This is a genomic window from Sorangium sp. So ce119 (genome assembly GCF_051524405.1).
In the GTDB taxonomy this organism is placed as follows: domain Bacteria; phylum Myxococcota_A; class Polyangia; order Polyangiales; family Polyangiaceae; genus Sorangium; species Sorangium cellulosum_G.
Genome location: NZ_CP150310.1, coordinates 8,869,067 through 8,926,737, shown reverse-complemented (window position 1 = coordinate 8,926,737; position 57,671 = coordinate 8,869,067). Strand labels below are relative to the sequence as shown.

Annotated in this window: 39 protein-coding genes and 2 pseudogenes (2 of these 41 running past the window's edge); 24 read left to right on the top strand and 17 right to left on the bottom strand. The window is 68.7% G+C overall.

The window, feature by feature from the left end; all coding sequences use genetic code 11:
• Nucleotides 1-4,066, bottom strand: the 5' end (the start) of a protein-coding gene (locus WME76_RS33705) for a protein kinase domain-containing protein (RefSeq protein ID WP_437956333.1). 13,802 nt of this gene lie to the left of the window's left edge; the window shows 4,066 of its 17,868 coding nt (coding positions 1-4,066); it begins with the start codon at nt 4,064-4,066; its stop codon lies off the left edge, out of view.
• Nucleotides 4,067-5,696: 1,630 nt separating this feature from the next.
• On the opposite strand from WME76_RS33705, the gene WME76_RS33700 reads away from it, so the two are divergent.
• Together WME76_RS33700 and WME76_RS33695 are read left to right on the top strand one after the other, a co-directional pair.
• Entirely contained in the window at nt 5,697-5,966 is a 270-nt protein-coding gene (locus tag WME76_RS33700; RefSeq protein ID WP_437956332.1) for a hypothetical protein, read from the top strand.
• A gap of 530 nt (nt 5,967-6,496) precedes the next feature.
• Nucleotides 6,497-7,618, top strand: coding sequence for a DUF4419 domain-containing protein (locus WME76_RS33695; RefSeq protein WP_437956331.1), 1,122 nt, complete (start codon nt 6,497-6,499; stop codon nt 7,616-7,618).
• A 25-nt stretch (nt 7,619-7,643) separates the two neighbouring features.
• On the opposite strand, the gene WME76_RS33690 is transcribed toward WME76_RS33695, so the two are convergent.
• Complete coding sequence (locus WME76_RS33690) at nt 7,644-10,022, bottom strand: AAA family ATPase (protein WP_437956330.1); 2,379 nt, start codon at nt 10,020-10,022, stop codon at nt 7,644-7,646.
• 329 nt (nt 10,023-10,351) lie between these two features.
• Here WME76_RS33690 and WME76_RS33685 point away from each other — a divergent pair, with 329 nt between their 5' ends.
• Nucleotides 10,352-12,109 (top strand): hypothetical protein, encoded by a 1,758-nt coding sequence (locus WME76_RS33685; protein ID WP_437956329.1) that lies wholly within the window; start codon nt 10,352-10,354, stop codon nt 12,107-12,109.
• A 43-nt stretch (nt 12,110-12,152) separates the two neighbouring features.
• Here WME76_RS33685 and WME76_RS33680 read toward each other — a convergent pair whose 3' ends face one another.
• On the bottom strand, nt 12,153-12,713 hold the full coding sequence (locus tag WME76_RS33680; RefSeq protein ID WP_433929472.1) for a hypothetical protein: 561 nt from the start codon (nt 12,711-12,713) through the stop codon (nt 12,153-12,155).
• Nucleotides 12,714-13,008: 295 nt separating this feature from the next.
• On the opposite strand from WME76_RS33680, the gene WME76_RS33675 reads away from it, so the two are divergent.
• A complete protein-coding gene (locus tag WME76_RS33675) occupies nt 13,009-15,483 on the top strand; it encodes a hybrid sensor histidine kinase/response regulator (RefSeq protein ID WP_437956328.1) in 2,475 nt (824 codons plus the stop codon).
• A 12-nt stretch (nt 15,484-15,495) separates the two neighbouring features.
• On the opposite strand, the gene WME76_RS33670 is transcribed toward WME76_RS33675, so the two are convergent.
• Nucleotides 15,496-16,629: a BON domain-containing protein gene (locus WME76_RS33670; protein WP_437956327.1), complete on the bottom strand. Its 1,134-nt coding sequence runs from the start codon at nt 16,627-16,629 to the stop codon at nt 15,496-15,498.
• Between the two features lie 863 nt (nt 16,630-17,492).
• Between WME76_RS33670 and WME76_RS33665 the strand changes: the two genes are divergently transcribed.
• Entirely contained in the window at nt 17,493-18,281 is a 789-nt protein-coding gene (locus tag WME76_RS33665) for an SRPBCC family protein (protein ID WP_437956326.1), read from the top strand.
• Between the two features lie 18 nt (nt 18,282-18,299).
• Here WME76_RS33665 and argF read toward each other — a convergent pair whose 3' ends face one another.
• A complete protein-coding gene (gene argF / locus WME76_RS33660; protein ID WP_437956325.1) occupies nt 18,300-19,235 on the bottom strand; it encodes an ornithine carbamoyltransferase in 936 nt (311 codons plus the stop codon).
• A 262-nt stretch (nt 19,236-19,497) separates the two neighbouring features.
• Between argF and WME76_RS33655 the strand changes: the two genes are divergently transcribed.
• The gene (locus WME76_RS33655; protein ID WP_437956324.1) at nt 19,498-19,956 is read left to right on the top strand and encodes a response regulator; all 459 of its coding nucleotides are present in this window, start codon (nt 19,498-19,500) and stop codon (nt 19,954-19,956) included.
• A 167-nt stretch (nt 19,957-20,123) separates the two neighbouring features.
• On the opposite strand, the gene rtcA is transcribed toward WME76_RS33655, so the two are convergent.
• Together rtcA and WME76_RS33645 are read right to left on the bottom strand one after the other, a co-directional pair.
• A complete protein-coding gene (gene rtcA / locus WME76_RS33650) occupies nt 20,124-21,143 on the bottom strand; it encodes an RNA 3'-terminal phosphate cyclase (protein ID WP_437956323.1) in 1,020 nt (339 codons plus the stop codon).
• 49 nt (nt 21,144-21,192) lie between these two features.
• Entirely contained in the window at nt 21,193-22,419 is a 1,227-nt protein-coding gene (locus tag WME76_RS33645; protein ID WP_437956322.1) for an RtcB family protein, read from the bottom strand.
• 193 nt (nt 22,420-22,612) lie between these two features.
• Between WME76_RS33645 and rtcR the strand changes: the two genes are divergently transcribed.
• Together rtcR and WME76_RS33635 are read left to right on the top strand one after the other, a co-directional pair.
• Entirely contained in the window at nt 22,613-24,295 is a 1,683-nt protein-coding gene (gene rtcR, locus WME76_RS33640; RefSeq protein WP_437956321.1) for an RNA repair transcriptional activator RtcR, read from the top strand.
• Between the two features lie 633 nt (nt 24,296-24,928).
• A complete protein-coding gene (locus tag WME76_RS33635) occupies nt 24,929-30,553 on the top strand; it encodes an OST-HTH/LOTUS domain-containing protein (RefSeq protein WP_437956320.1) in 5,625 nt (1,874 codons plus the stop codon).
• 745 nt (nt 30,554-31,298) lie between these two features.
• On the opposite strand, the pseudogene WME76_RS33630 reads toward WME76_RS33635, so the two are convergent.
• Nucleotides 31,299-31,598, bottom strand: a pseudogene (locus WME76_RS33630) (ATP-binding protein); the annotation flags it as partial.
• A 362-nt stretch (nt 31,599-31,960) separates the two neighbouring features.
• On the opposite strand from WME76_RS33630, the gene WME76_RS33625 reads away from it, so the two are divergent.
• From WME76_RS33625 to WME76_RS33600, 6 genes and pseudogenes are all read left to right on the top strand, one after another.
• Nucleotides 31,961-32,641, top strand: a complete 681-nt coding sequence (locus WME76_RS33625; protein WP_437956319.1) for a sigma-70 family RNA polymerase sigma factor — start codon at nt 31,961-31,963, stop codon at nt 32,639-32,641.
• Nucleotides 32,642-32,819: 178 nt separating this feature from the next.
• Nucleotides 32,820-33,735 (top strand): annotated as a pseudogene (locus tag WME76_RS33620) (hypothetical protein).
• A 63-nt stretch (nt 33,736-33,798) separates the two neighbouring features.
• The gene (locus WME76_RS33615; RefSeq protein ID WP_437956318.1) at nt 33,799-34,065 is read left to right on the top strand and encodes a hypothetical protein; all 267 of its coding nucleotides are present in this window, start codon (nt 33,799-33,801) and stop codon (nt 34,063-34,065) included.
• 329 nt (nt 34,066-34,394) lie between these two features.
• The gene (locus WME76_RS33610) at nt 34,395-34,802 is read left to right on the top strand and encodes a hypothetical protein (protein WP_437956317.1); all 408 of its coding nucleotides are present in this window, start codon (nt 34,395-34,397) and stop codon (nt 34,800-34,802) included.
• A 21-nt stretch (nt 34,803-34,823) separates the two neighbouring features.
• Entirely contained in the window at nt 34,824-35,105 is a 282-nt protein-coding gene (locus tag WME76_RS33605) for a hypothetical protein (protein WP_437956316.1), read from the top strand.
• 220 nt (nt 35,106-35,325) lie between these two features.
• A complete protein-coding gene (locus WME76_RS33600; RefSeq protein WP_437962184.1) occupies nt 35,326-35,595 on the top strand; it encodes a hypothetical protein in 270 nt (89 codons plus the stop codon).
• A gap of 946 nt (nt 35,596-36,541) precedes the next feature.
• Here WME76_RS33600 and WME76_RS33595 read toward each other — a convergent pair.
• On the bottom strand, nt 36,542-37,294 hold the full coding sequence (locus WME76_RS33595; RefSeq protein ID WP_437956315.1) for an SDR family oxidoreductase: 753 nt from the start codon (nt 37,292-37,294) through the stop codon (nt 36,542-36,544).
• Between the two features lie 136 nt (nt 37,295-37,430).
• On the bottom strand, nt 37,431-38,111 hold the full coding sequence (locus WME76_RS33590; protein ID WP_437956314.1) for a TetR/AcrR family transcriptional regulator: 681 nt from the start codon (nt 38,109-38,111) through the stop codon (nt 37,431-37,433).
• A 92-nt stretch (nt 38,112-38,203) separates the two neighbouring features.
• Between WME76_RS33590 and WME76_RS33585 the strand changes: the two genes are divergently transcribed.
• Entirely contained in the window at nt 38,204-40,357 is a 2,154-nt protein-coding gene (locus tag WME76_RS33585; RefSeq protein WP_437956313.1) for a TIR domain-containing protein, read from the top strand.
• A gap of 147 nt (nt 40,358-40,504) precedes the next feature.
• On the opposite strand, the gene WME76_RS33580 is transcribed toward WME76_RS33585, so the two are convergent.
• Entirely contained in the window at nt 40,505-40,729 is a 225-nt protein-coding gene (locus WME76_RS33580) for a hypothetical protein (protein ID WP_437956312.1), read from the bottom strand.
• A 311-nt stretch (nt 40,730-41,040) separates the two neighbouring features.
• On the opposite strand from WME76_RS33580, the gene WME76_RS33575 reads away from it, so the two are divergent.
• Both WME76_RS33575 and WME76_RS33570 read left to right on the top strand, forming a co-directional pair.
• Nucleotides 41,041-42,360 carry a GDSL-type esterase/lipase family protein gene (locus WME76_RS33575; RefSeq protein ID WP_437956311.1) on the top strand — a complete coding sequence of 440 codons (1,320 nt, stop codon included), beginning with the start codon at nt 41,041-41,043 and terminating at the stop codon, nt 42,358-42,360.
• 289 nt (nt 42,361-42,649) lie between these two features.
• Complete coding sequence (locus WME76_RS33570) at nt 42,650-43,243, top strand: TIGR00725 family protein (RefSeq protein WP_437956310.1); 594 nt, start codon at nt 42,650-42,652, stop codon at nt 43,241-43,243.
• A gap of 162 nt (nt 43,244-43,405) precedes the next feature.
• Here the strand turns inward: WME76_RS33570 and WME76_RS33565 are convergent, their stop codons facing one another.
• Complete coding sequence (locus WME76_RS33565; protein ID WP_437956309.1) at nt 43,406-44,635, bottom strand: hypothetical protein; 1,230 nt, start codon at nt 44,633-44,635, stop codon at nt 43,406-43,408.
• Between the two features lie 390 nt (nt 44,636-45,025).
• On the opposite strand from WME76_RS33565, the gene WME76_RS33560 reads away from it, so the two are divergent.
• Nucleotides 45,026-46,813 (top strand): protein kinase domain-containing protein, encoded by a 1,788-nt coding sequence (locus WME76_RS33560; RefSeq protein WP_437956308.1) that lies wholly within the window; start codon nt 45,026-45,028, stop codon nt 46,811-46,813.
• Between the two features lie 43 nt (nt 46,814-46,856).
• On the opposite strand, the gene WME76_RS33555 is transcribed toward WME76_RS33560, so the two are convergent.
• Genes WME76_RS33555 through WME76_RS33540 form a run of 4 tightly spaced genes read right to left on the bottom strand, consistent with a single transcriptional unit; the run spans nt 46,857 to nt 49,703 of the window.
• Complete coding sequence (locus tag WME76_RS33555) at nt 46,857-47,288, bottom strand: type II toxin-antitoxin system VapC family toxin (RefSeq protein ID WP_437956307.1); 432 nt, start codon at nt 47,286-47,288, stop codon at nt 46,857-46,859.
• On the bottom strand, nt 47,285-47,563 hold the full coding sequence (locus WME76_RS33550) for a type II toxin-antitoxin system Phd/YefM family antitoxin (protein ID WP_437956306.1): 279 nt from the start codon (nt 47,561-47,563) through the stop codon (nt 47,285-47,287). The genes WME76_RS33555 and WME76_RS33550 overlap by 4 nt, the downstream gene beginning before the upstream one ends.
• Nucleotides 47,564-47,610: 47 nt before the next feature.
• Nucleotides 47,611-48,390 carry a nucleotidyltransferase domain-containing protein gene (locus WME76_RS33545; protein ID WP_437956305.1) on the bottom strand — a complete coding sequence of 260 codons (780 nt, stop codon included), beginning with the start codon at nt 48,388-48,390 and terminating at the stop codon, nt 47,611-47,613.
• Nucleotides 48,387-49,703 (bottom strand): DNA polymerase beta superfamily protein, encoded by a 1,317-nt coding sequence (locus tag WME76_RS33540; protein ID WP_437956304.1) that lies wholly within the window; start codon nt 49,701-49,703, stop codon nt 48,387-48,389. The genes WME76_RS33545 and WME76_RS33540 overlap by 4 nt, the downstream gene beginning before the upstream one ends.
• Nucleotides 49,704-49,972: 269 nt before the next feature.
• Between WME76_RS33540 and WME76_RS33535 the strand changes: the two genes are divergently transcribed.
• Nucleotides 49,973-52,603, top strand: a complete 2,631-nt coding sequence (locus WME76_RS33535; protein WP_437956303.1) for a metallophosphoesterase — start codon at nt 49,973-49,975, stop codon at nt 52,601-52,603.
• 115 nt (nt 52,604-52,718) lie between these two features.
• On the opposite strand, the gene WME76_RS33530 is transcribed toward WME76_RS33535, so the two are convergent.
• Nucleotides 52,719-53,603, bottom strand: coding sequence for an SDR family oxidoreductase (locus WME76_RS33530; protein WP_437956302.1), 885 nt, complete (start codon nt 53,601-53,603; stop codon nt 52,719-52,721).
• Between the two features lie 89 nt (nt 53,604-53,692).
• Here WME76_RS33530 and WME76_RS33525 point away from each other — a divergent pair, with 89 nt between their 5' ends.
• The 5 genes from WME76_RS33525 to WME76_RS33505 form a co-directional block, all read left to right on the top strand.
• Entirely contained in the window at nt 53,693-54,613 is a 921-nt protein-coding gene (locus WME76_RS33525; RefSeq protein ID WP_437956301.1) for a LysR family transcriptional regulator, read from the top strand.
• 286 nt (nt 54,614-54,899) lie between these two features.
• Nucleotides 54,900-55,544, top strand: a complete 645-nt coding sequence (locus WME76_RS33520; RefSeq protein ID WP_437956300.1) for a DUF2267 domain-containing protein — start codon at nt 54,900-54,902, stop codon at nt 55,542-55,544.
• A 328-nt stretch (nt 55,545-55,872) separates the two neighbouring features.
• Entirely contained in the window at nt 55,873-56,577 is a 705-nt protein-coding gene (locus tag WME76_RS33515) for a hypothetical protein (protein WP_437956299.1), read from the top strand.
• 19 nt (nt 56,578-56,596) lie between these two features.
• A complete protein-coding gene (locus WME76_RS33510) occupies nt 56,597-57,106 on the top strand; it encodes an RNA polymerase sigma factor (RefSeq protein ID WP_437956298.1) in 510 nt (169 codons plus the stop codon).
• On the top strand, nt 57,103-57,671 hold the 5' portion of the coding sequence (locus WME76_RS33505; protein ID WP_437956297.1) for a DUF4384 domain-containing protein. The gene runs 226 nt beyond the window's last position; the window shows 569 of its 795 coding nt (coding positions 1-569); the start codon lies at nt 57,103-57,105; its stop codon lies beyond the right edge, outside the window. Before WME76_RS33510 ends, WME76_RS33505 begins: the two co-directional genes overlap by 4 nt.

Genomic DNA, 57,671 nt, shown 5'->3' with positions numbered 1-57,671 from the left:
GGGCGTCGCCGCCGAGGATGTCGGTGAAGAGCGTCACCAGCGAATTGGCCGAGAGCAGCAGATCACCGTGCTTCTTGGACGGGCCGGTCGCGCCCTTGGCCCTCGGGGTCGTCTTGTCGAGATAACCGGGGACGACGCCGGTGGTGTACTCGGCGTCGGCCTTGTACTGCTCGGGGGCGAGCTTGCTCAGCATCTTGCCGAGGCCCCGGGCGAGCAGGTAATCGAGGACGTGCTTGTCGGACCACGCGCGCCCCTTGTTTTCGAGGTCGGCGCGCCTGGCCCCGGCCTTCTTGACGCCGTTCTGGAGCAGCTTGTTGCCGATGGGGGCGTCCTTCAGCGGGAGCTCGCCGCGGATGACGCTCTGGATGGGATCGTCGATCGCCTGGGGGCTCGTCGTCGCGCGATGTTCGCCCTGGTTGTCGAGCGAGAAGTCGGCGATCTGCTTGCCATCGCGATCGAAGAGCTTGCCGGTGAACTCGGCCGCGACCACGCGCGCGAACCCGGACAGGTCGGACGTGAGCTGCGTGCGGAGCACGCTTTGCAGCGCGCAGATGGCGAACTCGTGCTGGGAGAGGGAGTCGGGGTCGTCGATGAGCTCTGCGAGCCTGTCGACGAGCGACCTGTCCACGCCCTGAGAGCGCAGGATGTCGCCGAGGAGGTTCTTGGCTTCCCGCCTGTTCGCAGGGGTGGCCCGATGAGACCAGGTCTTGCTGGCGTCGATGAGCGCCTGCAAGGCGGCCTGGGTGTTGCCCAGGCTCTCGTGGGTGCCGCCGGTCTCCTGGGGAGCGCCGTCCTGCGGGGCGCGCGTCGCCTCGCGCGGCGGGCTCTGCTGGGGATCACCGTTCGCGTCGCGAGGCGGGCTCGCCGAGCGCGAACCGCTGGGACGATCTCCGGGCGTGATGTCCGGGGAAAAGCCCGCGGTGACGGCGCTGGAGCTCGCTGCGCCGGGGTTCGCTGAGCTCCCCGCGGGCGGCTGCGGCGGCTGGGTCCCGGTGCCCAGCTCGGCATTCCGGGTGTTCTCGTTGATGCGTTCCCATCTGTCCCGCCCCTGGTCGACCAGGTTCGCGAGCTCGTTCTCGAAGAAGTCGCGCACCGCCTGGGTCAGTCGCGCCTTCGGCGCGGGGTTGGGGTCGTAGTAGGACGCGTAGGTCTCGGCGAACCACTCCGCGGGCGTGGAGAACTGGTAGTTGGAGACGGCGTTGTTGCGGGCGTCCTGGCGGTAGCTGACCCAGTTGTTGTACTGGTCGACGTGATAGATACGGCCGTCGACTTCCAGCTCCGACGCGCCGCCGTCGTCCAGCGTCCAGGGCTGGGCCATGGCGATCTTGACGGTGCGGACGGCCTTTTCGAGCTTGTCCTTCAGGGCTGGGTTCCCGGAGGCGGCGTCGGCGGGAAACTCCTCCAGGGGCTTCATGTCCGCGCGCCGCGAGGGCGCATGGAGGAAGGAGGCGAAGGTCTGGATCAGGGAGACGCCGCCGGTCTCGTTGTTCGCCTCGTCGTCGGTGATGCCCGCCTTCTCGAAGATGGCGCGCGTGACATCCTCGAAATCCCGCGTGTCGGAGTGCACCCTCCAGCCGCCGAACCGGTCTTCCCCGGCGAGGCTCCTCCAGTCGACCAGCTTGTCGATGGAGTGGGCGACCTCGTGGCGCATCGTCCACTTGACCAGGCTGCCATTGGCGAGCACGTCGGACACGCCGCCCATGACGTGGCGCTTTTCGGTGATGCCGAGCGCCCTGTCCTGCTCCTTGTCGACGCCCTTGTAGTCCCCCAGGGCGCCGCGATCCATCTGCTTTCGCTGGATGTTCCAGCGCCGGTTGAGACGGCTGTAGATGAAGGTGGGTACCTTCGGGGGATTGACGATATTGATGGTGTCGGTGAGCTCGTCGTACGCGCTCGCCGCTTCCTCCGAGGAGATGTCGCGGATGATCGCCCGCAGCGTCGGGCTGCCAGTGATGTGCTCGGGCGGCAGATCACCGAGGGCCTTCTCGATATGGTCGAGCATCTTGTGCGAGAAGTGCGTGTCGTCGGCGCCGTCGTCGTCCGGTCCGATCTGCAGCTCGTACTGGTCCGCCAGCGCCTGCTCGCGGTCGGCGGCGCCCTTGTTGGAGACCATCCCGGCGAACCCGTGTCCACCGGTGCCGAGCTTCTTGCCGAGCCACCCCGGTCTGGTGGGCGCGGGCGGCCCGACCGGCGCCTGCATTCCCGTGGTGATGGCCGTCACCGGGGTCGCGGAGCGCTGTGCGGTCGTCTCCGGCCGGGGCTGGCCAGGTCTCTCCGGCGCCTTCCCTGGAGCGCTTTGCGTCGTCCCAGCTTCCGGGCGAGGACTCGAGGCCTCCGGCGTCCTGGCCGTCATCTGCTGCGGCGCTTCACCGAGCGTCTCGCTGGGCTCGTTGCCCTTGGGGGCTTGCTCGGCCCCTCGCGTCCGCTGATCCGAGCCCTGCCCGGGGTCCTTGGCGCCTCGCTTCGGGTCGGACGCGGTGTCACCCGGCGGATCGCGGCGATCGCCGCGCCGCGAACCTCGCTCGGACCGATCCGACGCGTCGTCCGACTCGTCAGACGACCCATCGGGCGATCCGTCGGACGACTCATCGGACGGCTCGTCGGCGGCGAGCGGCGCGGTATCCAGGGTGTCCTGCGGCGGGATTTCGCGCGGGCCGACGAGGTTCTTGATCGCCTCTGTCGGGTTTTCCTTTACGTCGTGCGCGAACTGGTCCGCTCGGTCCTCGAGGGGTCCTTTCCAGTCGTCCCCGAACTTGCGCAGGTCGACGGTGCGGGCGTTCTTGCCCTTCTCGTCGCCGATCTTGTCCTGCTTGAGGCCGCCGACGCTGGAGATGGGGTTGGCTGTCTTCTCGGTGGAGCGCCAGTTGTGGACGTAGCCGACGGTGCTGGGCGCGCCTGGTCCGGTGGTCTCGATGCCGATCTGGAGCGCGCCGTGCCTGTCCGGCCTGGGCGGGCGGTAGCCGATGAAGATGTGCCCGTGGGCGCCGTCGTTCAGGATGATGTCGCCGTTGAAGTCCTTGAGACCGAAGCCCCCGATGGCGAGGTTGATGCCGTAGAGCTCCGTGTCGTCCAGCTTGGACCTGATCGCGGCGTACTGCCCGCCCTGCTCCTTGAACTTCCCCTTGCGGAGCGACATGTGGTGCGTCCCGAAGTCGCGCTTGAACACGCCGGCCTTGGGTTTGCCGTTGCTGTCGGTGATGCCGAGGAACTCTGTCAGCGCGTAGGGCAGCTTGCTCTGGGGGACCCGGATGTTGACGCGGCCGCCGTGCGACAGGAGCTTCGCGACCGGCACGCCCTCGAGCGGGACATGGGTCTTCGAGCCGGCGTCGTAGATCTCGGCGCCGGCCTGGAGCACGTGGAAGATGTTCTTGAGCACCTCGATCGACTGCCGGTGCCGTTCGAGGGCCTCGTCCCTCGAGAGCGGCCTGGGCTCTGTGAACGTCAAGCTGTCCTTGAGGGTCTTCGGCGCCAGCACGGCGCCGTGGTTCATGGCCGTGTCCGCGTCGTCGTTGGGCTCGGTATACTCGAGCGTCTTGGCCCATTCGTTGGCGATGAGCTGGTCGATCTGCTTCTTGAGCTCGTCCCTCCTCGCCGGGTTGGTCGTGTGCCTCGCCTCCATGGACAGGGCCACCGCCAAAGGAGGCGTGCCCTCGAAGCGCTTGCCGTCCTCGCCGCCTTGCGTCTGGCGCGAGACGTAGCTCGCCAGGACGACCTTGCTCGGCTTGTGGAGCAGGTGGAAGCCGCGGAACTTCTCGGCGTTGTCGTTCGAGAGGTACTGCTCGATCTGGTCGTGCGTGAGCATGCCCGAGGCGTTGAGCCAGGTCTGTCCCTCGGGGGTCGAGGAGAGCTCCTTGAAGGCGTTCCACTCGGCATCGCTGAACAGCTCTCCCTTGGGGAAGCGCTTCCCGATCTGCTTCTTCGCGTCCACGGGGTGGGTGGGGAAGTTGCCTTGGGTCAGCGGGCCGGCGAGCTTCGGGATGGCTCGCTTCGCCTTTTTGCGCATCCCTCTGCCCGTGGAAGTCCGCCAGTCGCTCTTCGTGACGGCCTTGTCCGCGATCCACGTCACCTCGCCGTCCTGCGGTGGTGCAGTCGTGGACGAGCTTCCCGGCTGCCGTCCCGGGCCTCCACGCCCCGGCTGCCGGGAGCCCTGCCCCGCGGGCGATGACTTCGAGTCCGAGGGGCTGGTGGGCGTGCCCTGCGCGGCGGAGGCGGGCTTTTGCGTGGGGGTGCTCTTCCCGCCGGTCTCGCCCGCCTTGGGTGAGGTCTGAGCTGAGGAGCCGTCCTTGGCGGCGGCCTCCTTCGGAGGGGTCTTTGGGGACGTTTCACCGGGCTTGGGTGAGGTCTGAGCCGAGGAGCCGTCCTTGGGGGCGGCGTCCTTCGGAGGGGCCTTTGGGGACGCGTCGCCCGGCTTGGGAGAGGTCTGAGCCGAGGAGCCGTCCTTGGGGGCGGCGTCCTTCGGGGGGGCCTTTGGGGACGCGTCGCCGGGCTTGGGAGAGGTCTGAGCCGAGGAGCCGTCCTTGACGGCGGCCTCCTTCGGAGGGGCCTTTGGGGACGTCTCGGCGGGCTTGGGAGAGGTCTGAGCCGAGGAGCCGTCCTTGGGGGCGGCGTCCTTCGGAGGGGCCTTGGGCGACGTCTCTCCGGGCTTGGGAGAGGTCTGAGCTGAGGAGCCGTCCTTGGCGGCGTCCTTCGGAGGGGCCTTGGGGGACGTCTCTCCGGGCTTGGGTGAGGTCTGAGCTGAAGAGCCGTCCTTGGGGGCGGCGTCCTTCGGAGGGGCCTTGGGTGACGTCTCGGCGGGCTTGGGAGAGGTCTGAGCCGAGGAGCCGTCCTTGGGGGCGGCGTCCTTCGGAGGGGCCTTGGGTGACGTCTCGGCGGGCTTGGGAGAGGTCTGAGCCGAGGAGCCGTCCTTGGGGGCGGCGTCCTTCGGAGGGGCCTTGGGTGACGTCTCTCCGGGCTTGGGGGGCGTGCTTCCCTGCGTCGTCGCGCTGGTGTTCCCCTGGGAACCATTACCCGGGAGCTGTGATGATGGGGTTGCGGGCCGCGTGGAGCCCTGGGGAATGCCGCCGTTGTCGGCGGGAGCGGACTGAGGCCTGGCCGGGGTCTGGGTGGCCTGAGGCTGGGTGGGAGTATTGCCGAGGCTCTGAGGGGTCGGGTTGGGTCGTGGCGTGGAGCCCTGGGGAATGCCGCTGTTGTTGGAGGGAGCGGATCGAGGCCTGGCCGGGGTCTGGGTGGCCTGAGGCTGGGTGGGAGTATTGCCGAGGCTCTGAGGCGTCGGGTTGGGCCGTGGCGTGGAGCCCTGGGGAATACCGCTGTTGTCGGAGGGAGCGGATCGAGGCCTGACCGGGGTCTGGGTGGCCTGAGGCTGGGTGGGAGTATTGCCGAGGCTCTGAGGCGTCGGGTTGGGGCGTGGCGTGGGGCCCTGGGGAAGGCCGCCGCCGGAAGGCGCGGACTGAGGCCTGACCGGCGTCTGCGGGGTTCCAGCGCTGACAGGGGGCGTTCTGGAGCCGGGGAGCCCAGGGGACTGCGACCCGCCGTTGCCAGGCATCGCGCTCTGGTTCGGGGGAACGTTGACCGGAGAGGCCGGCGGCCTGGGCGTCACGGTGGGCGAGCTCGGCGCAGTGGTGGGCGCCTGGCCGACATTGGGGCCGCTGTTGCCGGTCGTCGCGCTCCCGAGTTGACTTCCCGAAGGCGCGGTCGTCGTGGTCGTCGGGCCGGGCGAGCTCGGTCGGCTCACGCTCTTCCGCGTCACGGGATCCCAGTCGGAGAAGGCGCCCGCCTTCGGGGTCGGGCTCGGGGCCGCGGCCTGGTTCATGGCGCCGGGCGCGGTCGTGCTGCCGGACGGGCTGCTGGTGCCCGTCGAGGGATGCGCGAAATTGCCTGCGCTCTTCGACTGGGCGCGCAGGTCCGCACGAATCGATCTGGATGGCGACGACGAACGGCTCCGCGACGACCTCATGAACCATGATTGACGCGAAACTCGTGCGTTGCCAAGCGCCTCGCCCGCGCGCCCCGCGGCGGCAACTCCGGTCCCGTGGCGTCCTGCTCCGCCCGCTGCGCATCGCCTCGGAGCCGCCTCTGAACCGGCGATCCCCGCACCTCGGATCCGCGACGGCTCGCCTCATTGCGGCGCTCGCCCGTCGAGACGCCGCCGCGAATCCGAGCATGCGTTCAGCGCGACACGCGACAGGCGCGGCGATCGCGGCCAACCCGCCGCGCAGGTAGCCTATTCCTCGAATGCATGTGCAGGCGCGTCAACCTGGCTGAAATATTCTTGCCCAAGTGAATTTTCTTGCGTTTCATCTACCGCGCTGGTCGCACGGTCGTGCGTCGGCGCGCTCGGCGTCAATCGACGGCTACCGGCGCGAATCGAAGGCTGAGCCGGCTCGCTGCGCACGCGCCGCCGCGGCGAGTTGTCTCGCGCCGCGCTCTTGTGTACGAGGTTGGAGCGGGCAGCGCTGGCCCATCGAGCCGTGGCGCAGGGCCAGGAGAGCGAGGAGCCATGAGCGTCACGACCATCGCCGTCACCGACTTCAAGCCTGCGACGGCGCCGCTGCCCGCGTTCGACGAGGAAGCGGCGGTGCAGAGCCTGCTCGTCTCCTCCGTCGAGGCGGCCTACCGCCACCGCCTGCCCCTCGTCGGACGCACGGATGTGCACCCGCTCGTCCAGGCGGCCACCATGGCCTTCACCCAGCGGTATCCCCTCGTCCTCTCGCCCGACGTGCTCTGGTTCTGCCTGGCCCGGGGGTTCACGCTCCACGTCGCCGCGAGCGAGGAGCAGCGGCGCCAGATCCTCCTCGACGACAGCGATTTCGAGCTGACGATCGATCGGCCCGACTTCACGCTCGGCGAGGTGAACCCGTGGCCCGTCGCATTCTCGGATTTCTCCGCCCAGGTCGCCGCGCGGGTCGGCAAGCTGCGGGAGCTCGTGACAGCCGGCTTCTCGACCACGGGACCGGTGGAGCGCGTCGCCTCGGAGCTCACCGTGATGACGCCTTTCGTGCCGCACTTCGAGTGGCAGCCTCCCTTCCCGGCGGACATGAGCTTTCCGGACCCTGGAATCCCGCGCATCTACCTGCTCGGCACGGCGGACGACTGGCGCTGGGTGCGCCACCGCGCGGCGGCGTTCGGCCCGTTCGGCGCGGAGCGCTGGACTCACGCTCTCCTGCCGGTGCTCGACCAGATCGTGGCTTCAGCGGAGGGCCGCCCCGATCCAGCGTTCTGGCGCGCCTTCTTCCGGTACGAGAACACCGCCGACGAGCTCACCGGGTGGATCCACGTGCTCTTCCCGTACCTGCGCGCCTGGCCTGCCGACCATTTCATTCCGAATTCGTCCCTCGACGGCTGGCACGATCGCTGGAAGGCCGCAGAGGCCCGGCGCAACCCGCTCTCCGCGCTGGCGAACCCGGAGGGCCCCGGGCTCGCCCGGCTCCCGCCCGGGCTGACCAGCGCGCCCTTGCGCTTCACCGACGCGCAGCGCCAGGACCACGCCCTGGAGTTCATCAGCGGCCTCATCGGCGTCACGCAGGACCAGCACTCGCTCGCGCTCATCCCGGAGTTCGTGTGGGCCATCGTGCACGGGGAGCCCGGATCCGAGGCCGAGCAGCCCGCCGAGGCGCGCTGAGCGGAGCGCCCCTCCGACGGCCGCGCTACCCGAACCGCACCTCGATCCCGGCGCCCCCGCCCGCCACCACGACCTCTCGATCCCTGCACCCGGGATCCTCCGCCATACGCGCCGCGATCGGCGTGATCACCCGCTCCTCGATCACCCGCTTCAGCGGCCGCGCCCCCCGCCTCGGATCGAACCCCGCCTCGGCCAGCCACGCCCGCGCCTCGGGCAGCACCCGGAGCCGCAGGTTGCGCCGCACGAGCCCGGTGCGCGCCTCCGCCTTCGCGAGCTCGAGATCCACGATCCTGAGCACGCTGTCCCGCCCGAGGCTCCGGAACTGCACCACGTGGTCGATGCGGTTCACGAACTCCGGCCGGAAGTGCTCGCGCACGCCCGCCGGCGCCGCGCGTCGGGCGTGGTGCGCGCTCGACGCTCCCAGCGCGCCGTCCAGCGCGCCCGCCGCGCCGGCCTCGCCGTCGCGCCCGCCGCCGAACCCGACCGGCGGCCGATCGGCGACGCCGAGGTTCGAGGTCATCACGATCAGCACCATCCGGAAGTCGACGTGGCGCCCGTCCTCGTCCGTCAGCCGGCCCTCGCCGAGGATCCCGAGCAGCAGATCGAACACCTCGCGGTGGGCCTTCTCGATCTCGTCGAGCAGCACCAGCGACAGCGGCTCCTGCCGCACGCGCTGCGCGAGCGTCGTCGCGCCGGGCCCCGCCTCGAGCAGCCGCGCCGACGAGCCGGGGAGCCGGTACTCGCTCATGTCGAGGCGGATCATCCGCCCCTCGTCGCCGAACATGAACCGCGTGAGCTCCTTCGCGAGCTCCGTCTTGCCCACGCCGGTCGGGCCGGCGAACAGCAGCGTGCCGCACGGGCGCTCCGGATCGTTCATCCCGGCCTTGAAGCGCGCGAGCACGCGCGCCGCGGTGTCGCACGCCTCGTCCTGCCCGATCACGCGCCGCTTCAGCCCGCGCGCGATCGTCCCGGCGCTCGCCGGGATCTCGTCGGCGATCAGCTCGATCGGCAGCCCCGAGTGGCGCGCGTAGGCCTCGGAGACGTCCCGCGGATACAGCTCGCGCGTCGCCGCCCCCGCCGCCGGCCGCGCCTCCGCGCCGGCCCGATTGGCGGCCTCCTGCGCGAGCCAGTCGAAGAAGCGGAACGCCTTGCCGGGGAAGAGCACGTCGCGCCGGAACATCGCGAGGTGCTGGACCAGCCGCTTCTTGCCGGCCGGGTGCAGCCGGACGCGCGCGTCCTTCCGCGCCTCGTACTCCGCGAGCAGCGCCGGGACCGCGGCCGCGTCGGGCTCGCGCAGCCGCACGATCTGGAAGCACGCCACCAGCGAGGGCGCGCGCCGCTGGCACGCCTCGAGCTCCGCCTCGGTGCACTCCGCGATGAGGCTCACCTCGCCGCTGCGCAGCGCGGGCAGGAGCACGTCGCCGATCGACGCGCCGTCCGGCTGCGGCCGCAGCAGCGGCAGCAGCGCGCCGACGTGGAGCAGATCCCCCTCGTGCGACAGCTCGCTCACCAGCTTCAGGCACCTCGCCTGCCACATGCCGAGGTACGTCATCCCGGCGAGGAGCCTGTCGGCCGAGGTGCTGAACAGGCCCGGCGATCGCGCGCGCGCCTTGTCCCTCCGCCACCCCGCGAACCGCCGCGCGAGCCGGTGGACCCAGGTCGTCTTGCCCACGCCGGGGCCGCCCACCAGCAGGATCGACGGCAGCGGCGCGCCCGGCGCGAGCTCCGCCACGTCGAACAGCGGCAGCGCCTGCTCCAGCTCCTCCGACTCGCCCACCGCGAGCGGGAGCCGCTGGCGCGCGGCCTTCTCGACCAGGTCCTCGGCGACGGCGCCGAGCGTGGGGCGCTCGTCGCCCGCGCGCCGGGCGGAGCGCTCTGCGCGCGACGCGAGGCGCGGCGACCACGGGCGCACGTGCTCGTCTCCCTCCCGCCGGAAATCGAACAGCGAGCGCGGGGACTCGCCCATCAGCGCGCTCGTGACGAGCTGGCGCAGCACCTCGGGCGCGATCGAGAGATCCTCCAGGATCACCGACCAGCCGAAGCGGGGGAGCATCACGCGATAACCACCCTCGGCGAGCTTGCTCGCGAGGTACGTGAGCCGCAGCGGGATCCGGCCCTGGCCCACCACGGGTGTCCGCTTGACCGTGGTCTGCGGGTGAACGTCCACCGCCAGCGTGCGCACCTCGAACGACTCGTCCCAGAGATAACGGTCGAGGTCGTCCTCGCCCGTCGCCATGCGCGCGTGGAGCTCGAGCTCGATCTTGCGCAGCACGTCCTCCTCGGAGGCGCCATAGGCCGACGGCGCCGGCCGGTCGAAGAGGAATGCCCACGTGCGGAGGAGGATGCCGGTGACGCGGCCGTCGTGGTGGGCGATGAGATAGACGCGGAGCGATTTCTTGGTCATACGGCGGCGGTGGCCGGCCGCAGCCGGAGCGCGTCAGCCTACCACACCCCGGCCCCGCGCCCGCGCGCCGGGGAAACGTCGCTCCGACTCCGCCTCAACGGCCCCGCGCCGCGGCCGGCAAGAGCATTAACAAAGCCTCTCCCCGCTCACCCCGGCGCGTCGTTGAACCGCCCGCGACGGCCAGCGCAACTCCATGCGCCGTGGTGACAGCATGCGTCAAATCAGGCGCGCGCGACGACGCACAAGCAACCCTGCTGCACAATTACGACGCTGTGGAGCGCTGGAATCTTATACACCGTGAGCTCGCCGGCAGGTGTAGAGTGGCGGGCATGCCGCAAACGCCTTTCTTCATCATGCCTCGTCGCCGCGCGACGCGAGCCGCGCTCTCGTTGTTCCTCTCCCTCGCGCCGCTCGCGGGGGCCGCGCCCGCCAGCGCCGCGGTCGAGCAGCTCGACGGCACGGTGCTGCCCACGCCGGTGGGAGATGCCGAGCTCGGCCTCGTGACGAGCCGCGGGTTCCCGGAGGACGCCGTCACGCTCGATGGGCTCTTCATGTACCGCGGGGAGGACATCGATCCGGTGGCGGACGCGAGCACGGAGCCGGGCGTCTTCTCGCCGCTCTGCGGGTTCACGGGAGAGCTCGTGCTGCGCGGGGGCGGGTGCAAGGTCGCGTTCGGCTGGTACAACGCGACGGCGAGCGGCATGCGCCCGCCGGACAACCAGATCTACGAGCTGATCCCCGCGGACACGTCCGTCGCGTTCCGGTGCGAGGACAACGACTTCTGCCCGCTGGCCACGATGATGACGACCCAGGCGGGGCAGCACGACTGGACACCGACCCAGTTCTCGGCGGCCGACATCCGCAACGACCCGCGGTACCAGGGCGGCCTCGTCGGCTTCGCGCTGATCGGCAAGGCGGGCACCTACTGCACCCAGACGAAGTTCTCGCAGCGCGAGCTGAACACCGTCTGCACGAACTGCACGCCGAACGAGCCGTGGGTGACCACGCTCATCTACACGTCGACGGCCTCGCCCGACGCGTTCTATGTCGCCTTCGAGGACCTGCCCGTGACCCCGACGAGCTGGAAGGGGAGCCAGGGCGGGTACACGAACGACGGCGATTTCAACGATTTCGTCTACTACATCACCGGAGTGACCTGTAAGGGCGGCGGCCAGGTCTGTGACACGGGCGAGACCGGCGCGTGCGCCGTGGGCAGGACGGGCTGCGCGACCGACGGCGTGACCGAGTGCCTGCCCGTCCTCGAGCCCGGCGAGCAGAGCGAGCGCTGCGACAACATCGACAACGACTGCAACGGCGAGGTCGACGACGGCGAGGGGCTCTGCGAGGAAGGCCTCGTGTGCAACCGCGGGGCGTGCGTGCCGTACTGCGGCCGCGGCGAGGTCGTGTGCGATCTCGGATTCGTCTGCGAGGAGGGCCTCTGCGTCGAGCAGGCGTGCGTGGGCGTCGCGTGCGAGGGCGGCCAGGTCTGCGTGGGCGGCACGTGCGTGGGCGGCTGCGACGGCGTCGTCTGCCCCGCGAACCAGGAGTGTCAGCTCGGGCGGTGCGTGGATCTCTGCGCCACCATCGACTGCGGCGAGGACACTGTGTGCGAGCGCGGCATCTGCCAGTCGAACTGCGGTTGCCGCACCTGCCCTGACGGCAAGACGTGCGGGGCCGACGGCCGCTGCGTCGACACCGGCTGCGAGGGCAAGACCTGCGCTCCCGGGCAGGTCTGCGTCGGCGGGAGCTGCGCCGACGCGTGCGCGGGCGTCGTCTGCCCGGGCGGCGCGCCGTGCACGAACGGGTCCTGCGGCGAGCCGCCGGTCGGCGGCCCCACCGCGACGAGCAGCGGGACAGACGGAGGCGGCCTGTTCCTGGATGAGCCGCCGCCGGATCTCACGGCCACCGTCGGGGCCGGCGGCGCCGCGGGCAGCGGCGGGAACGGCGGCGGCATCGGCAAGCCCGACTCGTCCTGCGCCTGCCGCGCCGGCGCGACGTCAGAGGGCTCGCCGGCCAGGCTCGGCGTGCTCGGCCTCGGCCTGCTGCTGCTCGCCGGCCGCAGGCGCCGCGCCCGCGCTGCGCGGTAGTCCTCCTCCTCACGCCTCACCACGCGGCGCGCGCCATCACGCCTCACCACGCGGCGCGCGCCGCCATGGCGGCCACGAGGCCCGCCACGACGGCCGCCAGGAACCACGCGAGCTGCGCGCCGGGCGGCTCGCGCGCCGCGGCCGCGCCGGGCAGCGGGAACACCACGGAATGCACCCGCCGCGCCTCCGCGTCGACCAGCAGCACCCCGTCGACGTCGAACGCGAGCCGGTACTCGAGGAGCTGCCGCCGCGTCGCGGGCGTGTCGATGCGCGGCGCGAGCCGGCCTGTCTTCACCTCGGCGACATACCGCCTCGGCCCGTGCGCCACGAGGTAGTCGGCGCGGAGGCCGACCGTCATCGGCTCACCGTCGATCTGGACTCCATACGAGACCGCGACCTGCCGGCCGAGGATCGTGTACCCGAGCTCGCGGAGGAGCGCCTCGGCCCGCGCCTCCCCCGCGGCGCCCTGCTCCCGGATGCGCTCGATCCGGCGCCGCTGCCGGGCGCTCCGCCACGCGAGCCGGACCGTCTGGACGAGCCCGAAGAAGAGCGCCGCGCCGGCCACGGCCAGGAGGAGCTCGGGCGGTGCGTCGCGGAAATCCACGCAGCGCGTGTTTGCGCAAGTTTCCGGAGATCGGGCCAAGTTTTCTGCGACAGACCGCCCGCGGCGCGGCTGGCGGGCGTGTCCGCGGGCCCTTAGGACACGCTGTACAGCTCCGCAGCAGGCATCCCGCGCGCCCGTTCTCCGGGGCGGCCGCGGCGCCGCGCTCCCCGTGTGCGCTCGGCTGTTCCGGTCAGGGGGCGTCGTCCGTGGTTCGCGAGCAATCCCTCTTTTCTGCGCCGAGGCGCGTCGGTCTGTGTTTGATCCCGAGAGGAGACGATTCCGACAGATTCGCGCGTTGACCGAGGTCAGCCGCGCGATCGCGCGGGCGTGCTCCGCGCGCGCGATCCACGAGGCCGTCCTCGGCGCGGCGAGGGAGCTGAGCGGCGCCGACAGGGCCGTGCTGCTCCTGAATGACGAGCAGGATCGGCCGGTCGTGCGGTCCGCGCTGGGCCTCGACCCGGCGCTGCTCGCCGAGCTCCGGGACGTCGCTCAGCCGAACTTCGCCGAGGGGATCGCGCGCGCGCTGCGCGGGGCGGCCCATGTCGCCACCGCGCCCTTGATCGTCGAGTACCGCGTCTCCGGCGTGCTCGCGGTCGCGCGCTCGGCCGAGGGCACGGACGACGAGGCCTGGCTGCTGTCGGCGCTCGCCGACCAGGCGGCGGTCGCGCTCGCCGCCGTCGCCCGGAGGGCGCCCCAGGAGGCTCCGGCGTCGGAGCCAGCGCAGCCGGGCGGGGAGGCCGCGCCCGCGAGCGTCGACGAGCAGGCGGCGCGCCTGCGCCTCGAGGCCGACGTGGAGCGCGAGCGGTACCGCCTCCTCGCGCGCGCCACGAAGGACTCGATCTGGGACTGGGACATCCGGACCGATCTCGTCGAGCGCAACGCGAGCTTTTACGAGCTGTTTCGCTACGCTCCCGACCAGACGGATCCCTCTGGCTGGTGGTGGCTCGGGCGCATCGTCCCCGAGGATCGCGACCGCGTGGCGCGCGGCCTCGAGCAGGTCCTCCGCGGCGACGGCGATTGCTGGTCGGCGGAGTACCGCGTGGTGTGCGGGGACGGGTCGATCGCGCGCGTGCTCGATCGCGCCTACGCGCTCCGCGACGCCGCCGGCGAGGCGATCCGCATGGTCGGCTCGGCGGTCGACATGACCGAGCGATTCCGGATCGAGAGCGCGCTCCGCGACCGGGAGGATCGGCTGCGGCTCGCCGCGTGGGCGGCGGACGTGGGCACGTGGCGCATCGACCTGGCGACGTGGTTTGACACGAGGGACGCGAGCCTGAACCGCATCCTGGGCCTGGAGGAGCGCGAGACGTCGCAGCCCGTCGACGACTGGATGAGCCGCGTCTACCCGGAGGACCTCGACGCCGTGCGCGCCATGACCGAGCGGTGCGTCCGTGAGCGTTGCGTGTACGACCTCGTGCATCGCATCGTCCGCGCCGACGGGGCGATCCGGTGGGTGCACGACCGCGGGCGCATCCTTTGCGACGAGGCGCGCGCCACGATGTTCCTGACCGGCGCCGTCGTCGACATCACCGGGCTGAAGCTGCTCGAGGAGGAGCGCGCGGATCTGCTCCGCCGCGAGCAGCAGGCGCTCGCCCAGTCGGAGAAGGATCGCCTCCGGGCCGAGGACGCGAACCGCATGAAGGACGAGTTCCTCGCGACCGTCTCTCATGAGCTGCGGACGCCGCTCACCGCGATCCTGGGCTGGGCGCGGCTGATCAAGGAGAAGGAGCTCGCCCCGGAGCGCGTCAAGCAGGGGATCGCGTCCATCGAGCGCAACGCCCACGCGCAGTCGCAGATCGTCGACGACATCCTCACGGTCTCGCGCATCATCACGGGCAAGCTGCGGTTGAACCCGGTCACCGTGGATCTCGCCGGCGTCATCGAGGCCGCCGTGGACACCCTCGCGCCGACCGCGAGGGCGAAGGACATCGAGATCTGCGTCGAGCTCGGCGAGGCGCTGGGCCACCTGAGCGGCGACCCGGATCGCCTCCAGCAGGTCCTGTGGAACCTGCTCTCGAACGCGGTGAAGTTCACGCCGAAGCGCGGCCGGGTCACGGTCCGGGCGGCGCGGAGCGACGCCCAGGTCGTGATCGCGGTCACGGACAACGGCAAGGGCATCGCCGGGGCGTTTCTGCCGTACGTCTTCGAGCGCTTCCGGCAGGGCGACTCGTCGCCGACGAGGGCGTACGGCGGGCTCGGGCTGGGCCTCGCGATCGTCCGCCACCTGGTCGAGCTGCACGGGGGCACGGTGGAGGCGGAGAGCCCGGGGGAGGGGAGGGGCGCCACGTTCACGGTGACGCTCCCCGCGCAGGACGCGCCCGCCAGCGCGCGGGGCGGGGCGCCGCCTGCGCCGCGGCCCGCCGCGCTCGAGGACGACGGCTCGACGCCGCTGAGCGGGGTCCACGTGCTCCTCGTCGAGGACGAGCCGGACGCCCGGGAGATGATCGCGTTCGTGCTGGAGGCGACGGGCGCGCAGGTCACCGCGGCCGGCTCGACGGGCGAGGCCATGGGCCTCCTGGAGCGGCTGAGCCCCGATGTGCTGGTCAGCGACATCGGCATGCCGGGGGAGAGCGGTTACGCCCTGATCAAGCAGGTGCGCGCGACGGGGAGGGACGAGATCCGGGGGATCCCCGCGGTGGCGCTGACGGCCTATGCCCGGATCGAGGACCGGAGGCGGGCGCTCATGGCCGGCTTTCAGAAGCACGTGCCGAAGCCGATCGACCCGTCCTGCCTGGTGAAGGTGATCGCGGATCTCGCGGTCCGGCCGTGAGCCGGCGACGGCTCAGCGGTGGGCGACGTCGTTCGCCATCGGGCGAGACGCGCCCTGCTGCGCGCCCGTCGAGGCTGTCGCGCCGGTCGTCGCGGTCGAGCCGGTGGTCGAGGTCGTCGTCTCGGTGGCGCGCTTGACGCGGATCTGGTTGTGGACGTCCTCGACCCCGCGGACGTTCTCGGTGATCTGCTCGATGAGGCGCCGGTGGTACCGCTCGTTGACGGTGCCTTCCAGGGTGACCTCGCCGTTCTGCACGCGGACGGTCACCTCGCTGACGTCGATGTCGTCGCGGTCCGAGAGCATCTCGCACACGTCCTCGCGGATGCGGTCGTCGGAGCGCTTGTAGCCCTTGGGCCCGCGGCCGAGCGCGCTGCGCACGCGCTCTCCGAGGTGGTTCAGCGCGCCGCTGACGTTCTGCATCGCGGAGCGCCCCGCGTCGCGGACGGTGCGGACGAAGTCATGGCCAGCATCGTGGCCCTGGTCGCGATCCTGGTCGCGTCCCCAGCCGCGGCCCTCGTCGCGGCCGTACTGGCCGCCGAAGTCGCGGTTGTAGTCGCCGCCGAAGCTGCGGTTGTAGCCGCGGTAGTCGCCGCCGAAGTCGCGGTTGTAGTCGCCGCCGAAGCTGCGGTTGTAGTCGCCGCCGAAGCTGCGGTTGTAGTCGCCGCCGAAGCTGCGGTTGTAGTCGCCGCCGAAGCTGCGGTTGTAGTCGCCGCCGAAGCTGCGGTTGTAGTCGCCGCCGAAGCTGCGGTTGTAGTCGCCGCCGAAGCTGCGGTTGTAGCCGCGGTAATCGCGATTGTAATCGCCGCCGAAGTCGCGGTTGTAATCGCGATCGAACCCGCCGGCGAAGCGGCCCTGGTCGAACGTGTGCTCACCGCCGTAGCCGCGCTGCGCCGTGTACCCGTGGTCGCGGTCCTGGTCGTAGCCCGAGGTGCGCTGCTCCTCGCGCCCCCAGCTCCGCTCGGGGAGGTAGCTCCGGGACTGCCCGTAGCGCTCGTCCCAGCGTCCGCCGCTCTGGCCCTGGCGCTCGTCCCAGCTACCGGCTTGTCCCTGGCGCTCGTCCCAGCGTCCGCCGCTCTGACCCTGGCGCTCGTCCCAGCCGCGCTCGTCGCGCCCGTACTCGGTGTTCCTGTCGAACCTATTTCGCATGGTGGTAACTCCTTCGTCTCGTTGTGAAACAACGTCCCGTGTGTCTCGACCACGCGTCCCGGAGCTTCGCGCCAGCGCTCGACATCCAGCTCGCGTCCAGCTCATTGCGCGGGGTCGTAACAGTGCGGCTCATCGTCCTCACTCGCAATCGGGGAGAACCCTTCGTTACTCCCCGGGGCGATCCCGAACGAGAGCTCGGATCATCAGATCCCCTCATCCCCTCGAATTCTTCGGGAAAAAACCACAGGGAGGCGGGGAGACGGGGAGGAAAATCCTCAAACCACTCCCCGCCTCCCCGCCTCCCTGTTCAATTTTCTCCGCTGAAAACGGCTGCAAGAGGAGGGAGTTCCTCCGTCCTCAATCCCCATGAGTCCGCTGTGATCCTGCCCAGATCTCGGCCGATCGCACGGTGGTTGCAGACCAGACTCCGAGGGTACGTTCACCAGGAACGCACCACCGGAGGCTCTCGAGGTGTGCTGTCGAACAACCAGCCGGCGCCGCCTCACTCCGGCGGCGCGGAACAGCTCCGGGGCAGCGGGCGGGCTCGAGCGCGCACCCGAGAGCGCACATCGATGCGCCTGGCGCGGGGCCGGCCGGGGCGGTCTGCTCAGGACCTCATTCCATGCGGTTGTCATGCCGTCGTCACGCTCCTCTGCTGCACCGCGCGATCGGCGGCGCAAGAGCTCGTCTTCGTGAGCCTTCCGTCCTAAGGCACACCCTGACTGCCCATTCCGCGCCTGTCCGGATGCTGGCCGTGCCGAGGCGGCCTAGGTTCTCGCATATCGAGCGTTCAAGGGTTCGATACAACAGCGGGAGATGCGAGAGAGGGCGCCATGGATGTCTCGGGGAGCTCGGTGCGATCGATGGTTCGAGCCAGGCCGCATGACGCTGCTTCCGCGGCGGCCATCCTGGCCACGGTGGGCATCGGGGCCGGTGTGTTATCAGCGCTCGCCCCGGGCTGGCGCCCGCGGCGCCGCGCGCTCGTGCGCGGCATGGCGGGGAGCTGGGCGCCCCTCCTGGGCGCGCTGGCGGGCGCGGTCGGCGTCGGGCTCGCGCGCTGGGCGCTCGGGCGCCGTGACCGGCCCGGGTTGCTGCGCGCGTCGGCGAGGCTGCTGCGCAGCGTCACCGTCCGTCCGGCTCAGCGGCTCCTCGGCGCGGGGGCCGGGCGGCGGACCGTGGACTTCCAGAAGACCTTCACGGTGCGCGCGCCGCTCGAGGAGGTGTTCTCGTCGTTCATCGATTTCGAGAGCTTCCCCCGGTTCATGCCGCACCTGCGCGACGTGGATCTGCAGGGTGACGGCCGCATGCGCTGGACCGCCGTCGGCCCGGCGGGCGTCTCGCTCCGCTGGGACGCCGACATCACCGAGATCGTGCCGAACGAGGCCATCTCCTGGCGGAGCGTTCCCGGCGAGGCGATCGCGAGCGAGGGTGTCGTGCGGTTCAAGGAGACCCCCGACGGCGGCACCCGCGTCGAGATCAGGATGTCGTATCGCCCGCCCGCGGGCGCGCTCGGCCGCGCCCTGGCGAGGCTCTTCGGCGCCGATCCGAAGCGCGCGATGGCCGAAGATCTCCAGGGCTTCCGGTCGTTCGTGGAGCAGACCGCCGCGGCCGAGGGCAAGCCCATGAGCCTCGGCGGCGTGGGAGCAACCTGACGAGAGGGCCCGCCCGCCTCAGGCCAGCTCGACGCCGAGCAGCCACAGCATCAGCGCCTTCTGCACGTGCAGCCGGTTCTCGGCCTGGTCCCAGACCCGCGAGCGCGGCCCCTCGATCGTCTCGTCGTCGATCTCCTCGCCCCGGTGCGCCGGCAGGCAGTGCAGCACGATCGCGTGCGACGCGGCCTTCTCCATCACGCCCGCGTTCACCGTCCAGCCGGCGAACGCGGCGCGGCGCCGCTCCGCCTCGTCCTCCTGGCCCATGCTCGCCCACACGTCGGTGTTCACCACGTCCGCGCCCGCCGCGCCCTCGCGCGGGTCGCTCGTGAGCGTCACGTGGCCTGTCGCCCGCGCCCGCTCGACCTCGTCGGGGGGCGGCATGTACCCCTCGGGCCCTGCGAGCACGAGGTGGAAGTCGAAGAGCGGCGCCGCCTCGAGCCACGAGCGCGCCATGTTGCTCGAGCAGTCGCCGAGGAACGCGACCCGCCGGCCCGCGATGCCGCTCCTGTCCCCGGCCGCCGCGAGCGCCTCCTGGATCGTGAAGATGTCGCTGAGCACCTGCACCGGGTGGCCGTCGTCCGAGAGCGCGTTGATCACCGGCACGGTCGCCTGGGCCATCTCCAGCAGCCGCGCGGTCGACGACGTGCGGAACACGATCGCGTCGCAGTAGCGGGCGAGCACGCGCGCCGTGTCCCGGATCGGCTCGCCGCGCGCGAGCTGGCTGCCCTGGGTGCTGAGCACGACCGGCTGGGCGCCGAGCTGCGCGATGCCGACCTCGAACGACACGCGCGTGCGCGTGCTCGCCTTCTCCAGGACGACCGCGATCGAGTGGCCGGCGAGCAGCGTGGCGCGCCGCCCCTTCGGCTCTTCCTTGAGGCGCGTGGCGAGCCTGAGCACGCGGTGCGCCTCGGCCAGCGTCATGTCGGTCATCTTGAGGTAATCGCGCTTCGCCATGGTCCCGCCTTCCGCGCCGCTCCGTCCGGATGCACGCTGTCGCGCCGCGGTCGTGAGCAGCCGCGACGGTCGGGCGCGCCGTGCGCCCGCCGTGATGTGGCACGACCGGGACGCCGCCGTCAATCCGCCGTCGAGCCCCTCTCGGCACACCGCGCTTGCCCTCTGCGAGGTCCCTCCGAAGACGACCCGAGCAGCTTGACTTGTGCTGCTCATGGGCATCGAATCGTGGTTTGAAGGACGCTCCAGCTCCCCTGGGGTCATCATGGCGGAAACCCCTGCCAGCGTGCTGCGCGTTTATCTCATCGACGATCACCCGATCGTTCGCGAAGGCTTCGCTCGAGCGCTCTCGGACGAGCCCGACATCGTCGTCGTGGGCCAGGCCGGGACGGCGGCCGACGCCTTGGGCGAGACGGCGAGCTGCAAGCCCGACGTCGTGCTCGTCGACCTCGACATTCCGGACCGGGACGGCATCGAGCTCGTCGGAGCGCTGAGGGCGCAGTTGCCGCAGGCGACGCTCCTCGTGCTGAGCGGCTACGGCGACGAGTCCCGCGTCGCCGAGGCGCTCCGCGCGGGGGCGCAGGGGCATCTCGTCAAGACCTCGAAGCTCGAGGAGATCATCGACGGCGTCCGCCGGATCGCGATGGGCGGCGCGCCGCTGCCCTCGAGCATCGCGGCGGCCGCCGTGCGCGCGATGCGCAAGCGCGGCGGCAAGCCCGGTTGACAAGGAAGCCTCTGTCCCGAGCGAGCTTCGGGGCTTCAGGTGCACGCCGCGATCTCTGCCGTCGTGGATCTCGCGGTCGCTGATCGCGATCCTGCCCGTCTGCATGGCGCCGGGACAGGGCACGTCGCGCTGCGGCGACTCACGCGTTCTGTCGAGCCGTCCCGCGCTCAGCGCTCGATCTCGATGTGCCACGCCTCTTCCGAGACCTGCTCGACCGAGGCGCGGATCCCGAGGAGGTCCCGGAGCAATTGCAGGTGGGTCGTCGTGTGCGACGACGGGCGCACGGTCCGGAAGGCGCCGCGCCCCGCGAGGGCGATCAGCAGGAGGAGCTGATCGGCCAGGTATTCGCCCACCGGGACGCCGGCCGCGATGTAGTCGCGCGCCTCCTCGGCGACCTTGGTGGCGACCGTCTCCGCGCGCACGCCCTTCTCGCCGAAGCCGGTGAAGACCTCGGTCACGTGCTCGCTCTCGACGGCGATCGTGAGCACGTTGCCCGGCCCGTGCCCGCCCGTCAGCACGCGCGGCTTGAAGCACGCCGGCTCCCAGCCGAGCACCGCCGCCGCCGCCTCGAGCTCGCGCATCGCCACGGAGCTCGGGAGGTTCGACACGGTGGCCACGGCCCTCCGGCCGCGGATCTCCCCGCGCGAGAGCAGCGTGAGCGGCGCGAGCGACGGCGCGGGCGCGACCGAGACCCGGGCCAGCCCGCCGCCGGCCGGGTAGAAGCCGGGCGTCACGAGCGTCGCGGTGATGTCCGGCCCCATCCTGCGCACGAGCGGCAGATAGGCGAGCTCCAGGAAGTCGAACGGCGGCGCCATCGGGTTGTGCGTGCCGCCCTCGAGCGTGAGCGTCGACGGCGCGGGCGCGCGGAGCAGCGCGGGGAGGACTGTCTGCAGCACGAGCATCGTGCTCCCTGCGCTGCCGACCCGGAACGTGTGCTCGCCGGGCGCGATCGCGCTCGGCCTGAACACGATCTCCTGCGATCCGATCGCGGCGCCCGACACCTCGGCGCGGCCGATCTGGGCGGCGGCCTGCACCGAGGTGAGGTGCTGCCGCATCAGGCCGGGGCGCGCGCGGCCCTTGCGGATCGAGGTGATCCGGACGGGCGTCTGCGTGATCAGCGAGAGGCTGAGCGTCGTGCGGAGGATCTGGCCTCCTCCCTCTCCGACGGATCCATCGATGGTCAGCATGGCAGTCGACTCTCCCTCGATGAGCGATACCACGACCGCGGGCCGCGGCTCACCCCTTCACGCAGACGACCTGTCGCAGGGTGTGGACGATCTCCACGAGGTCCTTCTGCGCCCGCATCACGTCGTCGATCGGCTTGTAAGCCGCGGGCGTCTCGTCGATCACGTCCTCGTCCTTGCGGCACTCGACGCCGGCGGTCGCGGCCTCGTGCTCCGCGACGCTGAAGCGGCGCCGCGCCTCGGTGCGCGACATGACGCGCCCCGCGCCGTGGCTCGAGCTGCAGAAGCTCTCCGCGTTGCCGAGCCCGCGGACGATGAACGAGCGCGCGCCCATGCTGCCCGGGATGATCCCGAGGTCGCCTGCCCGCGCGCGCACGGCGCCCTTGCGCGTCACGAGGACGTCCTTCCCGTAGTGGTGCTCGCGCGCCACGTAGTTGTGGTGGCAGTTCACCGCCTCCACGGCCGCGTCGAAGGGCGGCAGCTCGCCGGACGCGCGGAGCGCGCGCACCACCTGCGCCATCATCAGCTCCCGGTTGACGGCCGCGAAGTCCTGCGCCCACGACACGGCCTGCATGTAGTCGTGGAAGTGCCTCGTCCCGTCGGGCAGGTACGCGAGGTTCGCGTCGGGCAGGTTGACGAAGAAGCGCCGCATCTCCTCCTTGGCGAGCTCGATGAAGTAGCTCCCGACGCGGTTGCCGACGCCGCGCGACCCGCTGTGGAGCATCACCCAGACGTGGTCTTCCTCGTCGAGGCAGAGCTCGATGAAGTGGTTCCCGGTCCCGAGCGTGCCGAGGTGCTCGATGGCCGAGCCGCGGCCGAGGCGCGGGTGCTTCTCGACGATCTGCTTGTACCGCGGCTCGAGCGCGGCCCACGCGTCCTGCTGGGCCTGGGGCGGCGCGCGCCACGCGCCGCGGTCGTTCTTCCCGCCGTTGTCGGTGCGGCCGTGCGGCACCGCGCCCTCGATGGCGGTGCGGAGCCCGCGCAGCGAGTCCGGGAGCTCGGACGCGCGGAGGCTCGTGCGCGCGGCCATCATCCCGCAGCCGATGTCGACGCCGACGGCCGCCGGGATGACCGCGCCGTGGGTCGCGACGACGCTCCCCACGGTCGCGCCGATGCCCTGGTGCGCGTCGGGCATCACGGCGATCCACTTGTGGACGAACGGCAGCGCCGCGAGGTTCTTGAGCTGCTTCTCCGCGGCGGCCTCGAACGGCACGCCGACCGTCCACGCCTTGATGGGAACGCCCGAGTCCGTGGGAATGACGTTGTAGCTTCGCTCCATGGCTGGTTCTCCGAGGGGGGGCCGAGCCGTCCGGCTCGCGCGCGGTGCTGGGTCGCGCTGGTTGCGTTGGGTTCCGGTGTGCCAGGGCGTATCGCACGGCGCGTGCCACCTGGAATCCCGGCGATCTCGGCCGGGTTTAGGCCGGGTGGCCACGGGTCTTATCTTCCTGTATAAAGCGACTAGAGATCCATCTATGACCCGCAAACCCACGGTGATCCTCGGCATGCTCGGCCCCACGCTGGACACCGGCAAGACGACGGAGCGCTGGTCGCGCTGGCGTCCGAGCGTGGCGCTCTGCCAGCACGAGGACCTGCTCGTCGACCGGTTCGAGCTGCTCTACCAGCGCCGGTTCGAGCACCTGGCCGAGACGGTGATGAAGGACGTGCGGCACGTGTCGCCGGAGACGGAGATCCGCGGTCACGTCGTCGATGTGGACGATCCGTGGGATTTCGAGGCGGTGTACGGGGCGCTCCACGATTTCGCGAAGGCGTACCCGTTCGCGCCGGACCGGGAGGATTACCTCCTCCACATCACGACGGGCACGCACGTCGCGCAGATCTGCCTGTTCCTGCTCACGGAGTCGCGATACTTCCCCGGCCGCCTCATCCAGACGTCGCCGCCGAAGCGCGACCGCGCGGAGCTCGCGGCCGGGTCGTTCACGATCATCGATCTCGACCTCTCGAAGTACGACCGCATCGCCTCGCGCTTCCAGAAGGAGCAGCGCGAGGGGGTGTCGTTCTTGAAGAGCGGTATCGAGACGCGCAACGCGGCGTACAACAAGCTGATCGAGCGGATCGAGCACGTGGCGATCGCGTCGCGGGCGCCGATCCTGCTCATGGGCCCGACGGGCGCCGGGAAGTCGCAGCTCGCGCGGAAGATCTACGACCTCAAGAAGGGGCGCCGGCAGGTGAGCGGCGACTTCGTGGATCTGAACTGCGCGACGATCCGCGGCGATGGTGCCATGTCGGCGCTGTTCGGCCACGAGAGGGGCTCGTTCACGGGGGCGCTGAAGGACCGGCCCGGGCTGCTCCGCAAGGCGCACGAGGGGGTGCTGTTCCTCGACGAGATTGGCGAGCTCGGCGCGGACGAGCAGGCGATGCTGCTGCGGGCGATCGAGGAGAAGGCGTTTCTGCCGGTCGGGTCGGATCGGGAGGTACGTAGCGAGTTCCAGCTGCTGGCCGGCACGAACCGGGATCTGTCGCTGGAGGTCGCGGCGGGGCGCTTCCGGGAAGACCTGCTGGCGAGGATCAACCTGTGGACCTTCCGGCTGCCGGGGTTGCGCGAGCGGGTCGAGGACATCGAGCCGAACCTCGAGTACGAGCTCGACGCCTCGGCGCGGCTGCTCGGCGTGCGGATCACGATGAGCCGCGACGCGCGCGCGCGGTTCCTCCGGTTCGCCACGTCGCGGGAGGCGGTGTGGCCGGGGAATTTCAGAGACTTCAACGCGGCGGTGACGCGGATGGCGACGCTCGCGCCGGGGGGGCGCATCGGGGTGGAGATCGTGGCGGAGGAGATCGAGCGGCTGAGCGAGGCGTGGCGGCGGGGGGCGGCGGCGGGGGGCGCGGGGAGCGCGGCGGGCGCGGGCGGAGGGGTGGGGGAGGGGAGGGACGGGGGCAGGGAGGCGAGTGACGGGGAGGACGTCGTGGTCGCGGTGCTCGGCGCGCGCCGGGCGGCGGCGCTCGACCCGTTCGACCGGGTGCAGCTCGCCGAGGTGCTGCGGGTGCTGAAGGGCGCGCGGTCGCTGTCAGAGGCAGGAAGGGTGCTGTTCGCGGCGTCGAGGGCGAAGAAGAAGAGCGTGAACGACGCGGACCGGCTGCGGAAGTACCTGGCGCGCTTCGACATCGACTGGAGCGCGCTGGTGGGGGAGGGCGGGTAGGGAGGGGAGCGCACGGTCGAACTATCTTGACGGGAAATCGTGGGTGGCCGAGAGCAAGGCGGGCTGCCTCCCCAAGCTCGTCCCTGATCTCATGAGAGAACGAAGCCATCGAGGCTCAGAGGACACAGAGTTGATGGCTTCGCTGGGTACGGTGACTGGATCCTCTTCCGGCATAACCATCGCGGGCCCTGCTGGCCGCCTTCGGACGCGGCCGCGACCACCATGGCGGATCTGGCAGTGTCGCGCTGGGTCGGCATCTGATGGAACGGCGCCGACCCGGGGGTAAGGGCGAAGCGCCGCTCGTTGCGGATGACAGAAGGCTCTCTGTGCGCTCCGGTGGCCTTCCCGGAAAATGATGATATTTCAATGACTTATCTGTCCCGGGTGGACCGCCTCCACTCCGCAGCCTTCGGGGGGCCAATCCTAGTGCTCAAGGAAGCAAGACGCCGCACGTCCGCGCTTGCCTCCGTCAGACCGCCGCTGGTAGAGTATTGGCCTGGTCACCACATGCAATCCTTCCCACGCGAGTGCAATCCCCTTCGTGCTTTGGCTGAGGCGGCGTTCGATGTGTGGGCGCCTGGAGCGACCACCCACTTCAAGCGGCTGACACCGGGGTATTCAGGAGCCGCGGTCTTGAAGGTTGATGTGCGTGGCGCAAAAACGCTCGAGAGTGGCCAATACATCCTCAAGCTCATCCCTCCGCCGAAGTGGGAGGATCAAGAGGATGAAATCACCGCCCACCTACGGGCGGTCGCCCGAGCGGAGGAGTTTGCTTCTGTGCACGTGCCGCGCCTTGTACGGCACTTCACCGCAACCGGTCCTGCGGCCGGGACAGCGATGCTCCTTGAAATTGCTGGTCGTAGTATGGATTCGTACATATCGGCGTCTGGAAGAGAGAGTGACCACTTTCTCCGCGTATGCAAGAAGCTTACCGGTGACCTTTTGATTCACTGGGTGGCTCGGGAGCCGGCGCGGTTGTGTCGACCCCACGAGTTGCTTGAAGCCTTGCTTGACTACCGGCTGGTGAGATCGAGGGCTCCGCGGCTTCACGACTTTATCGAGAACAAGCTCGGCCAGCACCTGCTGGGCATGTTCGCCAAGCGCGTGGTCGTGAATCCGCTGTCTCTCTATAAGCTGGCGAAAGAGCAATCGTGGGGCGAACAGCACTCCCTACCGGCACTGCTTCATGGGGATCTGCACGCGGGAAACATCTTCGTCCATCGCCACCGCCCGGAGCAGAACCCTTACTGGGTCATCGACTTCGGTCTGTCACGCGAGGGGCTCGCTGGCTACGACCAAGCGTACATGGAGGTCGCACAGATATTAGAGTGCTTGCGAGATTCGGACCCTGCGTCGCTCGCGACACTCCTCGAAGATTTAGACGCTCCTGGGCGCGACTCCATCATTCCTCCGGGCGCTGCATGGCTCAAGGATTGTTTAGGGCGAATGCGAGCGGTGATGGAGAAGTGGGTGGATGACCAGCACGGACGGCGCGCAGACGACCTGAACCGTCAGCTCCTTTTGACCCGAGTGGCAGCCGGACTCAACTGGGCTAACAAGCCTCTGAGCGATCCCCAGCGTTCGTTGGCGCTCTATTACGCCGCGTGGGCCGCGCGCATCTACCTCGAGCGTCATGAGCCTTCCGTATGGGCTGCACGTGAGGAGAGGAGTCCAGTCTCGGCGGCGACGGGCACGGCCGTCGATCAGGCTCTGTGGAAAGAGTTTTGGGACACCGTGGAGGGGTTCTCTATCAAGGCTGGGCGATTCGTGCTGGTGGCCGAAGCTCTTGGTGAATCGCCGAGCCTACGCGCCCTCGGACAGCTCCCGTGGTCGGTCGTGATCGATCTTGACCCTTACTCCGACGAAAAGGGGCTTCATCGCCACGCGGCTCCATTGCTTGAAGCTCGACGGAGCGTGCACACATTCAGCCGTGCGCTCATCCCCAGCGACTTCTCTCGCGGGACTGCATGGATGATGTCTGCCGGGTGGGCACTCAAGAGGGAGGGGCCGACCGACTTCAACACGTGGCGTTATGACAACATGCATCTCATTCGTCTCCTCGTTAGATCGCTCGAGGATGCAGTCAAGCCAGATCCTCTGTACGTTCTGGTCTTGCCCGGGGCGAGCCTCGACGGGCCGATGGAACGGGTGGCCGAGGTTGTCAGCGCATTCGACGAGATGACGAGAGGGCGCGTGCGCACGATCGTCCTCGGCCCAAGCCCTCTCTCCGAGAGGATAAAGCACAAACACATTCCCCTCGATGTGGCCGCCTGTGTGGGCCACCTCGAGAGCCTTTTTGGCGTGAGCGTGCCCGGCGAGGCGCCGCAGCTTCCAGGCGCGAATGGGATTCTGCGACGTATCCCGCTGGACGTGCTCCGATCCTTTGAGGAAAACCTCGAGGTAATGCACTCCCGCGTGATCGAGGATATGTCGGGGGCCGCTACGACGAAGGAAGATCGAGACTCCTTCTGGCGCGGTCGGCCGCCTACCTGGGAAGATTTTCGAGAGGGCGTCGACATCGAGCGATCGCTCCACGATCGGCTCGTCTCCACGCTCCGTGAGAAGCTGTCAGAATCACGAAACCAGACGGTGGTTCTCTACCATATGCCTGGCGCTGGTGGGACGACGACCGCTCTGCGCGCCGCCTGGGACCTGCACCGTGAACATCCCACGGCCGTGTTGCGCACATGGTCCGCCGCTCTCACGACGCGTCTGCAGAGTCTCTATAACCTGGCAGAAAGGCCCGTGCTTCTCGTCGCAGATGCAGCGGTCCTGACCGAGTCGGCGAGGGAGGACTTGTACCGCGAGCTGTCCCAGCGAAATTGTCGCGTCGTCCTGCTATACGTCCGACGTGTGATCAACCGGCCAGAGGAAGATTGTCTCTGCCTTCCGGACCCAATGCATCGGGACGAGGCGAAGTCTTTTTATGACAGCTACGTGAGTCTCTGCGACGAGCAGCGGCGTCGAAAGGAGCTGGAGCGCATCACGCTTGATGACAACCTCAGCCGCTACCGTTCGCCGTTCTTCTATGGACTCATCGTCTTCGAACGTGACTTTCAGCCGATTGAGCGTTACATCGCCTCCCATATTCACGGTGTCCGTGGCCGCGCACGAGAAGTGCTGCAGTATCTAGCCTTGGTCACCATCTACTCTGATGCAGGCCTGCACGAAGGAATATTTCGCCAGCTGATGGGCGTCTCCGAAAACTCGAAGCTCTCCGTCGCAGACCTCCTCCCCGAGGGCCCAGCTCGCCTCGTGACCCGCCGTCAGGAGCGCCTGCGCCTTATGCATCAGATCCTCGCTGAGGAGACGCTCGCGGCGCTCAGCGGCGGTGCCCATGACGAGTGGCGGCTTGATCTCGCCGAACTGGCGGTGCATTTCATCCGCGAGGTGACATCGCTCGTCCATCCCGACGCGCAGAGCGTACGCGACCTCTTTCGCCAGCTCTTCGTTGAACGACAAGGCGGCGGCGAGAGCGGCGCAGAGGACCGGATGAGCTTTTCACCGCTCATCGAGGAGATCGATGCGATCGACCGAAAACTGGGGCATCGAGTCCTCAAGACATTGGCCGAGCACTGTCCGAGTGAAGCGCACTTCTTTAATCATTTAGGACGTCATCAAATTTATCGAATTCGTCACGATATCGACAAGGCCGAAGAGTATCTGCAGCAGGCTATCCGCCTATCGCCAGATGACTATATTCATTATCACACGTACGGCCTGGTTCTGCGCGCGCGCATCCGAGACCGGATGAAGGCTAGTAAGAAGGTGAGTACCGCGGAGCTCCTTCGCGATGTTACCGATCTGTTTACGCGTGCCACCGAGATGTTCGAGAAGACGCGTGCGGCAAGTCCGGAGAATATCTACGGATATATCACGCACGTTCAGATGATTCTGGAGATAGCGCAACAACTTAAGATGGCCTCCGGCGTGGACAATATCGCACGAATTGATAGTGAAGCGTCGGGTTGGGTTTTCGAAAATATCGCCGCCGCGCAGCGTCTGCTGGACGATGCTGCAAATCTGTACGGCACGCTGGATCGAAATGATTCCTACCTGACGGAGTGCTTGGCGGACCTGCAGAGGTTGTACGGGAACATCGATGACGTCATCGCCATCTGGGAGCTGGCTCACGCGCAAGGAACGGTCAACGCCGCGAGCCGGCGGGCACTCGCCAACGCGTATCTGAGCAGAAACGGCCGCAAGTGGAGCATGATGCAACAGGCGGAGCTCCGGCGCATTATGGAGCTGATGGAGCTGAACCTGAGCGCGCCGTCCTCGCGCGATGAGGATTATCATCTGTGGTTCGAGGCTTACAAGCTGCTGCCTGAATTCGACCTTGATGAGGCGTTAGGCCGCCTCGGCCTCTGGGCGAAGCGGTTCCCCTCATGGAGGGCTCACTATTATTTATACGTCTTGTACTTCCTTCTGTGGTTCACCGGTCGCACCAATGAAACGGCGGAAATGGAGCGGGCCCTTGAAAGATGCCGAAACCTCGTATATGGCAGGAGGACTGCATCGCCGCAGTGGCTTGGCCACGTGCCTAACGGTTGCCCGCTGGTGTCCAGCTCCGACCTCGGTGCTTGGAGTCGGAGCGACAACTTCTGGAGCGAGACGGGAGCGTTGCGTCCCATCAACGGCGTAATTGACGAGCATATCCACGGTCCCCAGGCTGCGCATATCGTCATCGATGGCAAGGTCCGCGTGTTCTTCGTTCCCGGTAAGGATTTCTTCCCCGGCAAGGACGAGAACAAGCCGGTGAACTTCTTCTTGGGTTTCAGCCCTGAGGGCCCGCGGGCGTGGAGGACTCGGCCCGGATGGCTCGAGCACGGCGACAGGATTCGCCCCGGCGGGTCGGAGCCTCAAGTGCAGCTCGTTGTTCCTCCTCCGCTCACCGTGAGCGACGAGCTGAAGGAGTTGCGCGTCCGAGAGCTACGAGCGGAGCGAGTGAGAGAGTTCATCTCTGACGTGATTGCGGCCAAGACAGGTCTGGGGGTGAGCGTGGCCCTCTCCGAAGTAGAAGCCCGTGCGGAGGCCGCTTTCGGTGTAGATGGCCTTCTCAAGTCGCTCGGGCTGCCCGAACTGAGGGACCTGCTACCATCCGATGCTGCCTATCAAATCGACCAAGATGGAAGCGAGTTGTTTGTTAGCTCTCCAACTGCCCGTCGGGTGCCGCCCTCCATGGCCGGACACTTCAGAGTACGTGGAAAGGTTGTCGCAATCCACCGTGAAGGACGGTGCTCATACGGCTTCATCAACGACGGCTCAAAGCACGATTATCATTTTTATCTCACGGCCGTTGTGGCTGAACATCGGGATAGGATCGCCCCTGGCGCAGAGGTCGAGTTTATACCGGAGAGCCGTGACGCATCGTCTTTCGCGATCGGCGTACGCGTCGTAGGGGAGGGGCGACAGATCGAAGGAGGCGAACTAAAGGAAGCGGCCGAAGAATTGGTTCGACAGTTGCTGAGAGAGGCACCGGAGCAAAGCCTTGCTCTCAAAGACGTGAAGATGGCGCTAGAGCGTGAGTTTCCCGGCCGTTCGCTTGTCGAAAGGCTCGGCGTGGTTAAGATTTCTGCGTTTTTAAATTCCATTCCCGGTGTCTCCGTAGCTGGCAAGCACCCGAACCTCGTCGTGCGCTCGCGAGAAAGGGTAGCGCCAGCGTTTGGGCGCTTGCCACAGAAGACTTGGCCGATGGATCACGCGAAGCAGCGTCAGCGCGCTACCTCGAAAGCTGTGGCCTCGGGAGCCAATGCGCAGGTCGATAAGGCCCAGGGCAACCGGACAAGAAATCCTCTGCGTGAGGCAGGTAAAGCGCAAAGCATGAAGCACACAGCTACGAAGCCTGACTTTGCCGCAGCGACGCCAGGGCGTGACGACAGCGGACTGCGGGCAGAAGTAGATGCGCCTGCAGCACCGGACACGGCAGCGCCGGAGGTGAGTCAGGCGCCATGCCTTGCAACGGCGGATGGGTCGTCTTTCGACCGGAAGGCGCTGTGCGCTGAGGTGACAGATGCAACTCGGAAGTTGATCCACGAGGCGCCTGGGGGCGTGCTCCCGGCGACGCGGCTGGGTCACCTCCTCACGGAGCGGTTTCCGGGTGAGGGAAAATTGGTTGAGCGGCTGGGCTACGCGACTTTGTCCAGATTTCTCCAAACGATACCTGAGATCGAGATCGTCGACGACGGCACCGGACGCATGGTCCGGTGGCGTAGCCACCACGCGCCTAGGTCTTTCGGACCACAACAACAGAAATGACGCGAATCGCCGAAGGCCTCTGCGCCGTCGGGCCAGGACGCCGGACGGTCGCATAAACTGGCCCAGTATGATGGCGTGCCCGGACCAGGCGCTGAAACAGGGCCCGGGGGCCGTACCCGTTAACTCGGTTGGCGACTAAACCTGTCGAAGCAGGTAGTATGGCCTGTGCGCTGTCCTCGAAAACCTGGTTGCCACGTCTACATGATGCAGACAAGGGCCCAGCTATTATCGCGCCCTCCCAGAAGTGGAGTTTCCCCCCCATCTCGATCCCTGTTCGTGATGGCTATCTCCTGAGTGGTCCGTGCGTAACCGCTCAGGCAACGCCATCGTGATTCCCTGTGCGTCGACGGCTACCTGTTCCCATGGCGACGAAGGAGGAGTCGATGGCGACAAGAGCGGAATGGGCCGAGCCGCTCGTGTCAGAGAAGTTGTCGTCTGGTCTGATCCGCTTACAGAGGATCAGGTTACCAGTTCCGGGGAGCGGAGACAGGCCTTGAGGTGAGAGAGTACTCAGACGCCTTTAAAAGAAAGATCCCTCTGTGCCAATGTCGGGTGAGACAAGCTGCCCCTGGAAATCCGTGATGAGAGGGCGGAGAATGGACCTGACCCGTGCCGAAGCCTGCGCATCTCCGATCCGTTGCGGGGACCGCCCAGCGTGATTACGCAGATCACGCCATCGTGATCACCGCGATCGCCCATCGTGATCGCCCGGAGCGAAGCGACGCTGGTCCGTCGGGGTCTGGGTTCAGGTCTCGGTGGTCTCCTTGCCCTTGCGGCGCGAGGCGCCCTTCAGCGTGATGCGGTGCGCGTTGTGGACAATGCGGTCGAGCACGGCGTCAGCGATTGTCGGATCTCCGAGATGATCGTGCCACTTTCCGACAGGGATCTGGCTGGTGATGACCGTAGACCGCAGGCCGTGGCGGTCCTCGAAGACCTCGAGCAGGTCGCGACGCTCCTGGTCCTCGAGCGGGGCGAGCCCCCAGTCGTCGAGCACGAGCACGTCGATCTTCACCAGACGCCCCAGTAGGCGCGTGTACGTACTGTCGAGGTTGGGGCTGACGGCGCTTCGTGTAGCGCTTACCAAGGACAGTCGGGCTCACTCGGCTACGAAGTCGCTACAGTGCTGCTTCGGCTTGTGGCGGAAGGGCGTATACAACGTGCCGGCGGCCACTGTGAAGAATGCGACTGTGATTCGGTATCTTTGGCGCTGGCCTCCTGTGACCTTCGGCATCGCTGCATGGCGGAGCAAGCTCCCTGAGGACACCTCGAACGCATCGGCGAGCTCGACGAGAGTGCCAGCGTTCTGGCTCACGCTGCAGGCCTTCAACGAAACACAGACTATCGTCTGTTAATTCGGCCAGAGCGAGGCGCTAAACATCGTTGGAACTTCGCGGAACGAGGTCCGACATGGCGAAGCTGCGTCCGCGGCCCGAAGAGGGCCAACACATCGATCCGTCCATCGACAGCCCACCCCCTCACCCCGATCGCCGTCTTCACCGCCGCTCACGGCAGCCCAGCACCAGCAGCCCCCGCAGCACGCGCCCTGAGCAGGCCCATCTCCCGCCGCCGCATCCCGCAGCCCACCCGAGCATCCACGCGATCCTGGCCGAGCGCTCGCTCATCCTCGCCGTGCTCATCGCCAGCGGCGTCCCGGCGCGGGACCGCCCCGACGTGGAGCAGCAGGTGCTCCTGGGCGCATGGCGCTCCGTCGAGCGCGGCATGTACCGGCCGGACCCCTCGGACGAGCCTCGGCGGGCGCTCCGCGCGTGGATCCACGGCGTCGTCTGGAGGAAGGTGTCGCACTACGTCAACAGCGCCTACGTGCGTAGCGTGGTCCTCCACGCGCAGCCGCTCGGCGTGCTGCGCGAGCCCGCCGGACCGAGCCTCGAAGCGCAGATCGACGCGCGCGCTGATCTGGAGGCCCTCGCCCAGCTCACGCCGTGGCAGCGCGAGATGTTGCTCGCCGTCGACCGCCCGGAGTCGCTCGTCGCGTTCGCGAAGGCGCGCGGCATGAACCCGTACACGGCAGCGAGCCGGCTCCGCATCGCCCGTGAAGCGCTCGCGCTGAAGCTCCGGAGGCGCCGATGAACCTCGGAAGGTGCGCTGACGTCGGGGCCCACGGAAGGCACAAGGCGTGACGACTCCACGAGGCGGCCCGGAATTGAAGGGTGGGAGGCGGCTGCGCGGCCCGTGCGAGAGCCACTGCACGCGCCAGGCACGTCGCCAGGAAATCCAGCATGACTGTGCCTGCCAGAGAGATTCCCCGATGCCCTCAGTGACCCATGAAGCCCTGGTGGAGCTGTTCAAGAACCGGCCGACGCTGGCCGCCGAGATGCTGCACGACGCGCTCGGCCACCCGGTCCCGGCCTTCACGGAGGCGCGCGTCGATGCCTCCGACCTGACCGAGATCGTGCCCTCGAACCGCCGTGCGGACGTCATCGTCGTGCTGCTCGTGGGCGAGCAGCAGCGGCCCGCGATGGCCATCGTTGTCGAGGTCCAGCTCGGCGTGGACCCGGACAAGCCGTATGCCTGGCCGGTGTACGTGACCCAGACGAGGGCCAGGCACCGCTGCCCGACCCGGCTGCTGGTCGTGACGACCGACCCGGCGATGGTGAAGTGGTGCTCGCGCCCGACCGACACGGGCCACCCTGGCTGGGCGCTGACGCCGCTGGTGCTCGGTCCCGAGGGTGTCCCGGTCATCACCGACGCCGAGCAGGCGAAGGCGGCGCCCGAGGTGGTCGTGCTCTCGGCCATGGCGCACGGGCAGAGCGAGGCGGCGGAGGCGATCGGCGTGGCGTTCCTGGCGGCGGCTGCCGTGCTCGACGAGGAGCGCCGCGATCGGTACGCGGACCTGGTGCTATCTTCACTGAACGAAGCGGCGAGGCGGACGTTGGAGGCGATGATCGATGATGAAGAGCGGTTACGAGTTTCAGAGTGAATTCGCGCGCAGCTACGTGGCGAAGGGCGTGGAGAAGGGTCGGGAGGAGGGGCTGCGGGAGGGCCTCCTGAAGGCGAAGGCGCAGGCCGTGCTCGCCTTCCTCGAGGCGCGCGGGCTGGACATCCCCACCGAGGTGCGCGAGCGCGTGCTCGCCAGCACCGACATCGCCGAGCTGGACGGCTGGGTCCGCCGGGCTGCGGCCGTCAGCGACGCCAGGGAGTTGCTCGTTCCAACCGGCTCCTGAGCAAACGCTTCAGGCCTCTGCAAGCTGTCGAGCCGCCCGGCTCGGCCAACATAACCGGCGACGGTGGCGTCAGGCCCGCTCCACGTCAGCGCAGCGCGGGAGCTGTTCAAGAACCGGCCGAGGCTGGCCGCCGAGATGGTGCACGACGCGCTCGGCCACCCGGTCCCGGCTTTGACGGAGGCGCGCGTCGAAGCCTCCGACCTCACCGAGATCGTGCCCTCGAACTGTCGCGCCGATGGGATCGTCGTGCTTCTCGTGGGCGAGCAGCAGCGGCCCGCGATGGCCATCGTGGTCGAGGTCCAGCTCGGCGTGGACCCGGACAAGCCGTAGGCCTGGCCGGTGTACGTGACCCAGACGAGGGTCCGGCGCCGCCGCCCGACCCGGCTGCTGGTCGTGACGACCGAGCCGGCGATGGTGAGGTGGTGATCGACGTCAACTACGAGTAATCGTCGCTGATCACATTCGGGCGATCCTCTTCGGGCGTAGCGAGCCAGCGGGTGAACGGGACGGTGCCGAACTCGCTGACGCACGCCTTGACTCTCCACGTTGCCGGTCGCGCCCCGGCCCTCGTGTGCAGGGACCGCTTGGACGTAATGTAGGCCAGATCACCTGTTGACGCCGCCTTCCGCTAGGAGAAGCATCCGGGATCGGGGGAGGGCATGGGGCACGGGCTCAAGGCAAAGGCGCGTGTGCTCGTGCTGTGCGGCTGTGCCTGTGCGCTCGCCAGTCGTGTTCCGGCGCCGGCACACGCACTCGAGTTCAGCGGCGGCGTCAGCGTGGGCGGGATCCAGGTCGGGATCGAGCCCAGGCTCGCCGTGAGCCCCTTCGCCGGGTGGCTCTGGCGCAGCGAGGGGGACTTCAGGCTCGAAGCCCATAACATGCTCAGCATCGTTCCAGGCGATGGTGTCGGGTTCTACGACCGAACCGCCGTCACTCTTGCGTACGCCACGAAGACAACGACCGTCAGCCTCGGGCCGTCCCTGGCGATCTACTCGATGCCGGTATGCAATATCGTGATCTGTAACCGCGTGGTGGGGGTTGCACGCCTCGTGCCTCAGGGACTGTGACCGAAGGTGCTAGGAGGATCAATGCTGGAGCTCACCACGACATTCACACCCGCGGACGGGAGCTCGCCTCGAACCATCACGCTCCGGATCAGCGACGTGCGTCCGGATCCGGAGGGCTTCACGTGGTCCATTGCCGTTGATGTGCTTGGGTTTGAGTATGATGACAGTGTGCGCCTGAAACAGGTGGACTGGGCGGCTGCGATTGAGGACGCAGGGCGATTCATCAAGAGGATGGTGGCAGACAAGGTGGAGCTTGCGGGCGGAGGAACGCTCGATCCGCCCATCCTTCCTCCGGAAACATAGACCTGCGACTACACGATGCCGCGCGTCGATCGAAGTGTCGGCGGCCCGCGGCAGCGCGCGAGCGCGTCCTCGCGAGCTCCGGTCTCGTCGAGCTGGACCGCACCCATGCCGGCCTCGCAGAGGGAGCACGTGCCCTGACGTCGGGGCACACGACCTGCCTAAGACAGTGTACTGATGAATATGGTCGATGCCTCAAAGACTGCGACAGGAGATGTAAGTGATGCTCGAGCTGACCTTCAAGCTGACCCCAGAAGAGGGCGAGCCGCGCGACGTCGTGGTTCGCATCCACGAGCCGACGCGAAACCCTTCGGGAAAAAAGTGGCCTTGGGCTGTCACTGTTGACATCGATGGGCGCCCATCTACTACATTCGGGGTAGACCCTCTCGATGCGGTTGAAAACGGAGCCCAGCACGCCGCGATCGTGTTGCGCGGGGTCCATGGCGATGCGCTCGATCCGCCCATCGAGCCGCGGATGAAGGAGGGCCAATAATCGACTCAGGTATACGCCAAGCCTGCCCATCGCCGGGACCGAGGCGTACTCGGCTTCAGCCCCCTGGGTGCTGCTCGAAGATGGACGGCTGCCTCGGCTCTGAGGACCAGCCTGTGGCAGGGAGGCGTCCCCGCGCGGGACCGCCCCGACCTGGAGCAGCAGGTGCTCCTGGGTGCATGGCGCTCCGTCGAGCGCGGCATGTACCGGCCGGACCCCTCGGACGAGCCTCGTCGGGCGCTCGGCGCGTGGATCCACGGCGTCTTCTGGAGGAAGGTGTCGCACTACGTCAACAGCGCCTACGTGCGTCACGTGGTCCTCACGCGCAGCCGCTCGGCTTGCTGCGCGAGCCCGCCGGACCCAGCCTCGAAGCGTAGATCGAGGCGCGCGCACGCGCACTCGAGTTCAGCGGCGGCGTCAGCGTGGGCGGATCCAGGTCGGGATCGAGCCCAGGCTCACCGTGAGCCCCTTCGCCGGGTGGCTCTGGCGCAGCGAGGGGGACTTCAGGCTCGAAGCCCGTAACATGCTCAGCATCGTTCCATACGATGGTGTCGGGTTCTACGACCGAACGGCCGTCACTCTCGGGTACGCCACGAAGACAACGACTCTCAGCCTCGGGCCGTCCCTGGCGATCTACTCGATGCCGGTATGCAATATCGTGATCTGTAACCCGGCGTGAAATTACGATGTGGGAGAGTGCTGGGTCCGCGGTGAGGGAAACGAAGGTGCCGGCGGTAGCATCATCACCCCGACAGGAGGGGGAGCGCGTCCTGCCGCTGCACCGTGACCACCGCCCTGTCGGTCGCGTGGCCGCGTGCGCCCACGCCCCGGGCGAGGTGTTCACGCCGCCATCTTGGGCGCGGGAGGGCTATCCCGGAACGCGGGGCTCACGCAGCGGATAGGACGTCACGACGTTCAAACCGCGACGACGTTCAAACCGCGACGACGTTCAAACCGCGACGACCCCGCCGTCCACGAACAGCTCGGCGCCCGCGACGTAGCTGCTGTCGTCCGACGCCAGGTAGAGCACGGCCTTGGCGACCTCCTCCGCGCCCCCGAACCGCCCGAGCGGCACGGACTGACTGAGGCCCGAGATCAGCGCCTCTGCAGCCTCTGTGTGGCCGCCGACGAAGCGGCGCATGCCCGGCGTGTCGATGGCCCCCGCCGAGACCACGTTCACGCGGATGCCGGAGCCTCTCAGGTCGGTCGTCCAGGTCCGCGCGAACGAGCGCACGGCGGCCTTGGTGGCGTTGTAGACCGACTGATTCGGGAAGCCTTTGCTCCCGCTCATCGAGCCGTTGAGGACGACGACGCCTCCGCTCTTCATGAGAGGCAGGGCCTTCTGCACCGTGAAGAGCAGCCCTTTGACGTTCGCGCCGAAAAGGCGGTCGAAGTGGTCTTCGTCGATCGCGCCCATCGCCGCGACCCCGGAGATGCCGGCGTTGGCGAACACGACGTCGAGTTTGCCCTGCTCTCGCCCGATCCGCGCGAAGAGCCGGTCGAGGTCGGCCAGGTTGGCGACGTCGCCCTGGACGCCGAAGGCGCCGCCTCCGATCTCCTCGACCGCTTCGTCGAGCCTCTCTTGCCTCCGACCCGTGACGTAGACCGTGGCTCCCTCCGCGACGAAGAGCTTCGCCGTCGCGAGCCCGATGCCGTCGCTCCCACCCGTCACCACCGCGACCTTCCCGTTCAATTTCGCCATTGGACGCTCGCTCCTCGTGGATGCGCACCCCCGGATGTTCACAATGTGAACATAGGCGCCAGAGTTCACAGTGTCAACATCGCGTCGCACGAGCGCGCGAACGGCGCGGTTCGGGCCGGTCGTCAGGACGCGAGGGTCACGGGCGCCGCCGCTGTCGCCGAGGCCCCTTCGCGCCGGCCTGGCTCGCGCCGAGCCCTCGAAGCGCGAAGTCCAGGAGGCCCTCGAGCACCTCCGCGCGCGAAGCGACCGTGGCGAAGGCGCCGTCGAGCACCAGCGAAGCGAAGCCGTGGACCACGGTCCAGGCGCGGATCTCGCCGTCGATGCGGCTCTCGGGCGGGATCACCCCGCCGCTCACCAGACGGTCGAGCGCCTCACCGAGGATCCGATCCGCCGTGGGATGGTCCGCGGCGTCCGCACGTGGCTCGCGCCTCATCTGACACAGGCCGCTCGGCCCGTGCATGAGACGAAAGAGCTCCGGTTCCTCGGTCGCGGAGGCGACGTACGCGCGACCGATCGCCTTGAAACATTCGATCGCGACCTCCGCGTCGTCTCGTCCATCGAGGGCTCGCTCGGCGTCGGCCATCTTGCGTCGCATCCTCCGCGCGAGCTTGTCCGTTTCCGCGCTCGCGACCGCCGTGAGCAGCGCGGACTTGCTGTCGAAGTGCCGGTAGGTCGCGTTCGCCGAGACCCCGAGCGTCCGGGCGGCGTCGCGGAGGCTGAAGCCCTCCGCGCCGGAGGTGCGCACGAGCTCGGTCGCGGTCTCCACCAGCGCATTGCGCAGATCTCCGTGGTGATAGGCGGCCTTGGCGTCCGTCATCCAACGGAGGGTGACACCGTGAACCTCGCGCGTAAAGCGCCCCGTGGCTCGCTGACTGCTTGCAGGTGGAGGCGTCGAGCAGCCAGCGCGTCGTGCCGGTCGCGTCGTCGTTGCAGCGTTCGGTCACCACGATGTCGACTCGACCGTTGCCGTTCAGGTCCATCAGCATGAACTCGGGACGATCCGCGTCGGCGCTGCACGCGAGCGTGCCGCGCGCGCTCCAAGCTGCGCCGCGCCCGCAAGCACTGACCTCCCCGCGTCGTCCTCACCGGGTAAGTTCACCGGCACGAGTCGCGCTTTTCACCGGCGCTCGGCGCGTCTGCATCGGCATCGCCGTGCGTTCTTCACCGGTGAACTTCACCGAATTCCAGCGGGTTCACGCGATCATCAACACCTCCAACTTGCTGCGATCGTGTCGACCCGTCCAGCACGTCCGCAGGCTCGCGCGCCAGCGTACCCATACCTGCTGCGGCGCCTCGCTCGCCTGGATCGTCGCCGCGTCCGTCGCCATCGTCCCCTCCTCACCACACGCGTCCCACACGGACGAAAGCACGCAGCAGCCGTGCTCAGGCCTCGATCATGCGTTGAGGGAGAAGACGTCGATGAACGCTCCGAAAGGCGTGGGGCGTTTGGTGCCAGGCATCCTCAAGCGGCGGTTGCGACACGGACGGAGCAGCGCTGGCAGCGTTCCACTGGAGCGCGTGACAAAGGTGTTGCTGCGAGGAACTTCCACACGCACCCCTTGTTGCTATGCTCTGGTCATGGCTGCGCCTGGTCCTCTCGATGTATTCATCTCCTATGCCGAGGCCGACGAGGCGCACCAACACGTGCTCAGGAAGCACCTTGCGCTGCTCAAGCGCGAAGGGAAGATCCGCACACTTCACGCGGGACGTATAGCTGCGGGAGAACACCGCAACGCATCGCTCGTCGCACAGATCGAGGCCGCGCACATCATCATTCTCCTTATCAGCGCCGATTATCTCGCCGCTGACACGCAGTGGCACGAGATGGAGCAAGCCCTGCGTCGGCACAAGCTGGGGCAGACACGGGTCACGCCAATTCTACTGGATGACTGTGATTGGAGCTCGGCACCGTTCTCGCACTTGAAGATGCTGCCGTCGGACGGCCTGCCGGTACTGAAATGGGAGCGGCAGAACGAAGCTTGGGCGGCCATCGCACGAGGGATAAGACAGTCGATTCGCCAGCAGACAGTAATAATGGAATCGCACGATGGTGCGCCGCGGCAGGCAACCGCGAGATCATCTTCTTCCGTGTCAGGGTTTGAATCCACGCGCTCCCCTGGTCCAGGTCTCGGTAGGCAAGATCGCATTGGTGCACGCGGACTGGGCGATTCGCCTTCGGGTGTCCTCGCAGCATTCAAGATCGTCAGCACATTGATAGTCGCCGCCATGGCCTCGGTCATCGTATTCCCGCTGCTGAGCCTGATCGACTTTCGCTGGCCGTCCTCGTGCGGATCGTCGCCCCAGGATGCGGGCAAGGCTCCGATAGCCGTCGTCCCCTCTCAACAGCCGGTCGTGCAGCAACCGGCCTTGCAGCGGCCACCTATGGTATCTGTAGCCGAAGACCCAGTGCCTCCGTCGTCATCTCAAGAGCCGGCGAGGCAACCCCCGGAGTCCAAGTGCAAGCCCTTCGTTTGCGCGCTCCAAGGAGTCCCGCATGCTGCACTACCTCCTGAACCCGATACCGCGTGCCTTTATTTGACGCAGCGCAATGTCATGGCGTCGTGTGATAATAACAAATCGGCCGTCGTTGACGTGCATCCAGATATCAAGCTTGGGCTCGTCGAGTATCTGATCGCCAAGCGCGACGGATACGGCGCCCATGGTCATCCGATCAAGGCGACAGTAAAGAAACGATCGGATTCGGATCTGTTCTTTCTCGCGTCGTGGGAGCCGTTGCCTCAAGATTCTGATCTGGAGAACGTCCCGGTGGGCGATATTCTTTGCAGAAGAATCGTGGTGTATAACGCGCAGTATATTCACACGCGGCAAACCTTGAGCGCAATTCTGTCGCTCAGTCCAGGTCGGTTGCCGTCTCGGGAGTCTCATTATGAGTTTGGTGCAAAATGTGGAGATGTGACGTTCGCGGTTGAGGCCAAGTCGGGGTTTTCTGAGCTGGCAAAGTTATTGTCCGATGGCGCTGTTCGTCATGTCCGTTTTTCTGCAACAGTAAAAAGTCCCAGTGTTCTGGCGTTGGTGTCTCATGAACCAGTTGGGCAGCCGTGATCGTTGTTCGTTGGCTGAGTCGCTCGGAGAGTGCCAACCGGTCAGAGATAGGCCAGACGGGAATCCTGTGAGTGGATCGCGCTGAGGGGGGGCGTCCTGGCCCCTGGCGCACGGGCGGTGGATCGCTCGTCATGGATGCAGGACGCATCAGTACAGGACACCCCGCGCATCGCGCGCCTGGATGCTCCAGGTGCCCTCGACGATCTTCACGAGGTTGCCGAGCCTGCGCACATCCGCCCGGACCATCCTCTTGAACCCGTCGTCGTCGCGCGAGCCCTCGAAGTCCTTGAAGGCGTAGAGCTTGTGTCCTTCGATGTGGAACGAGCACGGCCCGAAGCAGCCGGGCCCTTCCGGGAACTCCCCTGTGAACATCGCGCGAGTCCCGAGGTCGAACGCGGGTGACCCGGTCCACCTTACACCTGGGCACGCGCGACGACCGCGCCCCCGTAACCGCCCGACCATCGCGATGGGCATGCGTGGCGCGTCGCCGCGGTGATCAGCCCATCCCACCACGCCCGGGGTGCCGCCTGAGCAACTATTCTGTAATTTTGCCGTGTTGCGCGACAAATCCCCCGCGGCGCAGCGCTCCCCCAGCCTCGCCCTCGCCTCGCCGCGTCCTCAACTTTACCGGTTCACATTGTGGCCCCGATGTCCCAGAGTGCCTCCCCTGGAGGTCAACTGAGATGGCTTTTGGCTCACTTCTTCGAACCGGTTCACTCGTTCTTGCGCTGGGGACGCTCGCTCTCCTCTCCGCCTGCTCCGACGACGGCGACTCCTCTGTCAGCGCCAGCGGCACGGGCGGCGGCTCGTCCGCGAGCAGCGGGAGCGGCTCTCAGGGCTCGGGCGGCGCCACGGGCGGCACCGGCGGCGCGGGCGGCGGCACCGGCGGCGCGGGCGGCGACGCCACCGGCACGGGCGGCAGCGGCACCGGCGGCAGCGGCGGCGGGCCCGATGCGCAGGGCATCACGCCCAACCCCATCGTCTCCCGCGGCAAGCCCGCCTTCGCGTCGTCGGGGACGGCGTCGGTGATCAACGACGGCAAGTACAGGTCGGCAGGCACCTGGATCGCCGGCAAGCCGACCGCCGCCGCGCCCGCCTGGGTCGCGATCCAGGTCGGCACCGGGTACGAGCGGCTGCTCCTGAGCTGGACGGCCTCGTACAACTACAACTACACGGACGTGCAATACGGGGCGCCGGGCGCTTACCGCGTGGAGACGTCGAGCGACTCCACGAACGGCCAGGACGGCACCTGGAAGAGCGTCGCCGAGGTGACCGACAACCCGGTCCGCACGCGCGCCCACAGCTTCGATTTCGGCGGCCAGAGCTGGGTGCGCTTCGTCGTGACCGCGGCCCCGGCGACGACCGCGGACGCCGGCGTCCAGCTCGACGAGATCGACGTGCACGACATCTCGAACGGCGCGGAGGACACGTGGTTCTTCCTCGGCGACAGCATCACCGCGTTCGCCTACGACCGCGACACCCCGGCCACGCAGCCGAGCTTCGCCGAGAACATCCACGCGGCGCACGAGGCCAACTACCCCGCGATGATCAACGGCGGCATCGGCGGCGAGCTCACGAAGGCCACGGACGACCGCCCCAGCGCGCTCGATCGCCTCGATGACGTCCTGGAGATGAACCCCGACTTCCACTTCTTCGCGATCGGCTACGGCACCAACGACTCCTGGGACCAGACCGACCCGAGCACCTTCAGGTCGAACCTGCAGGAGCTCATCGACAGGATCCAGGAAGCGGGCCGCGTCCCGGTGCTCGCGCGCATCCCGTTCTCGCCCGACGGCCACCACGACACGCTCGACGTGTTCAACCAGGCGATCGACGAGCTCACGCAGGAGAACGGCCTCGTCCCGGGGCCGGATCTGTATGCGTATTTCGAGGACCACCCCGAGCAGCTCGACGATCAGGTGCACCCCGGTCCCGCCGGGCGGGTCGCCATGAACAAGCTCTGGGCCGAGGCCGTGGACGTCCTCTACACAGGCCAGCCGTAGCGCGCGCCCCCGCGAGGCTGCGCCGCAGCAGCCTAGACCCCCGCGAGGCTGCGCCGCAGCAGCCTCGGCCCCCGCGAGGCTGCGCCGCTGCAGCCTTCACCCCTCGCGGTCGCGAGGGCTCCCTCGCGGTCGCGAGGGCTCCCTGGATCCAGCGCGCGCGGCGCCGCCGGCCGGCGCGCGCGGCCTTGAGCGGTCTTGCCACGCTCCGCGGGAAGCGACACCATGCGCCTCGCGACCGGGTCGAGCGCCACGTGACGCGGCGGCACGCGGGCGCCGGAGCGGAGCCGTGATGGACGACGATCGCGAAGACGAGGACACGAGGAGGGACATCGCGCCCTACGTGCCGCGCCGGCCCGTGATGGCGGTGGTCGGCAACGGCCTCGCGCTGGACGCGGCGACCGAGGCCGTGTGCGTCGAGCTCGGGCGGCGCGCGGTCGAGGCGGGGTTCCGGCTCGTCACCGGCGGGCTCGGGGGCGTCATGGCCGCCGTCTCGCGCGGCGGGCGCGAGGCGGCGACGTGGCGCGACGGCGATATCCTCGGGATCCTGCCGGGGTACGAGGCGTCCGCGGCCAACCCGTACGTGGACATCGTCGTCCCGACCGGCCTGCAGATCGGGCGCAACATCCTCGTCGTCGCGGCGGCCGACGTCGTCGTGGCCGTGGGCGGGGGCGCGGGGACGCTGACCGAGATCGCCGTCGCCTGGCAGCTCGGCAAGCCGCTGCTCGCGCTCGCGCCGACCGGGGGCTGGGCAAGGCAGCTCGCCGGAGGGCGCGTGGACGACAGGCGCTCGGATCGCATCGCGTCCGTCGAGAGCGCGGAAGAGGCCGTCGCCATGGCGTGGGACCTCGCGGGCCGCGGCCGCGCCGGGAGCGGCCGCATCTGAACGGCGAGTCCTGAGGAATCCCCTCACCTTGCAGCCCTTTTCAGCGGAGAAATTGAACAGGGAGGCGGGGAGGCGGGGAGTATGTTGAAGATCTCCTCCCCGTCTCCCTGTGAATTTCCTCAAGGAATTCGAGGGGATACCTCGATGGCGAGGCGGGAGAGATCAGGGCCCCGTGAAGAGCGAGGAGACGTGGATCTTTACCAGCGGATCGGTCGCCTCGGTGTAGACGACCTCGCTGGCCCCGCCGATGTGCCGGCGCACGATGACGTCCTCGAGCACGCCAGTACCGCCCCCGAACTGCAGCAAGGCGCCGCACCCGTCGAGCTTTGATGTGTACGCGCTGACCTGCACCGCGCCCGCCGGCAGCGGGGGAAAGGCGCCGAGGCGGGTCGCGGCGCCGTCGCCGTCGACCTGCCAGAGCTCCTGGCTGCCGCCGTCGTCGGTCGGCCGCTCCGACTCGAGCACCAGGAGGAAGCTGTCCGGCGCCCTGGCGCGCACGGTGTGGAGCAGCCGGTCCCCCGGAAGGCCGGTGATCGGCAGCGACGTCGACGTGGCGAGGTGAACCACGCTCCGCGCGGCCAGCGCGAGATCGCCGTGGCCCAGGTGGAGCAGCGGATCCTCCGGATCGGCGTAGGCGACACGGCCGCTCTCGTCGTACCACGTGGCGTCGTCCGAACGGCAGCGGTACAGGACGGCGCCCGCCGGCGAGACGAGGAACCCGGTGAGCGGCGCGAGCCCGTCGGCGCACCGGGGCGTGAGCAGGACAGGATCGTTGTCGAGCGGCGCCGCCGGATAGTCGTTGCCACGAAAGAGGCAGTCGTCGCAGCGGAACTCGCGGAGCAGGTCCTCGAAGACGTTGGTGTAGAGAAGGCGCCCGTCGGAGGGGCGGATTCGCGCGCTCCGCTCGTCGACGTGGCAATGGAACCCCACGACGGCCGACTCCGGCGAGCTCCAGTGCGCCACCGCGTCCTGGCCGCAGCTCCCCTCCGACAGCGTGCCAGCGAGGTAGACCTGGTCGGGGTCGAGCACGTCGCCGGTGACCGCCGCGGACGCTCCGCTGCAGTCCGGCGCGCCGCCGCCAGCGTCACCGCCGCCGGCGCCTGCTCCGCCATCGCCGGCGCCACCGCCACCCGCCACCGCGCCGCTGCCCGCGACTCCGCTGCTGCCGCCACCGCCGCCTGCATCCCCGCCGCCGCCCGCACCTGCGCCGCTGTCGTCGCCGTCGATGATTGCGTCCACGACGCTGTACTCACCTCCGGCGCCGTCCGCGCCCCCGGAGCTTCCAGGCTCCGCCCCGCCCGTGCCGTCCGCCGTCTCGCTTCCCGCGCCGCCGCCGCCCGCGCTGGGAGCGTGCGCGTCGCCGCCGCTCGCGGCTCCGTCGTCCCGGATCATGGCTCCTCCCGAAGCGCATGCCGGTAGCAGGAGGAAGACCGATGCTCTGGCGACAGTGCGCATGACGTGACCTTCTTGAGCAGCGCGACACGCCTCTCATGACATGACGAGAGTTGAAGAGCGGAGATGGCCAGTGGCGATGGCCATCATGGCGTGAGCCGTCGAGCGCGTCGACCTCCACGCATCGATACCGCGGCTCTATCTCTCCGGTGAAGCGCGCGAATCTGCCGTGCGCGCAGCGCCGGCGGCGCGCGGCCCTGCGCGCGGGGCGGACCGGCGCGCGCGCGGCGCCTCCTCGATGTGCCGTGTCACGGCGCGATGTCCGGCGGGCGCGCGGCGCCGCCCTCGCGCGATCCGACCGGCTGGCACGCCGTGCTAGGCTCGGCGCCGATGTCGGGAGCGGAAGACGAAGAGACGCAGCGGCTGAGGGCCCGTGTCGGGACGACCGTGCGCGGGAAATGGCGGCTCGACGCGCTGATCGGGGCGGGGGGAATGGCGGCCGTGTACGCGGCCACCCATCACGTGGGGCACCGCGTGGCCATCAAGATCCTGCACCCGGAGGGCGCCGTGTCCCGCGACCACCGCGCCCGCTTCGAGCAGGAGGCGCTCGCCGCCGCGCGGCTCGGGCACCCGGCCGCGGTCCAGGTCCTCGACATCGACGTGACCGAGCACGGCGAGCCGTTCCTCGTGATGGAGCTGCTCGACGGCGAGAGCCTCCGCGAGCGCGCGCTGCGGCTCGGCGGGGTCGCCTTGCCCGAGCTCCTGGCCCACGTGGACACGCTCCTCGAGGTGCTCCGGGCCGCGCACGACGCCGGCATCGTCCACCGGGACATCAAGCCCGACAACCTCTTCGTGACCCGCGACGGGCGCCTCAAGGTGCTCGATTTCGGGATCGCGCGCATGAAGCAGGGCGGCGCCGGGCTGAAGACGCGCACGGGCGCGGTGCTCGGCACGACGAGCTACATGGCGCCGGAGCAGATCCTGGGCCGGGACGTGGACGGCCGGGCCGACCTGTACGCGGTGGGGGCGACGATGTTCACCCTCCTGACGAGCCGTCGACTCCACGACGCGCTCACCGAGGGAGAGCTCCTCGTGAAGATGAGCACGACGCCGGCCCCGCCGCTCGCGGCCGTCGCGCCCGGCGTGGATCCGCGCGTCGCGCGCGTCGTGGACCGCGCGCTCGCCTTCGCGATCGAGCAGCGGTATCCGGACGCGCAAACCATGCTCGCCGACGTGCGCGCCGTGCGCCGCGGCGAGGAGCCCCCCTTCGCGACGGCGGCGATGGCCGGCGGCGACGAGCGCACGCGCGTGCGCGGCCGGTCGATCCCCGACGGACCGCCCATCGTGGCGCCCCTGCCCGGCGCGAACCCGCCGGCCATGGCGATCCCGGCCGCGCCCGTCGCCGCATCGGCCGTCGCGCCTGCCGTCCCGGCAGCGGCGCCGCCGGGCGCGTTTCACGCGGGCGCGCGCGCCGCGCCGGGGCCGCGCGCGCCGGGGTCGCCGCCGCAGCTCGCCATCGTCGCCGGGGCGGCGGTGCTCCTCTTCTGTGTCGGCCTCGGGGCGGCGCTGCTGCTCTGGCGCTCCCGCGACCAGGGCGCCGGCGACGCTCCCGAGGGCGGCGCGCCGACGCCGGTGTCCCTCAAGGACGTCCCCCGCGCCGCGAGCTCCCTGGCGCCCGCGGCCGACGCCGGCGGCTGCCGGCCGGGCGTGCCGTGCACCTGCGCGCCCGGCACGCCGGGCAACGTGCCGACGAGCTGCCAGCTCACCTGCGGCGAGGCGCCCGGCTGCAGGCCGAGCTGCTCCGATCGCGACGTCTGCGAGAGCCGCTGCGCCGGCGGCTGCCGGTCCTCCTGCGATCACAGCAAGGCGTGCGACACGCGTTGTACGGACGACTGCGTCGTCGACTGCCGTCACGTCGAGACGTGCCAGGCGACCTGCGGCGCGGGGTGCAAGTATACCTGCGAGAACGCGGGCAAGTGCGTCCCCGTCGTCGGCGAGGGGAGCGTCGTGACATGCAATCAGGTCGGGCTCTGCGAGGTGACCTGCACGGGCTCGTGCGCGGTGAAGTGCTCCGCCACCGGGCAAGGGTGCCCGATCACGTGTCAGGGCCAGGGGCCGGCGAAGCGGTGCGCCGACGGCCGCAAGGCGTGCGGAGACGGCTGCTCGCTGCCGCAGTGAGGCACGGACATCGCGCCAGGCGACGAGGCAGCAGGGCGGCGGATCAGCGCGCCCTTCGCTTCGACCAGTCTTCGATCTCGAGATCCTTGAACCGAGCGAAATCCTTCGTATTTGCGGTCACGAGGACGAGCTCGTTCGCGTGCGCGATGGCCGCGATCTGCCCATCCACGTAGGGCGCAGCCGAGCCGAGCTCCTCGAGGCGCGCGCGCTCGGCGCCATGCCATGCTGCCGCCGCGTCGTCGTAGGGCAGGATCGGGAACGAGGCGCGCACGACCTCCTCGAGGTAAGCCTCGAGCGCGGTCCGCCGGCGCCCGCGTGGGAGCCGCCTGCACCCGTACACGAGCTCATGCCACACGGGCGCCCCGATCGCGCACTCCTGAGCGTGCAGCTCGAGTCGACGCACGATCTCCGGGCTCGGCTTGCTCGCCACCGGAGCCGACACGATGTTCGTGTCCAGGAGGAATCTCAGGGTCACAGCGCGACCTTGCGCCCCGGGCCCGCCGCGCGGAGGGAGTCGAAGTAATCGCGATCGACGCCGACCTCCTCCAGCCGGAATCTCTCCAGAAAACGCCTGTATGCTTCGGAGAAGCTCGGCCGCTCGGAGCGCAAGGCGTCGTACTCCTGGCGCGAGAGCACGACCGCTATCGGCTTGCCCCGGCGCGTGAGCTCGATCGTGCTGCCTGCCTCGACCTCATCGACGATGGTCGGCAGGTTGGCCCGGGCCTCTGCAATGGAGTAACGCTTCGTCATGTCGAAGTGTACATCTTCATGTACACCTATTCAAGCCTCTCCGCGCCTCAGAGCCGCGCCTTGCGCAGTGCGAGCAGCCAGTCGTTGAGCTCGTCCTGGTTGCGCGGCTCCTCCGGCAGCACGGCCCGATCGTGGGCGGCCTCGAGGGCGGTGAAGGCCCGGGAGATCTGCTCGGTCCAGCGCGCGGAGGCCTCGGGGGAGAGCGCCGACTTCTCGCCGGCCCGCTTGGCCTCGATCAGCTCGCGCGCGGCGCCGAAGCCGTAGAGATCGAGCAGCGCTGTCACGTCGGTGACGATCTCGCCTGTCCGCAGCGCGTGGGCGCCGGTCAGCGTCGTCCTGAGCACGTAGAGGAGCTTCTTCGCCGACGTGCGCCCGCCCGTCTCCCAGGCGCGGAGCTGGCTCGTGGCGAAGCCGACGTAGTGGCGGAAGATCCGGCGCGAGAGGGCCTCGGCGACGAGCGGGCGGAGCGAGGCGAGATCGGGATCGATGTGGAGCTGGAGGGGGCCGAGGATCCGCTCGATGTAGTTGCCGTTGCCCTGGAGGACGCCGAGGAGGACGGGGTGGATCTCGTTCGAGGTGTAGTCGATCTCGACGCCGTCGATGACCTCCATGCGCGTCGGGCTCGCGCCGCTGCGGAGCAGGCCGAGCAGCTTCTCGGTCGGCTCGACGTGCACCGCCTTGAGGTCGAGATCGCTGTCCGGGGAGGGGAAGCCGTACGCGTGCGCGCCGCTGAGGGTGACGACGAGGTGCGGGCGCTTCGCCTCTTCCTCGGCGATGACGCGGGCCGCGACCTCCTGCTGATGTGCCTCGAGCACCTGGGTGTTCATGCCTCGTCCTTTCTCTCGTCGTCGCCAGCGGCGCGGCCGCGCGCCGGGCCCGCGTCCCCGTCGTCCCAGACGGCGACGGGCGCGGGGGGAGCGTCCTTGCCGAGCGGCCCCGGCGCCGCGGCGACGTGCCGCCGGGCGACCTCCTCGCGGATGCGCCGGAGGAGCGCGTCGGCGCGGGGCACGTCGGGGTGGGGCGGCAGCTTCGTCGCGAGCCGCGCGGCCTCGAGCTCGGGCGTCATCGCCTCGGCGAGCTCGATCGTCCGGTCGAGCGGCCAGGCGCCGGCCTTGATGGCGAGGAGCGTCTCGCGCAGCTCGCCCTGCACGACGAGGTCGACCTCGCCGTCGCGCAGCCAGCGGATGGCGGTCGCGATGAGGCGCACGAGGTTGTAGGCGTTCTTGGGGCGGAGGTCGCGGGCGGTGTCGAGCGACGCGCTCCTGCCCGCGCGCGCGAAGGCGGCGAGCGAGGCGAGGTCGCGCGCGGGCAAGAGGCCCTGGTCGTGGAGCGAGCGGTAGAGCTGCTTGACGTACTCCTTCGCCTGGAGCTCCCGGTCGGCCTCGGTCGGCGCGGCGCGCGGGCTGATGGCGGCGAGCTTCCGGGCGATGTCGTCGAGCGACAGCGCGGGGTCGTCCGCGAGCCAGTCGAGCACGCGTTCGCGGTGCTCGGCGAGCCGGTGCGCCTGCGAGAGCCGCTTGAGCTGCGAGAGCGCGTAGCGGCCGAAGCTGCCGTAGATGGCCGACGAGACGAACGCGTCGCGCGCCTCGAGGATCCAGGCGCCGATCTCGTCGCGCGGCTCGGCGGTGTGGACGAAGAGCAGCTCGAGGGTGTTCGGATCGGCGCGCAGGGCCTGCCGGAGGGCCTTCTCGACCTCCCAGTACGAGGCGCTGCCGTCGGCGCTCACGAGGTCCCGCGGCGGCTCGGCGAGGCCCGTGGTCCAGGGGAAGGGGAGGGCGAAGACGCCGCGCCGGTCGGTGTCGGACCCCTCGTGCGCGAGCCCCCACGCGCGCGACCCCACGACGGCCTCGAGGACGACGGCGGGCAGGAGCGCGTCCCAGGCGGCGCTGCGCCGCTCCGCGTGCCGCACCTGTCCGGTCTTGCGCGGGACGAGCTCGTCGCGGCGGTAGCGGACGACGCCGACGCCGACGAGCATCACGTCGAGCTCCGCGCCCGCCGAGCCGACGACGCGCCCGATGGCGCCCTGCGGGACGCGGCGCTCGCCGAGGACGCGGTCGACCCGGGTGGTCACCTCGGTGCCGTGGGGCAGCGGGACGGCGAGCGGATCGAGGTGGGTGAGGCCGCGAAGGCGGAGCTCCATGCGAGGACGCTACCATGCGGGGCGGCGTCATGGCGGCCGGGGCAAGTGGGCCGGAGCGCGGTGTGGCCACGGGAGCACCCGACCGTCGGCGCCAGCCATCTAGGTCGCCGATCTGGACTGACGAGCTCGACCCAGTTCCCTGGCCTTCGGCTCATGCGCGGCGGTGGATGTTGCCTCGCGGTGACCACGGGCAAGCGGTCGATCTGCCGGCGTCCTAGAGCCCGATGCGCACCGAGCGGAAGCGAGCCTGGTGTGGTACAGTATGGGGCATGCAGCTCATCGCGCCGGTCAAGGTCTTCTTATCATATGCTTACGAAGACGAGGTATTTGCTGGTGAGCTCGCGGCGCACCTGCTCCCTCTTGCCAAGCATGGCGAGATCAGTCTGTGGCATGACCGGATGGTGTTGATGGGGGAGCATGTGGAGGAACTCCACAAGCAACACCTAGCAGCAGCGCAGATGATCATTCTTCTGGTCAGCGCCGATTACTTCGCATCCGAGCGTACCGCTGAGGACTGCGATGTTGCGCTGCAGAGGCGACACGCCGAATCAGTGCAGGTGGTTCCAATCCTCGTTCGCCCATGTTTGTGGGATTATACCCCATTGGGAAAATTGCAGTTTTTCCCTCGGAATGTTGTGCCTGTTGCTCAATGGACAAACCGGGACGAGGCATGGTCAGAGATCGCCAAGGAAATTCAGATATTACTGCGGTTCGCCGCCAGTCGTATCGAGCCGCAGCGTGGCGCTGGTGCGCCTGAACAGCTTCGCTACATTGGCGACATCTTCCAGGCATTCGGCCAGCCCGACATCACGTTCGTGGAGCCAGCTCAACTCCCGCGCCTGCGGGCATACCTGCAAGTGATGGGCCAAGGGCTGGTGGTGGAAGGACCGAGCGGGGTCGGAAAGACGACGGTCGTGAAGAGGACGCTCCGTGATCTCAAGGTAAGGGAGCAGGAGTGGCTTCTTGGCCAACGAGAAAGTGACCGCCAGAAGCTGGATGAATTGCTCTCGGCTGGATTTCGAGGTCATCTTATAATCGACGACTTTCACCGTCTCGATCGAGCGCGTCAGGAACGCGTGGCCGATGAGATGAAGATTATTGCGGATAGCGATGATCGTAAGTCGAAGATCACCGTGATCGGGATCAATCCGATCGGTGATTCGCTCGTTAGGGCGCTGAGCGATCTCGCTGGTCGATTTGAGTCAATTGCGATGAGTAGACAGCCGGACGAGAAGGTTTCCGAACTCATCCAGAAGGGGGAGCACGCCGCTAATATCGTGTTCAGGCGGAGAGAGGAGTTTGTTGCCGCCGCGGCGGGTAGTTTCTTTACTGCGCAGCAGCTATGTTACGAGGCTGCGTTCAAGGCCAACATCGATATGACTGCGCCAAGGTTGACGCACGTCGATGTGGGCTTTCGCGATGTGGTTGACGTCGTCATAAAGAACCTCGACAGTCGATACTTTAGCGATCTGCGGAGCTTCGCCTGTCATGATGAGACGACACCTCCTCGCGGTGCGACCTTGGCCCTGCTCTGGCTGCTCGGTCAGAGTAGCGATGGACACGTTACTCTGGAAGATATTCGCTACCGGTTCGCAGATCCTGATGTCCGCAGCGCACTGGATCGCTTGAAGAGCGGCTACTTAGCACAACTTTTTGAGCAGATTCCTGATCTGAAGAGCCTCTTCTTCTACAATCAAAACGCTGGCGTGCTGAGCCTGGAGGACCCACGGCTTGTGTTTTACCTGCGTCACATGCCGTGGCCAAGCTTCATCACAAAGACAGGGCATCAGGACGCATCTATAGACGCTAAAGGAGAACTCGTTTTTTCTAGGAAGAGGAAGAGTCTGCAGTATCGCCAGCATGCTGAACAGAATGCGGCATGCATACTCCACCTATCGGATTTGCACTTCAGTCAACTGTCGCAGGCTGATATCTGGTATGGACAGCTCGCCGATGATCTGCAGGAGCTCGGGTGCGACCACATAGATGCTCTTGTGCTCTCCGGAGATCTAACGCAGCGCGCTGACAGCGTCGAGTTCGATGCCGTTCGACGCTTCCTATTGAATATCAGTACGGAGATGCGGCTCTCTCCAGGGCAGGTCGTGATTGTGCCTGGGAACCACGACGTGAGCTGGCCGCGTTCGAAGGCTGCCTACAAGCTTCAGCGCCGGGAGAGCCTTGATGCACCGCCAGAGGTTGGCAAATTCATAGCACATGGCGCCGAGGTGCTCGAGGTGCGTGATGAATCGGCATATAAGAGGCGATTCGAGCCATTTGCCGAGTTCTACGGTCATGTTAAGGGGGTGCCTTATTCGCTGGATTACGAGGCGCAAATTGATGTGCAAGATTTTCCTGGGCTGGGATTGCTCGTGGTTGGTTTCAACTCCGCATGGGAAACTGATCATTTCTATGGTTCGCGTGTGAGCATTCATTCCGGCGCGTTGAATCATGCATTGGTTCGTATTCGTCGGAGCTCGGAATACGCTGGTCGGCTAAAGATCGCTGTGTGGCACCATCCGTTTTCGAGTCCTGATGAGGATCGAATCAAAGATTCTGGGTTTGTTGAGCGGCTCGCGCAGGCTGGATTTCGTCTTGTTCTCCACGGTCATATCCATAAGGCGGATCGCGGACTCTTTCGTTACGATATGACTCAAGAGGGGCGGCGCCTCGACTTCGTGGCTGCCGGCACCTTCGGCGCCCCGACACGGGACTGGGTGCCGGGAATTCCTCTGCAGTATAATTTGCTGCGAATATCGAAAGAAAAGGTCGTGGTGGAAACGCGCCGACGCGAGCAGCTGAACGGTGCCTGGCAGCCTGACGCACGCTGGTTGCAAGGCCCAGGCAAGGATCCCCTGCCTCGCTATGAGATCAATCTGAGCGGGGAACATGCAACCGAATAGGCTGCCTGTGGACGTGCTTGGAAGAAGCGAGCCTGATACTTCAGTCTAGCATCGTGGCGTCTGCGAAAAGTACCAGCGCGATGTGGCAACCCGGACCCAGGTTGGGGTCGCGGCGTCAGGGCGCCAGCAGGACGGCCTTGTGCCGCGCCAGGAAGCTCCGCACGTCCTCGGCGGGCTTGCCGGTGAGCTCCTCCACCGCCCTCGTGGCCACATCCAGCGTGCCGCGCGCGATCGCTGCGTCGAAGGAGGCGAACAGGGTGGCTGTCGCGGCGGGCATGCCGGCCTGCTGCATGCCCTGCTCCAGCGCCTCGCGCGGGACGGGGACGTAGGCGAGCGGCTTGCCCGTGAGGTCCGCGGCGATCCGGGCGATCTCGCCCTGAGAGACGGCGGCCGGGCCCGTGATGTCGAGCACGCGCTTGCCGTCGAAATCGGCCGACAGCGCCGCGGCGGCCGCGCGGGCGCAGTCCTCGCGCGTGACGTAGCCGGCCTTGCCGTCGCCGGCCGCGGCGACGAGCTGGCCCGTCGAGAGCGCGCGCCGCAGCGACGCCACGAGGAAGTCGGCGTAGAGGTTGTTGCGCAGCACGGTGACGCCGAGCCCGCTCTCCGCGAGCGCGTCCTCGGTGGCCTGGTGGTCGGGCGCGATCGTGACCGGCGACTCCGGACCGGGGTTGGTCAGCGACGTGTAGACCACGTGCCGCACGCCCGCCTTCACCGCGGCCGCTATCGCGCTCCGGTGCTGCGCGACGCGCCGGCCCGGGCGGTCCAGGGCGTCGGTGCTGATGAGCAGCAGCCGCGCCGCGCCGGCGAACGCCTCCGCGAGCGACGCGGGAGCGTCGAAGTCGGCGCGCCGCACCTCGACGCCGCGGGCGCGGAGCTCGCCGAGCCTCTCCGGGTGACGGGTCGTGACGATGAGGGGGCCCGCGCCCTGCGCGAGCAGGAGATCGACGACGCGCCGCCCGAGCTGGCCGCCGGCGCCGGTGACGAGGAGAGGCTGAGACATGATGAGAGCTCCTTGTGACGAGGTTGAGCGGATGTTGGGTCTGTCTCGTTCCTGGTTCAATGAGCGAAACTTGGTTAGTATGTTCCGGAATGGGAACAATGGACCTGAACCACCTCGCCGTGTTCGCGGCCGTCGCCGAGACGGCGAGCTTCACGGCGGCGGCGCGCCAGCTCGGGGTGCCCAAGTCGACCGTCAGCCGGGGCATCGCGTCGCTGGAGGCGTCGCTCGGCGTGCGCCTCTTGCAGCGGACGACGCGCAGCGTGGCGCTCACGACGGCGGGGCAGGCGCTCGTCGATCGCATCGGCTCACGGCTCAGGGCGCTGACGGAGGCGATCGAGGGGCTCCCGGAGCTCGGGGACGAGCCGTCGGGCTCGCTGCGGCTCACCGCGACGGCGGACTTCGGGACCGAGGTGCTGGCGGAGATCCTCGCCGGCTTCTGCCGTCGCTACCCGCGCATCGCGCTGGAGATGCACCTGTCGAGCCGGCCCGTGGATCTGGTGAAGGAGGGGTACGACGCTGCCTTCCGGTTCCTCGGGAAGAAGCCCCGGGACTCGACGCTTGTCGCGCGCAAGGTGGGCGAGCTGGAGATGCAGCTCTACGCCTCGCCCGCGTACCTGGCCGCGCGGGGGACGCCGAGGACGCTGGACGACCTCGCGGAGCACGACTGCGTGGCGCTCACGGGGACGAGCCCGTTCGCGCGCGACGAGGCCTCGGGCGCCCGCGCGCGGCTCCGCGTCCGGCTGCTCGCGGACGACGGGTTCTTCGCGCGCGAGGCGGTGCGCCACGGCGTCGGGATCGGCATGTTCCCCGCGTTCCTTGTGCAGCAGGACGTGCTCAACGGGACGCTCGTCCGCGTGCTCCCGCGCTGGACGATGCCGATGGGCGGCGTGTTCCTGGTGTTCCCGAGCGGCCGGCACCTGCCGAAGAAGACCGCCGCCCTGCGGGATCACGTGGTGGAGGCGCTGCGCGTGCGGCTCAAGGCACGTGGGGGGCGCGCGGGCGAGAGCTAGCGCCTCGGACTCCCGCCAGGGCTGTGCCTGGAGAGCAGAGAAAGAGATTTCAACGCAAAGGCGCAAAGACGCAAAAATACATTAACTATTTGTTTCTTTTTTTCTGCGCCTTTGCGCCTTTGCGCCTTTGCGTTGATCTCTCCCTCTCTTCGGATCCCTGGCCGGACATCTGGTGCGTGCAGCGCGCTGGCGTTGTGAGCCGACCCAGGTTGATGTCGAGGTCCGCGCGCGTGGCACGGGTCTCGCAAGCTCGCTGGAAAGATCGCGCCCTGGAAGGAGGCCCCCCATGGATCACGACCGCTTCGTCGAGGAAGTGCAGCGCCGCGCCGGCTTCGAGACCCGCGGCGAGGCCGAGCGCGCCATCGCGGTGACCGCGCGGACGCTCGGCGAGCGGCTGCTCGAGGACGAAGCCGCCTCCATCGCGACCGAGCTGCCCGAGCCGGTCGCCGCCGCGCTGCGCGGCGCGACCTACCAGGGCGACTTCGACCGCGACGAGCTCTACGACCGCACCGCCCGCCGCGAGGGCGCGCCGCGCGGCTTCGGCATGGAGCACGCCCAGGCCGTGTGCGCCGTCATCGGCGAGGCGCTGCCCGAGCCCGCGCGCCTGCGACTGCAGCGGCACCTGCCGGACTGGGCGGACCTCTTCGCCCCGCGCGCCGCCGGAGCGCCCCCTCCGCGGCCGGTCCACGCACCGGCGCCGCCCGACCCCGGCCACGGCTCGTCGCTCGCCACCGGGCGGCCCGGCAGCCGCCACCCCCTGAGCGAGGCGCGCCCCGAGCCGGCGCACGCGCAGTCGGTCGCCCGGTCGGACGACCCGCACGCGGAAACCAGGCTCTCGAGCAGCCCGGGGCTGACGCAGGAGCGCCTCCGCGACACCCTGGCCGAGGGGCGGCCCGGCCCCGAGCGCCCCATCAGCGAGACGCAGCGCTGAGCGGCGCGCTCAGGTCCGCGGTAAAATCGCAGCGCCGCTGTAATATCAACAATCGACACCGACCCGTGCCCGAACCGGGCCCCTCGCGTTCTATCTAGTCGAAGGGGCCGGCAACGGCGGTTCCTTCCCGGGCGCCGCGCGCCGCGCTGCGAAACGGCAGGCGCCTCGCCATCCATCCAGGAGAGCTCCGCCGCCGACGACCGCCCCACGGCGGCGACGGCAGCGCTGCGCGCATGGCCCTCTCCCGGGTGACTGGCCCGCTCATTCACCCTCTCATCAACCAATCTTCCAATCATCCATCGTTGTTTGCTTTCCAAGGAGGAATGTCATGCAGCTTCGTTCGATCTTCTCGCTCGCGCTCCCGGTCCTTCTCGCCGCCTGCGGCGACTCCCAGGTGGGCTCCGACTATGAGGGCGAGTCTCTCCTGACCGTCAAGGGCACCATCGTCAATGAGCTCGACGAGGCGCCCGAGGGGCCGGTCGACGCCGTGCTGGTCTGGAACAGCGTGACGACCGACACGGAAAACGAGAACTTTCCCGTCCGTACGACGGTGACCGGGAGCTTCCCCGCTGCCTTCTCGCTGTCGATTCATGCGCCCCCGCCCGAGGAGTCGCTCAACGATCTCACCGAGGTCGGTCTCGTCGACACCCGGGTCGGCATCGCCACCATCGAAGCGGCGTTGAACGAGGAGTCCGCCGGGGAGGGGAGCGGGCTCGGCGTCGACGAGCACCATGTGATCGTGTACGTGGAGAGCGAGATGGACGAAGACGGCTTCTGGTCGAATTTCTTCGGCGGGCCGCTCGCCCCTGGATTCCATGTCATGGACGTGCTCTCCCGGGAAGGTGAGGTGGACGCAGAGCAGCAGGCGGCCTTCGACGCCTGCAACGCCGCGGCGACCACGGAGGCGGAGCACAACGCCTGCTACGGGTATGACGCGAAGATCAAGGTCCGCCCCTCCGCAGGCGGGCCGAGCACGTCGCTCACCGTCCGGATGGCGCCTTCCGAGGATTTGACATACCCCGACTGGCACTGATCGTGGTACACGCTCCGACGTGGATGATCGGCTGGCGCGGGTGGCCCTGATCGAGGCGGCTTACCGCCAGCACGGGCACATCGTGCTGCGACGGGCGCGGCGGCTCCTCGGCAACGAGCAGGAGGCGCGGGAGATCCTTCAGGATGTCTTCGCCTCCCTGCTCGGCGAGCCCGGGCAGCTCGACGGGAAGGGCCCGATGGTGAGCTGGCTCTACGGCGCCACGACGCACGCCTGCCTGAACCGCATCCGCGATCGGAAGAACCGGCTGCGCCTCCTCGACACCCACGTTGCGCCCATGCAAGAGGAGAGCGTGGCGCCGCGCGCCGAGGCGGCGCTGCTGACACGGGAGCTCCTCGCGCAGCTCCCGGGCGACCTCGCGCAGGTCGCCGTCCACTACTTCTCCGACGAGATGACCCACGAGGAGATCGCGCGCGTGATGGGCTGTTCCCGCCGGCACGTCGGCGACCTGCTGGAGCGGCTCAAGGCCGCGGTCTCCGAGCAGACGAGAGAGGGGGTTTCGAGTTCATGACGCCAGCGCGACCCGAAGGGTGCCTCTCGGAGCTGAGGCTCGATGAGCTCACGGCGGGCCAGCTCGACCCCGCCGCCGCGCAGGAGGCGCGCGCGCACGTGGCCGGCTGCGCGCGGTGCGCGGCGCGGCTGTCGGAGATCGAGGCGGCGCGGGACGCGTTCGCGGCGTCGGCGCCGCCGCTGCGGCTCGATCGCGGCGCCCCGCAGGAGCGCGCCGCGAGCGCCGCGAGCGCCACGACGAAGAAGCGCCCGCCGCGGCGATGGCTGGCGCCCGCCGCAGCCAGCGCGCTCGCGGCCGCGGCGGCCGCGCTGCTCTTTTTCCGCACGTTCCCCGCGGCGCCGGATCCGGCGGGAGGACCGGCGGAGAGCCCCGGTGAGCGCATCAAGGGAGCGAACGGCATCGGCTTCTACGTGAAGCGCGGCGGGGCCGTCCAGCCCGGCGGGGCAGGCGAGCGGCTCCATCCCGGCGACGCGATCCAGTTCACGTACTCCGCCACGGAGGCGCGGTATCTCGTGATCCTGAGCGTCGACGGGGCGTCGCAGGCCAGCGTCTATTACCCGAGCGG

Excerpts from the sequence above, each read along its gene's own strand:
- WME76_RS33685 (WP_437956329.1), top strand. The coding sequence starts at position 10,352 with ATGCCGCAAACGCCTTTCTTCATCATGCCTCGTCGCCGCGCGACGCGA.
- WME76_RS33515 (WP_437956299.1), top strand. The coding sequence starts at position 55,873 with ATGCAGCTTCGTTCGATCTTCTCGCTCGCGCTCCCGGTCCTTCTCGCC.
- WME76_RS33625 (WP_437956319.1), top strand. The coding sequence starts at position 31,961 with ATGGCGAAGCTGCGTCCGCGGCCCGAAGAGGGCCAACACATCGATCCG.
- WME76_RS33600 (WP_437962184.1), top strand. The coding sequence starts at position 35,326 with ATGCTCGAGCTGACCTTCAAGCTGACCCCAGAAGAGGGCGAGCCGCGC.
- rtcR (WP_437956321.1), top strand. The coding sequence starts at position 22,613 with ATGACCCGCAAACCCACGGTGATCCTCGGCATGCTCGGCCCCACGCTG.
- WME76_RS33690 (WP_437956330.1), bottom strand. The coding sequence starts at position 10,022 with ATGACCAAGAAATCGCTCCGCGTCTATCTCATCGCCCACCACGACGGC.
- WME76_RS33645 (WP_437956322.1), bottom strand. The coding sequence starts at position 22,419 with ATGGAGCGAAGCTACAACGTCATTCCCACGGACTCGGGCGTTCCCATC.
- WME76_RS33550 (WP_437956306.1), bottom strand. The coding sequence starts at position 47,563 with ATGACGAAGCGTTACTCCATTGCAGAGGCCCGGGCCAACCTGCCGACC.
- WME76_RS33535 (WP_437956303.1), top strand. The coding sequence starts at position 49,973 with ATGCAGCTCATCGCGCCGGTCAAGGTCTTCTTATCATATGCTTACGAA.
- WME76_RS33570 (WP_437956310.1), top strand. The coding sequence starts at position 42,650 with ATGGACGACGATCGCGAAGACGAGGACACGAGGAGGGACATCGCGCCC.
- WME76_RS33560 (WP_437956308.1), top strand. The coding sequence starts at position 45,026 with ATGTCGGGAGCGGAAGACGAAGAGACGCAGCGGCTGAGGGCCCGTGTC.
- WME76_RS33610 (WP_437956317.1), top strand. The coding sequence starts at position 34,395 with ATGGGGCACGGGCTCAAGGCAAAGGCGCGTGTGCTCGTGCTGTGCGGC.
- WME76_RS33530 (WP_437956302.1), bottom strand. The coding sequence starts at position 53,603 with ATGTCTCAGCCTCTCCTCGTCACCGGCGCCGGCGGCCAGCTCGGGCGG.
- WME76_RS33670 (WP_437956327.1), bottom strand. The coding sequence starts at position 16,629 with ATGCGAAATAGGTTCGACAGGAACACCGAGTACGGGCGCGACGAGCGC.
- WME76_RS33575 (WP_437956311.1), top strand. The coding sequence starts at position 41,041 with ATGGCTTTTGGCTCACTTCTTCGAACCGGTTCACTCGTTCTTGCGCTG.
- argF (WP_437956325.1), bottom strand. The coding sequence starts at position 19,235 with ATGGCGAAGCGCGATTACCTCAAGATGACCGACATGACGCTGGCCGAG.
- WME76_RS33665 (WP_437956326.1), top strand. The coding sequence starts at position 17,493 with ATGGTTCGAGCCAGGCCGCATGACGCTGCTTCCGCGGCGGCCATCCTG.
- WME76_RS33595 (WP_437956315.1), bottom strand. The coding sequence starts at position 37,294 with ATGGCGAAATTGAACGGGAAGGTCGCGGTGGTGACGGGTGGGAGCGAC.
- WME76_RS33520 (WP_437956300.1), top strand. The coding sequence starts at position 54,900 with ATGGATCACGACCGCTTCGTCGAGGAAGTGCAGCGCCGCGCCGGCTTC.
- WME76_RS33655 (WP_437956324.1), top strand. The coding sequence starts at position 19,498 with ATGGCGGAAACCCCTGCCAGCGTGCTGCGCGTTTATCTCATCGACGAT.
- WME76_RS33695 (WP_437956331.1), top strand. The coding sequence starts at position 6,497 with ATGAGCGTCACGACCATCGCCGTCACCGACTTCAAGCCTGCGACGGCG.
- rtcA (WP_437956323.1), bottom strand. The coding sequence starts at position 21,143 with ATGCTGACCATCGATGGATCCGTCGGAGAGGGAGGAGGCCAGATCCTC.
- WME76_RS33545 (WP_437956305.1), bottom strand. The coding sequence starts at position 48,390 with ATGAACACCCAGGTGCTCGAGGCACATCAGCAGGAGGTCGCGGCCCGC.
- WME76_RS33605 (WP_437956316.1), top strand. The coding sequence starts at position 34,824 with ATGCTGGAGCTCACCACGACATTCACACCCGCGGACGGGAGCTCGCCT.
- WME76_RS33565 (WP_437956309.1), bottom strand. The coding sequence starts at position 44,635 with ATGATCCGGGACGACGGAGCCGCGAGCGGCGGCGACGCGCACGCTCCC.
- WME76_RS33590 (WP_437956314.1), bottom strand. The coding sequence starts at position 38,111 with ATGACGGACGCCAAGGCCGCCTATCACCACGGAGATCTGCGCAATGCG.
- WME76_RS33580 (WP_437956312.1), bottom strand. The coding sequence starts at position 40,729 with ATGTTCACAGGGGAGTTCCCGGAAGGGCCCGGCTGCTTCGGGCCGTGC.
- WME76_RS33525 (WP_437956301.1), top strand. The coding sequence starts at position 53,693 with ATGGGAACAATGGACCTGAACCACCTCGCCGTGTTCGCGGCCGTCGCC.
- WME76_RS33540 (WP_437956304.1), bottom strand. The coding sequence starts at position 49,703 with ATGGAGCTCCGCCTTCGCGGCCTCACCCACCTCGATCCGCTCGCCGTC.